49 protein-coding genes and 5 pseudogenes (1 of these 54 running past the window's edge) are annotated in these 57,671 nt (G+C 70.8%); 14 read left to right on the forward strand and 40 right to left on the reverse strand.

The genetic code is table 11. The features are described 5' to 3' along the window. Together B079_RS33850 and B079_RS0111395 are read right to left on the reverse strand one after the other, a co-directional pair. On the reverse strand, positions 1-425 hold a 425-nt coding region (locus tag B079_RS33850), incomplete at its 3' end, for a hypothetical protein (RefSeq protein WP_037801511.1). 423 nt (positions 426-848) lie between these two features. Beyond that, positions 849-1,412 carry a cysteine hydrolase family protein gene (locus B079_RS0111395; protein WP_018545928.1) on the reverse strand — a complete coding sequence of 188 codons (564 nt, stop codon included), beginning with the start codon at positions 1,410-1,412 and terminating at the stop codon, positions 849-851. A 351-nt stretch (positions 1,413-1,763) separates the two neighbouring features. On the opposite strand from B079_RS0111395, the gene B079_RS0111400 reads away from it, so the two are divergent. Then, complete coding sequence (locus B079_RS0111400) at positions 1,764-2,534, forward strand: glucose 1-dehydrogenase (RefSeq protein ID WP_018545929.1); 771 nt, start codon at positions 1,764-1,766, stop codon at positions 2,532-2,534. A 210-nt stretch (positions 2,535-2,744) separates the two neighbouring features. Here B079_RS0111400 and B079_RS33855 read toward each other — a convergent pair. After that, a pseudogene (locus B079_RS33855) lies at positions 2,745-3,263 on the reverse strand (PfkB family carbohydrate kinase); the annotation flags it as partial. On the opposite strand from B079_RS33855, the gene B079_RS35165 reads away from it, so the two are divergent. Beyond that, positions 3,151-3,447, forward strand: a complete 297-nt coding sequence (locus tag B079_RS35165) for a glycoside hydrolase family 2 protein (RefSeq protein WP_018545930.1) — start codon at positions 3,151-3,153, stop codon at positions 3,445-3,447. The pseudogene B079_RS33855 and the gene B079_RS35165 sit on opposite strands and share 113 nt — an antisense overlap. Positions 3,448-3,499: 52 nt before the next feature. On the opposite strand, the gene B079_RS0111410 is transcribed toward B079_RS35165, so the two are convergent. Further along, entirely contained in the window at positions 3,500-4,804 is a 1,305-nt protein-coding gene (locus B079_RS0111410; RefSeq protein ID WP_018545931.1) for a cytochrome P450 family protein, read from the reverse strand. A 310-nt stretch (positions 4,805-5,114) separates the two neighbouring features. Between B079_RS0111410 and B079_RS0111415 the strand changes: the two genes are divergently transcribed. Genes B079_RS0111415 through B079_RS0111425 form a run of 3 tightly spaced genes read left to right on the forward strand, consistent with a single transcriptional unit; the run spans position 5,115 to position 8,075 of the window. Beyond that, complete coding sequence (locus tag B079_RS0111415) at positions 5,115-6,737, forward strand: FAD-dependent oxidoreductase (protein WP_026248582.1); 1,623 nt, start codon at positions 5,115-5,117, stop codon at positions 6,735-6,737. A 49-nt stretch (positions 6,738-6,786) separates the two neighbouring features. Continuing rightward, positions 6,787-7,800: an amidohydrolase family protein gene (locus B079_RS0111420; protein WP_018545933.1), complete on the forward strand. Its 1,014-nt coding sequence runs from the start codon at positions 6,787-6,789 to the stop codon at positions 7,798-7,800. Between the two features lie 17 nt (positions 7,801-7,817). Continuing rightward, on the forward strand, positions 7,818-8,075 hold the full coding sequence (locus tag B079_RS0111425) for a hypothetical protein (RefSeq protein WP_018545934.1): 258 nt from the start codon (positions 7,818-7,820) through the stop codon (positions 8,073-8,075). Positions 8,076-8,083: 8 nt separating this feature from the next. Here B079_RS0111425 and B079_RS0111430 read toward each other — a convergent pair whose 3' ends face one another. Then, positions 8,084-9,586: an MFS transporter gene (locus B079_RS0111430; protein WP_018545935.1), complete on the reverse strand. Its 1,503-nt coding sequence runs from the start codon at positions 9,584-9,586 to the stop codon at positions 8,084-8,086. Between the two features lie 91 nt (positions 9,587-9,677). On the opposite strand from B079_RS0111430, the pseudogene B079_RS31725 reads away from it, so the two are divergent. After that, positions 9,678-10,139, forward strand: a pseudogene (locus tag B079_RS31725) (MerR family transcriptional regulator); the annotation flags it as partial. A gap of 26 nt (positions 10,140-10,165) precedes the next feature. Here the strand turns inward: B079_RS31725 and B079_RS0111440 are convergent. The 23 genes and pseudogenes from B079_RS0111440 to B079_RS0111550 all read right to left on the reverse strand — a co-directional run bounded on the left by B079_RS0111440 (position 10,166) and on the right by B079_RS0111550 (position 37,221). Beyond that, positions 10,166-11,386, reverse strand: a complete 1,221-nt coding sequence (locus B079_RS0111440; RefSeq protein WP_018545937.1) for a hypothetical protein — start codon at positions 11,384-11,386, stop codon at positions 10,166-10,168. A gap of 126 nt (positions 11,387-11,512) precedes the next feature. Then, a complete protein-coding gene (locus B079_RS0111445) occupies positions 11,513-11,896 on the reverse strand; it encodes an SRPBCC family protein (RefSeq protein WP_018545938.1) in 384 nt (127 codons plus the stop codon). A gap of 318 nt (positions 11,897-12,214) precedes the next feature. Further along, complete coding sequence (locus B079_RS0111450) at positions 12,215-14,422, reverse strand: DUF262 domain-containing protein (RefSeq protein ID WP_018545939.1); 2,208 nt, start codon at positions 14,420-14,422, stop codon at positions 12,215-12,217. 136 nt (positions 14,423-14,558) lie between these two features. Beyond that, positions 14,559-14,789 (reverse strand): annotated as a pseudogene (locus B079_RS31730) (hypothetical protein); the annotation flags it as partial. An 88-nt stretch (positions 14,790-14,877) separates the two neighbouring features. After that, positions 14,878-15,456, reverse strand: coding sequence for a maleylpyruvate isomerase N-terminal domain-containing protein (locus tag B079_RS0111460; RefSeq protein WP_086022371.1), 579 nt, complete (start codon positions 15,454-15,456; stop codon positions 14,878-14,880). A 173-nt stretch (positions 15,457-15,629) separates the two neighbouring features. After that, positions 15,630-16,673 (reverse strand): sugar phosphate isomerase/epimerase family protein, encoded by a 1,044-nt coding sequence (locus B079_RS0111465; protein WP_026248583.1) that lies wholly within the window; start codon positions 16,671-16,673, stop codon positions 15,630-15,632. An 88-nt stretch (positions 16,674-16,761) separates the two neighbouring features. Next, positions 16,762-18,075 (reverse strand): alkaline phosphatase family protein, encoded by a 1,314-nt coding sequence (locus B079_RS0111470; RefSeq protein WP_018545943.1) that lies wholly within the window; start codon positions 18,073-18,075, stop codon positions 16,762-16,764. Positions 18,076-18,272: 197 nt separating this feature from the next. Continuing rightward, positions 18,273-19,442 (reverse strand): metabolite traffic protein EboE, encoded by a 1,170-nt coding sequence (gene eboE, locus B079_RS0111475; protein WP_018545944.1) that lies wholly within the window; start codon positions 19,440-19,442, stop codon positions 18,273-18,275. 3 nt (positions 19,443-19,445) lie between these two features. Next, the gene (locus tag B079_RS0111480) at positions 19,446-20,342 is read right to left on the reverse strand and encodes a TatD family hydrolase (protein ID WP_018545945.1); all 897 of its coding nucleotides are present in this window, start codon (positions 20,340-20,342) and stop codon (positions 19,446-19,448) included. Next, positions 20,342-21,043, reverse strand: coding sequence for an EboA domain-containing protein (locus B079_RS0111485; protein ID WP_018545946.1), 702 nt, complete (start codon positions 21,041-21,043; stop codon positions 20,342-20,344). Before B079_RS0111485 ends, B079_RS0111480 begins: the two co-directional genes overlap by 1 nt. Beyond that, a complete protein-coding gene (locus tag B079_RS31735) occupies positions 21,040-21,969 on the reverse strand; it encodes a sugar phosphate isomerase/epimerase family protein (RefSeq protein WP_018545947.1) in 930 nt (309 codons plus the stop codon). The genes B079_RS0111485 and B079_RS31735 overlap by 4 nt, the downstream gene beginning before the upstream one ends. A gap of 334 nt (positions 21,970-22,303) precedes the next feature. Continuing rightward, the gene (locus B079_RS0111500) at positions 22,304-23,272 is read right to left on the reverse strand and encodes an SCO3242 family prenyltransferase (protein ID WP_018545949.1); all 969 of its coding nucleotides are present in this window, start codon (positions 23,270-23,272) and stop codon (positions 22,304-22,306) included. Positions 23,273-23,415: 143 nt separating this feature from the next. Next, positions 23,416-24,570, reverse strand: coding sequence for an inositol-3-phosphate synthase (locus tag B079_RS31740; RefSeq protein ID WP_018545950.1), 1,155 nt, complete (start codon positions 24,568-24,570; stop codon positions 23,416-23,418). Between the two features lie 91 nt (positions 24,571-24,661). Continuing rightward, positions 24,662-26,011, reverse strand: a complete 1,350-nt coding sequence (locus B079_RS0111510) for a ThuA domain-containing protein (RefSeq protein ID WP_018545951.1) — start codon at positions 26,009-26,011, stop codon at positions 24,662-24,664. A gap of 15 nt (positions 26,012-26,026) precedes the next feature. Continuing rightward, positions 26,027-28,516 (reverse strand): PQQ-dependent sugar dehydrogenase, encoded by a 2,490-nt coding sequence (locus B079_RS0111515; RefSeq protein WP_018545952.1) that lies wholly within the window; start codon positions 28,514-28,516, stop codon positions 26,027-26,029. Between the two features lie 106 nt (positions 28,517-28,622). Then, on the reverse strand, positions 28,623-29,621 hold the full coding sequence (locus B079_RS0111520; RefSeq protein ID WP_018545953.1) for a sugar phosphate isomerase/epimerase family protein: 999 nt from the start codon (positions 29,619-29,621) through the stop codon (positions 28,623-28,625). 13 nt (positions 29,622-29,634) lie between these two features. Next, positions 29,635-30,783, reverse strand: a complete 1,149-nt coding sequence (locus B079_RS0111525) for a Gfo/Idh/MocA family protein (protein WP_420705768.1) — start codon at positions 30,781-30,783, stop codon at positions 29,635-29,637. A 227-nt stretch (positions 30,784-31,010) separates the two neighbouring features. Further along, entirely contained in the window at positions 31,011-32,051 is a 1,041-nt protein-coding gene (locus B079_RS0111530; protein ID WP_018545955.1) for a substrate-binding domain-containing protein, read from the reverse strand. A gap of 56 nt (positions 32,052-32,107) precedes the next feature. Then, the gene (locus B079_RS0111535) at positions 32,108-33,127 is read right to left on the reverse strand and encodes an ABC transporter permease (protein ID WP_018545956.1); all 1,020 of its coding nucleotides are present in this window, start codon (positions 33,125-33,127) and stop codon (positions 32,108-32,110) included. Then, positions 33,124-34,641 carry a sugar ABC transporter ATP-binding protein gene (locus tag B079_RS0111540; RefSeq protein ID WP_026248586.1) on the reverse strand — a complete coding sequence of 506 codons (1,518 nt, stop codon included), beginning with the start codon at positions 34,639-34,641 and terminating at the stop codon, positions 33,124-33,126. Before B079_RS0111540 ends, B079_RS0111535 begins: the two co-directional genes overlap by 4 nt. 10 nt (positions 34,642-34,651) lie before the next feature. Continuing rightward, entirely contained in the window at positions 34,652-34,918 is a 267-nt protein-coding gene (locus tag B079_RS35170) for a hypothetical protein (RefSeq protein WP_158684963.1), read from the reverse strand. Beyond that, positions 34,915-36,096, reverse strand: a complete 1,182-nt coding sequence (locus B079_RS0111545) for an ROK family protein (RefSeq protein WP_018545958.1) — start codon at positions 36,094-36,096, stop codon at positions 34,915-34,917. Before B079_RS0111545 ends, B079_RS35170 begins: the two co-directional genes overlap by 4 nt. 147 nt (positions 36,097-36,243) lie before the next feature. Continuing rightward, the gene (locus B079_RS0111550) at positions 36,244-37,221 is read right to left on the reverse strand and encodes a multicopper oxidase domain-containing protein (RefSeq protein ID WP_026248587.1); all 978 of its coding nucleotides are present in this window, start codon (positions 37,219-37,221) and stop codon (positions 36,244-36,246) included. Positions 37,222-37,422: 201 nt separating this feature from the next. Between B079_RS0111550 and B079_RS0111555 the strand changes: the two genes are divergently transcribed. Both B079_RS0111555 and B079_RS0111560 read left to right on the forward strand, forming a co-directional pair. Continuing rightward, entirely contained in the window at positions 37,423-39,900 is a 2,478-nt protein-coding gene (locus tag B079_RS0111555; protein WP_078495922.1) for a ThuA domain-containing protein, read from the forward strand. Positions 39,901-39,950: 50 nt separating this feature from the next. Further along, positions 39,951-42,095 (forward strand): OmpL47-type beta-barrel domain-containing protein, encoded by a 2,145-nt coding sequence (locus B079_RS0111560; protein ID WP_078495950.1) that lies wholly within the window; start codon positions 39,951-39,953, stop codon positions 42,093-42,095. 74 nt (positions 42,096-42,169) lie between these two features. On the opposite strand, the gene B079_RS0111565 is transcribed toward B079_RS0111560, so the two are convergent. Then, the gene (locus B079_RS0111565) at positions 42,170-42,643 is read right to left on the reverse strand and encodes a hypothetical protein (RefSeq protein ID WP_018545962.1); all 474 of its coding nucleotides are present in this window, start codon (positions 42,641-42,643) and stop codon (positions 42,170-42,172) included. A gap of 113 nt (positions 42,644-42,756) precedes the next feature. Between B079_RS0111565 and B079_RS0111570 the strand changes: the two genes are divergently transcribed. Next, positions 42,757-43,284 (forward strand): DinB family protein, encoded by a 528-nt coding sequence (locus tag B079_RS0111570; RefSeq protein WP_026248589.1) that lies wholly within the window; start codon positions 42,757-42,759, stop codon positions 43,282-43,284. 49 nt (positions 43,285-43,333) lie between these two features. Here the strand turns inward: B079_RS0111570 and B079_RS34630 are convergent, their stop codons facing one another. From B079_RS34630 to B079_RS0111600, 8 genes and pseudogenes are all read right to left on the reverse strand, one after another. Next, the gene (locus tag B079_RS34630; protein ID WP_086022372.1) at positions 43,334-43,834 is read right to left on the reverse strand and encodes a hypothetical protein; all 501 of its coding nucleotides are present in this window, start codon (positions 43,832-43,834) and stop codon (positions 43,334-43,336) included. Positions 43,835-43,867: 33 nt separating this feature from the next. After that, positions 43,868-44,911: pseudogene (locus tag B079_RS31745) on the reverse strand (MerR family transcriptional regulator); the annotation flags it as partial. Between the two features lie 10 nt (positions 44,912-44,921). Further along, entirely contained in the window at positions 44,922-45,281 is a 360-nt protein-coding gene (locus tag B079_RS31750) for a DUF5959 family protein (RefSeq protein ID WP_158684964.1), read from the reverse strand. Positions 45,282-45,392: 111 nt separating this feature from the next. Next, a pseudogene (locus B079_RS34915) lies at positions 45,393-45,525 on the reverse strand (IS5/IS1182 family transposase); the annotation flags it as partial. Between the two features lie 85 nt (positions 45,526-45,610). After that, positions 45,611-46,405 (reverse strand): class I SAM-dependent methyltransferase, encoded by a 795-nt coding sequence (locus B079_RS0111585; protein WP_018545966.1) that lies wholly within the window; start codon positions 46,403-46,405, stop codon positions 45,611-45,613. A gap of 701 nt (positions 46,406-47,106) precedes the next feature. Next, a complete protein-coding gene (locus B079_RS35805) occupies positions 47,107-47,574 on the reverse strand; it encodes a hypothetical protein (protein ID WP_234016780.1) in 468 nt (155 codons plus the stop codon). A 317-nt stretch (positions 47,575-47,891) separates the two neighbouring features. Next, positions 47,892-48,521, reverse strand: coding sequence for a DUF402 domain-containing protein (locus B079_RS31760; protein WP_037801528.1), 630 nt, complete (start codon positions 48,519-48,521; stop codon positions 47,892-47,894). Between the two features lie 212 nt (positions 48,522-48,733). Further along, positions 48,734-49,198, reverse strand: coding sequence for an HIT family protein (locus B079_RS0111600; RefSeq protein ID WP_026248591.1), 465 nt, complete (start codon positions 49,196-49,198; stop codon positions 48,734-48,736). A gap of 354 nt (positions 49,199-49,552) precedes the next feature. On the opposite strand from B079_RS0111600, the gene B079_RS0111605 reads away from it, so the two are divergent. Continuing rightward, a complete protein-coding gene (locus B079_RS0111605; RefSeq protein WP_018545969.1) occupies positions 49,553-51,112 on the forward strand; it encodes an AMP-binding protein in 1,560 nt (519 codons plus the stop codon). Between the two features lie 35 nt (positions 51,113-51,147). Here the strand turns inward: B079_RS0111605 and B079_RS0111610 are convergent, their stop codons facing one another. Both B079_RS0111610 and B079_RS0111615 read right to left on the reverse strand, forming a co-directional pair. Continuing rightward, positions 51,148-51,870 carry an aspartate/glutamate racemase family protein gene (locus B079_RS0111610; protein WP_018545970.1) on the reverse strand — a complete coding sequence of 241 codons (723 nt, stop codon included), beginning with the start codon at positions 51,868-51,870 and terminating at the stop codon, positions 51,148-51,150. A gap of 5 nt (positions 51,871-51,875) precedes the next feature. Next, positions 51,876-53,327, reverse strand: coding sequence for an NCS1 family nucleobase:cation symporter-1 (locus B079_RS0111615; protein WP_018545971.1), 1,452 nt, complete (start codon positions 53,325-53,327; stop codon positions 51,876-51,878). Between the two features lie 145 nt (positions 53,328-53,472). Here B079_RS0111615 and B079_RS0111620 point away from each other — a divergent pair, with 145 nt between their 5' ends. Both B079_RS0111620 and B079_RS31765 read left to right on the forward strand, forming a co-directional pair. Next, on the forward strand, positions 53,473-54,147 hold the full coding sequence (locus B079_RS0111620) for a GntR family transcriptional regulator (RefSeq protein ID WP_018545972.1): 675 nt from the start codon (positions 53,473-53,475) through the stop codon (positions 54,145-54,147). Between the two features lie 176 nt (positions 54,148-54,323). Further along, positions 54,324-54,587, forward strand: coding sequence for a hypothetical protein (locus B079_RS31765; protein ID WP_018545973.1), 264 nt, complete (start codon positions 54,324-54,326; stop codon positions 54,585-54,587). A gap of 101 nt (positions 54,588-54,688) precedes the next feature. Here the strand turns inward: B079_RS31765 and B079_RS0111630 are convergent, their stop codons facing one another. Continuing rightward, positions 54,689-54,994, reverse strand: a complete 306-nt coding sequence (locus B079_RS0111630; protein ID WP_018545974.1) for a hypothetical protein — start codon at positions 54,992-54,994, stop codon at positions 54,689-54,691. Positions 54,995-55,866: 872 nt separating this feature from the next. On the opposite strand from B079_RS0111630, the gene B079_RS0111635 reads away from it, so the two are divergent. Both B079_RS0111635 and B079_RS0111640 read left to right on the forward strand, forming a co-directional pair. Further along, positions 55,867-56,079, forward strand: coding sequence for a hypothetical protein (locus B079_RS0111635; protein ID WP_018545975.1), 213 nt, complete (start codon positions 55,867-55,869; stop codon positions 56,077-56,079). Between the two features lie 216 nt (positions 56,080-56,295). Continuing rightward, positions 56,296-57,671, forward strand: partial view of a hypothetical protein gene (locus B079_RS0111640; RefSeq protein WP_158684967.1) — the 5' portion only. The gene runs 604 nt beyond the window's last position; the window shows 1,376 of its 1,980 coding nt (coding positions 1-1,376); the start codon lies at positions 56,296-56,298; its stop codon lies beyond the right edge, outside the window.

Here is a 57,671-nt window from a genome sequence, read left to right on the forward strand (position 1 = left end):
ACCGGGTCGGTCACGCTGTGGGCGGTGCCGGCCACGTGGTAGGCGTTGAACGTCGGGTCGATCACCTGCAGCAGGCCCTTCGAGGGGATGCCGTTGCGCGCGTTGACGTCCCAGTTGTTCTGCGCGTTGGGGTTGCCGCCGGACTCGCGCATGATGTTGCGCTTCAGGCCGTCGTAGCTGCCCGGGATGCCCTTGGCCTTCATGATGGCCAGCGACTGCTTGATCCAGCCGTCCAGGTTCCCCGACGCAGCCGAAGCGGTGTGAGACACCGCGGCAGCGTGGTGGGCGGTCTGCGGCATCTCGGCCGCCGACGCCGAGGACGGCATCATCGTCACCGCGCCGGCTGCGGCACCCGCGGTGGCGAGGCCGGTCAGAACGAGGTTACGCAGGCGGGCAGAACGGGGGGTAGCAAAAATCGTAGACAAGGGGTCTCTCCAAAAGACGTCGTTAAGGCAACCAGCCAGGACCGGCCGACAACCCGTGGGCGCCGGGGCGAGGCCCCGCAGCCGCCGGAAAAGCAAGAACAGGCACTCCGGGAATCAACACCCGGTCGGCCCGCTGCTCCGGCAACGACAAACATGATTAAAGCCGGACAAAGCCCAGCGCAAGCATGTGACCTACTACCCCCAAGCGGAGAAATGTCCGAAATGTACCGATCTGAGGGTTACGGTCCAGCTCAGAACACGAGCCCGTCTACGACCCGCCATAGGACGTGACCCACCCCCTATGACCACCATCACCGCCACACCAACAGAGCGCACGCAACCGCTTGCACAGCGAAGCCAGCCGGACCGCCCAGGACAAGGAACACCGCCGGGCCAAATTGCCCCGCGTACGAGCCCCCCCCGCTATCGCGGGGCGACGGCCCTGACCCAGTCCTCGACGGTCACGACCTCCGCCCACTGCGGGAACAGCCTCTCGACGAGGAACCGGTGCACCTCAGGGTCGGTGTCCAGACAGGCGTCCGCCAGAACCGTGAGACCGAAGTCCAGGTCGACGGCACGCCACAGCGTGGACAGCACCACCGCGCTGGTCGCGATACCGGTGAGAACGAGACTGTCGATGCCGCGGGCCCTGAGCACCAGGTCCAGGTCACTGCCCGAGAAAGCACTCCCCCGCCGCTTGGTCACCACGACATCACCTTGCTGGGGAGCGACATCGTCATGGATCCCGGTACCAGGCTCGCCCTCGGTGAACAGGCCGGTCCGCACGATGTCTGCCATCACCTTGTTGCGGGGGCTGATTTCCGGGTCACCCGGACGTAATCCGATCACCACGTAGATCACGGGGATGCCGGCGGCCCGGGCTCCGTCGATCGCCCTGCGCAAGCGGGGCAGATATCCGGAACCGTCGTCGGCGATGGCGACGACGTCCCGTTGGACGTCCATCACCAGAAGCGCGCTGTTCGCCATACTCGCCGCCGTCCCTTCTGCACGGGTAAGAACAAAGGCAAGTCTGGTGGAGCGACCGAGCCGCGGTCAGGGGTTCGGGAGATCCTCGTCAGTGTCGCACCTCAGTACGCCCGTCCCACGACGGGCTCGATACCGACGCAACGCCTCCCCCGCCACGGCCCGTTCGCGGCGAGCGCCTGGAAGGCGGTGTCTTGCGTGCGAGTCTCAACTCTGTTGCCATGGAACGGACTTGGTGGCAACAGGCTGTCAGTAGCGGGGTTGCCTTTGCGAAATACGCCGCCCCGGGCGGCGGCGCGTTCGGTTTGCCGGTTCTCCTTCCCGACAACCCGACAAGGAGTCGAAAGGCACAGGGTGGATTCGTCGCTGGCGGGCAGGAGTGCGCTCATCACCGGTGCGGCGCAGGGTATCGGCGCGGCGATCGCGCGGTTGTTCGCCGCGCAGGGGGCCAGGGTCGTGATCGCCGACATCGACGAGGGCGGCGGGAAGGCGACGGCCGCCGCGATCGGCGAGGGCGGCGGGGAGGCGCGGTTCGTCCGGGCCGATGTCACCTCGGGGGCGGACCTCGACGCGGCGGTCCGGGCGACCGTTGCCGCGTACGGCCGACTGGACATCGCGGTCAACAACGCGGGCATCGAGGAACAGGGCGGCTCTGCGCTGCACGAACTCACCGAAGAGGCGTGGGACAGGGTGATGGCGGTGAACCTCAAGGGCGTCTGGCTATCCATGAAGGCCGAAATCACTCAGATGCTGGCCCAGGGCGGGAGCGGGACGATCGTCAACATGGCGTCCGTCGCCGGGCTGGTCGGCCTGCCGCTGGGCATCTCCGGCTACTCGGCGGCCAAGGGCGGAGTGATCGCGCTGACACGCACCGCGGCCATCGAGTACGCCGGGCAGGGCATCCGCGTCAACGCCGTGTGCCCGGGTGTCGTCCGCACAGCCCTGCTCGACCAGGCGATCAACGCGGGCATCTTCACCGAGCCAGAGGCGGCCACGCTGCACCCGACCGGTGTGCTGATCAGCCCCCAGGACGTCGCCCAGACGTTCCTGTACCTGGCCTCCGAGATGTCGAACCACGTCACCGGGCAGGCCCTGCCGGTCGACGCGGGCATGGCGGCCGGCTGACGACTGACCCCGACGACCGGGGACGAGCTCTTCATGTCGCCAGGCACGGTCCCGGCTACGACCAGCCCTCGCCACCCCACATCGGTGTCTCCTCGTACACCTCCCACTCCCCGTTCGGAACGCAAGCAGCCGCTCGACACCGTGGCGCGGCGGAAGTGGACCACGGTCTGAGGTCACCTTCAGGGCCGACGCCGCCGTGATGTGCCCGAGGCGCAGCGCACGGTCCACCGGATCAGCCCGCAGCAGCCCCGCGAGGAAACCCGCCGCGAAGACGTCGCCCGCGCCCACCGGCTCCACCACAGCGACCCGCAGGGCCGGGACCGTGACCGTCTCCGACGTGGTGAACGCCGTCGCCGCGCGGGAACCGTCCTTGACGACCAGGATCCGCGGGCCCGGGAGAAGGTCACGCACCGCAGTGGGGGTGAGATCCGGGCCCCACAGGTCCTGGGCCTCGTCCAGACCGACCAGGACGATGTCGGCCCGGTCCGCGAGAGCCCGCAGAACATCCGGGGCCATGCCCTTCGCCCAGAGAGCGGGGCGGTGGTTCACGTCGAAGCTGATCGCGTAAGGGCGGGCCCTGCGGGCGCTGAACACGGCCCGGCGGACCCGGCTCTCGGTGGCGGTCACCGGCCCGCGCGGCCGGTCCGACGGGCGGCACGAGCTGACCGCCGAGATGACCAACCGGGGTACGTCGGTGGCCGCGATGGTGCGCCTGTCCCTGGTGGACACGCGGTCCGGCGACCGGGTGCTGCCCGCCGAGTACGACGACAACTACCTCTGGCTGCTGCCCGGCGAGTCCCGGACGGTCACCGTGTCCTGGCCCGGCTCCGCCGCGGTGGCGCGACCGGGGCTGCGGGCCGAGGGCTACAACGTGCCGGAGGTGACGGGACGGCCGTATCCAGGACGGTCGTAGCCGGGGGCGGCGGCCGACGGGCGTCGTCGCCCTGGCCGCCGCGCCCGCTACCTCACACCCTGTCGGCGACCCTGGCCACCCGCTCGCCCGCACCCTCGGAGGAGCCCAGTGCCACTCGCAGCTCCGTCAGCCCCCGGAACGCCGGGAACGGCACCTTCAGCCACTGTGCCTCGTCGTCCGGGGTTTCCAGGGAGAGGTTCGGGAAGCGGGCGAAGAGGGAGGTCAGGGCGATCTGCATCTCCATTCTCGCCAGGGGGGCGCCGAGGCAGTAATGCGGGCCCGTGCCGAAGCCGAGGTGGTTGCTCTGCACACCCGGGCGGGTGATGTCGAAGACGTCGGGGTTCTCGAACACCGACTCGTCCCGGTTCGCCGAGGTCACGGCGACCTGCACCAGCGCGCCCTTCGGGATGACCGTGCCCGCGACCGTGATGTCCTCCAGCGCGTGGCGGAAGGTCGCGTTCTCGACCGAGCCCTCGTAGCGGATGACCTCCTCGATGGCGTTCGGGAGGAGGTCCGGGGACTCGATCACCTGCTTGAGCTGGTCGGGGTGCATGAGGAGGGTGTAGACGGCGTTGCCGATCAGGTAGGCCGTCGTCTTGTGGCCCGCGAACAGCAGCACCCACAGCGTGGACAGCAACTCGCCGTCCGTCAGCGACTCCTGCTCGTCCTTCGTCTGGATGAGGACGCTCAGCAGGTCGTCCTCGGGGGCGTTGCGCTTACGGGCGATCAGGACCTCGAAGTACTCCCGCAGCGTGGTCTCCGCCTCGTGCAGCTTGTCCTTGTCCTTCTTGCTGAAGCCGGTCCGCGCGACGACGCTGCACCACTGCTGGACCTCCTCGCGCTCCTCCTCGGGAACGCCGATCAGCTCACAGATCACCTGGAGGGGCAGCGGGAAGGCGAACGCCGACAGGAGGTCGACGGAGTCCTGGGCGGCGCACTTCTCCAGCAGCGCGTCCGTGATCTCCTGGACCCGCGGACGCAGGGCCTCGATACGGCGCGGCACGAACGCCTTGCTCACGATCCGGCGCAGCCGCGAATGCTTCGGCGGGTCGGAGAAGAGCATGTTGTCGTCCAGGGCGATGGAGGAGTCGCCGAAGATGGACCGGTAGGCGTCGATGGCCGCGTACATGTCCTTGCTGATCCGGGGGTCCGCCAGCGCCGCCTTCGCGTCCTCGAACCGGGTGATCAGGTACGACTCCACGCCGTGCGGCGGGGTCAGCCGGGACACCGGCGCGTTCTCCCGCAGATGCCGGTAGAGAGGGTGCGGGTCGGCGCGGTACATGGGGCAACCGCGCGACGCCGCGTCGATCGCCCGGGCAGTCTCGTCCGCGTTCTCCTGCTCTTGCATCTGAGTCATCGACGGTCCTTCTTCTCTTCCCGCAGTGGCACGAGGCGGCTGAATGCCGGAACGCAGAAATGCATTGACGCCACGCGGAAGGGGAAAACCCGATTCACCCTGACGCCGACCGGTCTTCGCGGCACGGCACGGACACGGAAACGCCGAATGCGCCGTCCGAGGGAAGGCTCGATTGCCGACCCGGTGGCCGTATGTCAGTTTCGAAAGCAGGGCCGCCACGAGTTCGAATTGCTGCCCGAACCACCACTGGGTCACTGGAGGAGGACGGGCCGTGGACAAGCGTGCCTCAGAAGTCGAAGAAAACGAAGGAATGCTGCCGGTATTGATCGTGGGCGGTTCGCTGGTCGGACTGTCCGCGTCGGTGTTTCTGGGCAGACTGGGCGTCAGCCACATGGTCGCCGAGCGCCGGGCCGCCACGTCGGAACACCCCCGGGGCCGGGGGAACAACATGCGGACCATGGAGCTGTTCCGCACCGCGGGACTGGAGCCGGACATCCGGCAGGCCGCGTCCTGCCTGGCCGGCAATCACGGCATCCTGCAGACGGACCGGCTCTCCGGCGGTGAGAGCAGCAGATGGCTCTCGGCCCGGCTCACCGGCGGGGCTCCCGAGAAGGGGCTGTGCTCCACCGTGCGGTGCGCGTGCAGCCAGAACGACCTGGAGCCGGTCCTGCTGGCCCATGCCCGTCGCCTGGGCGGGGACGTGCGCTTCGGTACGGAGCTGGTCTCCTTCACCGAGGAACCGGACGGCGTGACGTGCGAACTGCGCGACCGCGAGAGCGGTCTGACGTACACGCAGCGCGCGGCCTACCTGCTGGCGGCCGACGGGCCGCGCAGCCCCGTGCGCCAGCGCCTGGGCATCGGGCAGAGCGGCCAGGGCGACCTGTTCCACAACGTGAGCGTCACCTTCCGCAGCAAGCTGCTGCGCGAGGTGGTGGACGATCAGCGCTTCCTCGTCTGCTACCTGAACGGCACCGAGGGCGACGGGGTGCTGCTGCCCGTCGACAACGAGGAGAAGTGGGTCTTCCACATCCCGTGGTTCCCCGAGCGCGGCCAGACGCTGGACTCCTTCACCGACACGCGCATCGCGGACCACATCCGGGCCGCCGCGGGCGTGCGGGACCTGGACGTCGAGGTCACCGGGCGGGCCCCGTGGCACGCGGCGGACCGGGTCGCCGACCACTACCGGCAGGGGCGCGTCTTCCTCATCGGTGACTCGGCCCACGAGATGCCGCCCACCGGCGCGTTCGGCTCCAACACGGGCATCCAGGACGCCCACAACCTGGCCTGGAAGATCACCGCGGTGCTGCGCGGCTGGGCGGGCGAGGGGCTGCTCGACACGTACGAGAACGAGCGTCGGCCGGTCGCCCTGGCCACGATCGCCCGGGCCATCGAGCAGGCGGCCCGCGAGGAGCACCCCGGGTACGCGGCCGCGCAGAGCACGGCACAGAGCACCGACCTGATGACCGTCTCCCTCGGCTACCGCTACGTCTCGACGGCCGTGTCCGGCGCGGACACCGAGGCGCCGACCATTCCGGAGGAACTGCGCCTGGACGCGGACCCCGGTACCCGCGCCCCGCACATGACCGTCGTGCACGACGGGGAGATCAAGTCGACCGTCGATCTGTACGAGCGGTCCTTCGTCCTGCTCTCCGGCACCGCGGACGGCCCGTGGCCGTCGGCCGCCGAGGCCGCGGCGCTCCGGCTCGGCGTCCCGCTGGTGTCCTACCGCGTCGGCGCGGGCCTGGAGTTCGACCTCGACACCACGGACACCGGCGGCGACGGCGGCGCGGACTGGGCCGCCGTCCACAGCGTCACCCCCGAGGGCGCGGTGCTCGTCCGCCCCGACGGAATCGTCGCCTGGCGCTCCACGGACCTCCCGGCGGACCCCGCGCTCGAACTGACGCGGGTTCTCGACGACGTCCTCAGCCGCTGATCCGCTCTCAGACGCCCCCGGACCCTTCCACCGTAGGGAGCCCTTCCGCATGACCACCGATCTGCAGGCCCCGGGCGACATAAGCCGCCGCACCGCATCGGGCGGCGACGACGCCCGGCACGAACGAATAGACGTCCACCACCACTACACCGCCCCCGAATGGGTGCGGTGGGCCGGGGAGAACGGCGTGGTGGCCCCGGACAAGCTCCCGCCGTGGACCCGGTGGGACGAGAGCGCCGCGCTGGAGCTGATGGACCGCACCGGCACCCGCACCAGCGTCCTCACCGTCGCCATGCTGGGCCGCTTCAAGGAGGCGGCGGCGCGCAAGGAGAGCGCGCGGGTCGCCCTCGACGCCGCCGGTGACCTGTCCGCCCGGCACGCCGGCCGCTTCGCCTTCTTCACGCCCCTCTTCCTGGACGACCCCGACCTCTCCCGCTGGTCGGTCGCCCACGGGATGGACCAGCTGGGGGCCGTGGGCGTCAGCGCCCGCACCAGCACGGGCGACACGTACCTGGGCGACCCCGCGCTCGACCCGCTGATGGCGGAACTCGACGAGCGCGGCGCGGTGATCAGCACGCACCCCATGCAGGTGGACACCTCCGGCGCGCCCCGGGGCGTACCGCCGTTCGTGTGCGACTTCCTCATGGACACCACGCGTGCCGCCCTGAACCTGATCATGAACGGCACGCTGGACCGCTTCCCGCGGCTCACCTTCATCCTGCCGCACGGCGGCGGGTACCTGCCGTACATCGCGGGCCGGATCGAGGTCTTCGGCCGTCAGCTCGAACCGGCCGTCGACCCCGGCCGCGTGCGCGACTACCTGCACCGCTTCTACTACGACACGGCCGCGCCGATGTCGCCGTCGGCCACGCCCTCCCTGCTGGCCGCCGCGGGCTGCTCCCAGATCCTGTACGGCAGCGACTGGCCGCCCACCCCCACGCGCGTGGTCACCGAGGTGACCACGCCCGCGCTGGACGCGGACCCCGCCCTCGGCGAGCGGGAACGCGGCCACATCAACCGCGGGAACGCCCTGCGTCTGCTGCCCGCGCTCGCTCCCGCCTGAGTACGAAGGAAAAGAGAATGCCGCACGTCGACGAAGAAGAGATCCGCGGGAACGCGATCCGTACGGTGGCGCCGTCCCGGACGTTCACCGGTGTGGTGCGTTCCGCGGTCGGCAAGACCCATCTGATCCCGGTGCTGCTGGTCCTCACGGTCATGATGGTGGCGCTGTGGCTCATGGGAATGCCCTTCCTCCAGGCCCTGACCATCTCGACCGCGCTGAAGATCTCGATGGTTCTGCTGGCGGCGCGCAGTCTGCCGCGCGCCTCGAAGAACTGACGGACGCTTCAGGCCCCGTGGCCCGCCTTCTCGCCCGCGCCGCTCTCCCCCACGCCGGGCCACGGGGTCTCCGCGAGGTCGTCGTCGCCCGGGTGGGCCCGGCGCTCGCGCAGGTCCGCCACGGCCAGGACGAGGGCGAGGAGGACGATGGCGGCGGCGGTGAGCATCCCGAACTGGAGGGCCGTCGTGGCGCGGCCGTGGTTGGCGAGGTGTGCGAAGTACACGGCGCCGACCACGGCGATGCCCACGGACGAGCCGATGCGCTGGCCGGTCTGCATCACGCCGCCCGCCGCACCGGCCCGTCGCACCGGTACGAGCATGAGGGTGAGGGTGGTGTTGGGCGAGACCGTCAGGCCTGAGCCGGTGCCGCCGATGAGCAGCGGCAGTGCCATGGCCCAGCCGACGTGCTCGCCGGGCACCAGCTGAACGGCCAGCACCACGCCCAGCAGCCCCAGAATCACGGCGCTCAGGCCGATGACGACCAGGCTGCGGCCGTAGCGCATCACCAGCCGTCCTCCGAAGACCGCGCCGATCGCCGAGGCGGCGGCGAACGGGAGGATCGTCACTCCTGCGGCGAGGGGGCTGTAGCCCACGGAGTTCTGCAGGAACAGGGACAGTACGAAGAAGATCGTGGTGAGCCCGCCGAAGAAGGTGAGGCTGATCAGGGTGCCGAGCGTGAAGGAGCGCAGGGAGAAGAGGCCGAGGTCGATCAGCGGGGCGTCGCCCACGCGGGTCCGGTTCCGCTCCCATGCCCAGAAGGCGCCCAGCAGCAGGGCGCCCAGCGGGAGCAGGAGCCACTTCGCCCGTCCCTGCCACTGCTGTTCCTGGACCAGGGGGAGCAGCAGCGCGAGGACACCGGTGCCGAGGAGCAGTACGCCGACGGGGTCGAACTTCTCCCGTCTGCCGCCCGGCACCGGGAGGCGGGGCAGCAGCCGGTGCCCGGCGACGAGGGCGGCCACCCCGATCGGCACGTTGACGAAGAACACCCAGCGCCAGCCGTCGTCCGTGCCGGACGCGTGGAGCAGCAGTCCGCCCGCGAGCGGGCCGACGGCGGTGGACACGGCGATGACGCTGCCGTGGAAGCCGAAGGCCCGGGCCCGTTCGGCGCCCTGGAACATCTGCTGGATCAGGCCCGAGGTCTGCGGTGCGACCACACCGGCGGCGGCGCCCTGGAGCAGCCGGAACATCACCAGCCAGGCGGGGCCCGGGGCGAGGCCGCAGCCGATCGACGCGGCCGTGAACACGGCGAGGCCGATCAGCAGCGCCTGGCGGCGTCCCCGCAGGTCGCCCAGCCGTCCTGCGGGCGCGAGCGCGAGGCCGAAGGCGAGGGCGTACCCGGACACCACCCAGGACTGGGTGGCTTCGGAGGCGCCGAGCCCGCGCTCCATGGAAGGCAGCGCCACATTCACGATCGAGACGTCGAGCAGCGAGATGAAGCCCGCGGTCAGACAGACCCCGAGCGCTTTCCACCGCCGGTCGTCGAGAGCGGGCTTGTCCGTTTCTGTGGTCATGTGATCACGCTATGCGTGCGCGGTCGTACGGGCGGGGAAGGGAGGCGGGATGTCGTGGCTGGGTCACGCCCCTCAGCCGTCACATCTCCTCGTCCGGCTGGTCGTGGGCCGGGAACTCTCGCTTCCCGAGGTCGCCGCCGCCCACGCCGAGGCCCTGGCCGTACGGATTCGCGTCCTGCGGCTGCGGCACGCGGTGCTGACGGCGGTGGCCGAGCGCGGGCTCACTGTCGAGGAGACGGATCTCATGCACAAGCTGGCGCAGCTCTCCGAGGACGAACGTCGGCGTCTGATCGGGGACTTCCTCGAGTCTGCCTTCGGCGGTCTCGGCACCGGTTCCGCGTTCGCGGGGATCAGACGTTCGGTGACGCTCGAGCTGCCCGATGACGCCGAGCTGCGGCGCCTGCTGCTGGCCCGGCTGGAGAGCGTGAACGATCCGCGCCGGGACCGGTACGTCCAGCTCCTCGCGGTGATCAACGGCTGGCCCGCCCCGCAGGGCCTGACACCGGTGCTCGACTGGGCCGTTGAGGCCGTCCGCGTCCGAGTGGAGCGGTAGTGGGGGTCGCGTGGCGGCCGTGGCGGTCACAAGTCGCGGAAGTCCTTGACGGCGGGGTACGTGACGTGCGTGCAGCCGCGTCGGGTGGTGATGTCGTCGACGTAGGCGCGGAAGAGGGAGTCGACCGCCTTGCGGCCGAGGATGTCGTCGTAGGGCTGGGCGGTGGTCAGGGTGTGCAGGGCGGGCTTGCCGTCACAGACCGAGGATGCCCACCAGGTGCCGTCCTTGCCGCCCGCCGTGCCCGCCCTGATCTTCACCTCGTCGCCGAAGGAGTCCACGGCCACGGACTTCGTCTCGGAACCGGCGTAGGACACCGTGCGCAGCCACCAGGGCGAATGGGTGAGCGCGCTCTCGGCGTACTCGCGCTGATCGCCGTCCAGGCCGCCCGCGATGGCGCGGACTCGGTCGGGGCCGACCGCCAGCAGGCAGCTCTCCACCGGGTTCGCGTCACGGGCGGGGGTCGCCAGGGCACGGTCGGGCAGTCGCCGCTGCCCCTGTTCCTTGATCAGCCGTCCGGCCCAGCGGCAGGAACCGGTGGCTGCGGTGGCCGGGCTCAACGCGGAGGGGACGGCGGGCATCCGGTCGGGCAGAGCCGGGAGTCGGGTCCGGCAGCCGACCCGGTGGGTGAGCTGCCGCATGGCCGAGCGCGCGATGCGGGCCAGGCGCTTCCGGTCCTCGGCGGAGACCTTCCCGTACCGGGCAACGGCGGTGACCCTCAGCAGACTTGGGGCCTCCTTTCCGCTGCCGGGGCCGCACTCGGCACGTACCGCGGTGCGGAAGTTCGTGTACGAGCCCAGGGTGCCGTCGCCCAGCGGCCACTCCTCGGGGTCGATGTCGGCGACCGCGGTGACATCGGCTTTCGGGCGGTATCCGTCGTAGGAGGAGAAGGGAGCACGCCGGTCGCCGATGGTGTTCATGGCCTCGGGGTCGTCGCTGCTCCTGACGATCAGCCGGAACAGCTCGGAGGACTTGTGCGAGCCGGTCACCTTGTAGACGGTGCAGGCGCTGGGCAGTTGCCGTACGTCGAGCCAGTACTGCTCGTGGTCGTCGGATTCCGCTCGGACCGTGCCGCCCTGGAGATCCATCACCTGGGCCCCTGACACCAGGTGGTCGCATGCCTCGGCGACGGCGCGCTCGCTGGCGGCCCGGTCGCGGATGTCGTCGACGGTCAGCCGGCCCGCGTACAGGCTCAGCCCGATCCCGCCCACGGCCGTCGTCAGTACCAGTCGGCGCCAGGCCGCACCCATCGTGCTCTCCCCCGTCGGTCTCGCTCGCGGCGGCTGCCGCGTCGATCATCAAGGGTAGAGAGGAGGTGTCCGGGCCGTGCGGTCGGCCTTGTTCGACGGTCCACGGTCCTGCCCCCTGCCGCTCGGTCAGACGCGGGTGAGCCGGTGGAGTGCCCAGTGGACCATGGGGGCGTACAGCAGGGGAACCGGGCAGGCGGCCGTCAGTTCTACGGCGACTCGGGTGCCCGTGCCGTGCGGCGACATCGTGTGGGCCACCTGTACGGGGATGCCCAGGAAGACCAGCTGCCAGGTCCAGCTGCCCTTCGACCGGTCGACCTCCGTGACCGTGAACCGGCCACGCAGGAGACCCGCGACCTGCACCACGCCCCGGGCGCCCGGCCGGATGACCTCACCCTGCGTCTCGACGGCGCGCAGATGGGGTGCCCAGTGGGCCCAGCGGTCGTAGCGCGCATACCGCTCCCAGACCACATCGGGCGCCGCGGGGCCCGCGACCGTGACAAGGTGCCGCATGTCCGACCTCCCAGCGGTGTCGGGCCCAATCTACGGCGCTCGGCGCGGGGGTGCTCGGCGAGCGGGCGCAGTGGGCCGGGGCCAGGAGGTGGGTGGCCAGGGCTGCGCCCGGGTAGTCCGCCGCTTGCCAGGCGGCGACCGCTTCGGCGGGGCGGGTGGCCCTGTCGCCTTCTTCGTGGCGTACGTGGCCTGCGCGGGCGTCGCCTGGACGGGCGGGATCCACGTCGTCCCAGGAGAGGTGCCCGGGTGCCAGATCAACCCACGGCCGTCGTTCAAGCGGTTTCTCACAGCCGACGACCTGACCGGCGTTCCTCCCCCTTACCGCAGGAGTCCGGCGTCGACCGCTCGATCGCGCACGGTTCTCAGGCTGACGCGCGCGCCGGTCTCGTCCTCGACGTGCCATTCGGTCATGCCCTGGCAGGTCTTGGTGCCCCGGGCGACGGCTCCGGCTTCGTCGACGCGGCCGTAGGGGGTGCCGCCGGTCGCCGCGAGGATGATGCCTCCGTGTTCGTCGATGGTGGCCCAGTGCTCGGTGGAGCGGTAGGTGAGAACGATCCGGGTACCGGCTTGGAGGACCTGTGCCTGGACCATCTGGGCGACCTGCGTGCGGCGCCCTCGCGTGGCCGGTCTGCGCCGGGGCTGGGGTGCGGGAGCGGATGGTGCGGTGCCGTTCGGCGCGGGTGGCGTGGGGACGGGCAGGCCAAGTCGCCTGGGATCCCAGATGCGTTCGAACAGCCGCAGGTAGAGGTCCTGGCGGGTCTGGATGACCGAGGTCATGGTCTCCCCCGCGCCGAACGGCCTCAGCAGCTTGTCGAGTTGGTGGGTCCTGATGAACTCGCGCAGCACCGGGTTCCGGAGGTCGTACTTGGGGGCCATGATGCCCAGCAGGGTGTTGCCGCGGGCGTAGAAGACGGTCTTCTCGCTGAGGGGCAGGTCGTTGAGGCTGGAGTTCTCGCGTCCCAGCAGCAGCCCGAGTCCGCCGAGTTGGTTGCGCAGGCTGCGGAAGACGACCTTGTCGGGTATCTCCTGGCGCACCCGGTGATGGTGGTTGGCCCACAGGTGCTCGATGTGGAACTTGTCCCGGTCGAGGAAGTCGAGCACGTCGTACGGCCGTCGGCATTCCTCTTCGACGTAGGCGGTGGCCCGGGCGAGCAGGTAACGGATCTGGTGGGCGTTGTTCCCCCGCAGGCCCAGGGTGACCGCGTCGCGTATCGCTCCCCCGTCGTCCGTGACGAGACCGGCCAGCGCGGACGCGACGTCGTCCACGGTGCGGCATTTCCGCAGGAGGGGGACGAGTTCGGTGTGGACCAGGGCGTCGGCGTCGGCGGACTGGACGGGCAGATCCTGGAGGATGCGCAGGGCGTACCAGCGGTCGATGTACGCGGCGACCAGGCGGGCTTTGTCCTTGGCAGGGGTGGGCTGGTCGTCGGGGTCGATGGCCGCGAGGACGGCGACGGATTGGACGCCGAGCCCGTTGCGTTCGTTGAAGAGCACCGTCTCCAGGCGGTCACCGTCCGTCTTCAGCGTGCGGGTGGCAGCGAGGAAGGGCCGGTAGGCGCGGGCCGAGTCCAGGAGGTCCTGGACGAACTCGAGGAAGCGGTCGGGGCGGCCGGCGATCAGACCGAGGTGCTCGGCGTTGTGGCGCACCCACACGTTGAGGTTGGTGGTGATCTGGCGGCGGTCGTCGGCGTCGCCCTCGCGTGCGCAGCGGGCGAGGAGGTAGGCCTTGATGAAGCGGGAGGCCGCCTGGGGATCGTCGCGGTCGGTGGAGAGTTCCCGCAGCATCTCCTGCCACTGGGTGTTGAGTTGTTCCTCGCCCGCGCCGACGTTGGACAGCAGGTGGCTCTTGAGCAGGTCGACGGCGGTGAGGCGGGCGCCTCGGTCGTTCATCGTCTCGAACATGCGGTAGCCGTGGTCGCGGCCCGCCGCACGGATGCCGACCAGGACCACCCGCCTCAGAAGCCACTCGGTGAAGTGGCTCAGTTCCTCGGCGTCGAGTTCCTCCACGAGCTGGGATTCCATCTGCCGGCCGCGTGCCCACAGGTTGCGGCGGGAGAGTGAATCCCCCGCCCCCGTCTCGTACTTACGGCCCTCGCTGATGGCGCGCAGGACGGGGTCGTGGTCGGTGATGCCGACACTGAAGTGCTTGCCGTCGGGCGTGATCACGCGGTTCAGCTGGTCGAGCGTGTGAGAGTCCCCGACCTCCTTGGCCCACAACCTCAGTTGCAGGAAGAGCAGATGCAGGGTGACGAACCGCTGCTGGCCGTCGACGAGGAAGCGGCGGTTTCTCTCCGGCTCGTGGTAGACGAAGGGGCCGAGGAAGTACTCCGGCGCGGTGTGCGGGCGGCGCCGGTACGCCGAGTCACCCCACCAGTTCCGGAACGAGTCGCACAAGTCCCGCAGCAGCGTACGGACTTCTTCCTCGCCCCATGTGTAGTCACGCTGGTAGTAGTCGATCTCGTACGTCACATCCCGGAACAGCTCGTTCAGGTTGAACCCCTGAGACCTGATCTCGTCCGCCCCCATGCACCCACCCCTCACCTGCCGCGCCGTATCCCGCCGTCATGCTGCCAATGGGGGGTCGTGGCGTACAGACGGCGCGGAGGTCGGATTGGCGAGGAGTGAGGTGCGGGGTCGGTGAGTTGGAGGCCCGCTGGTTTCGTCAGCGGGCTTCCAGCTCTTCGGCTCGCCGGGTCAACTCGGCCGCGATGCCGTCCCAGTCCGGGCCGTGCAACGAGAGGTTCTGCGCGGCCTCCCGCAAGAGAGCGGGCTCGTCCGGGCTCTGCAGCAGCACGAGCCGATAGGCGAGGTTGCGAATCCACACCGGAAGACGGCCGTCGACCACGTGCGGGCACAGTTCGCGCAACATCGACAGGATCGCGTCCGCATCGCTCGGTCAGCGTGCCGTGCATGCGTTCCAACCTATGCCGTCATGATCCGCCGGAGCGGACCCGGTGCTGTGACCGGGAAGCTCCGCCGGGTCAGCTCGGTCGGTCCGGTCGGGCTGCTTCCCACCTCCATGAGGTGGGGCGAGGGCGGCCGTCGAGATCCGCGCGACCGGTGCACCAGAGAAGCACCTGGTTGGGGTCTCCGGGCGGGGCGTCGGGGAAGAGCCGGTCGAGTACGGCCGCGCTCAGCGGTGCTGGTGGCAGCCGGTCCACGGACAGCCCCTGCGTGATGTCGTGCGTGTGCAGCAGTGTTTCGGCGACGCCCATCGCCGCGAACCCCTCGGGGTCGCACGGACCCCAGTGCCAGGCACGCGAGGCCGGGTCGGCGGTGGCCAGCGCGCTGCTGAGGAGCCCACCGCAGGCGGTGACGGCCTGAAGCACCTCGGCCGGTGAGGCGGTGGGGCGGACGTTCAGATCGAAGGGAAGGTACGCGTCGGTGGGCTGGGCGGCCAGCTGCCCTGCGTAGGCCAGCAGGTCATGACCGACGTGCGCCGCCGTCTGCCAGCAGGTCCATTCGAGCTGCCCCGTCGGCACCGTCCAGTCCTCGGCGGTGTGAGGGCCGAGTATCCGCAGCATCTCTGCCACGGCGGCGTCGACGTCCTGACGGTTCACGCGGGACTCCTCGCGGTGCATGCTGTGCGGCTGGGCTCTGCCAGGCTGGCTCAGTCTGAACTTACGCTTCGCAACCGCTGGTTGAGGTGTCCGACGTCCCATCGGCAGGCCGGACGACACCGGGCCCCGGTAGCCGTCCGGCCTGCCGACGAGTGGCCGTTCGATGGGCCGCGTCAGCACTTCTCGCGCAGGGAGTGCAAGTACGCGCTGGAGCGGCGGGCGAAGCGGAAGGAGTCGGTGGGGTTGTCGTGTTCGGTCTGCCAGTGGTGGGACTGGCGTTGGCCGCGGAGGTGGGTGACGGCGGAGATGAAGCGCTGGTAGTCGATGTCGCCGTCGCCGACGTCGGTCATGCGGTAGCCGAACTCGTTCGAGGGATCGCTGACGCCGTCCTTGACGTGGAAGAGGGGGTAGCGGTGGGGGTGGGCGAGGACGTAGTCGAGGGGTTCGAAGGGGGCGGGGGTGCCGTCGGGGCGCCGGGAGAAGCGGAACTGGCCCGCGTAGGCCCAGTAGATGTCCATCTCCAGGTACACGAGGTCGGGGTCGGTCTCGGCGAGCAGGACGTCGTAGAGGCGGACCTTGGGGTCGTCGGCGGCGAAGGCGAACTCGTCGGAGTGGTTGTGCTGGTAGAACTTCATGCCGCGCGCCCTGGCCGCGGCGCCGTACGCGTTGAAGTCCTGGGCGGCGCGCTTCCAGGCGTCGACGGTCGAGCCGTAGCGGAAGGGGCCCGAGGCGGTGCCGATGTGCTTGAGGCCGAGGGCCTGGGCGTCGTCCAGGACCTGGTCGAGGTTCTGGGCGAAGGTGTAGGCGCCCGGGTCGTCGGAGTAGTAGCCGACGTGACTGCCGATCGGGGTCAGGCCGTGGTCCCGGGCGAGGCGCTTGAGGCGGGCGAGGGTGATGGGGCCGGCCGAGCCCTGGGTGTAGCCCGCGAACTCGATCTCGTCGTAGCCGTACTTCTCCAGCTCGGCGAAGACGGGCGCGAAGCCGAGGGTGCCGACCTTGTCGCGCAGGCTGTAGAGCTGGATGCCGAGGCGGCCGGGCGGGAGGACGGGGCGGCCTCGGCCGGTGGTGGACGCCGACGGGGCGGGGGCCGACGCCGAGGCGGGCCCTGCGGCGGCGCCCAGCAGCGCGGCGGCCGTGGCGCCCGCGGCGACGCCCAGCATGCCCCTTCTGGAGAGGCGGTGGGCGAGTTCGGGGTCATTGCGGGAAATGCGGCTCATGTGGGAACTCCGGGGTGTGGGCGGGCGTTGTCAGTGGTGAGTGCTTCACTGGGGACCAGGTGCACAGGACGGACCTGGTGACGGGTCGTCAGGTGAGGCCTGCGAGTCGGAGCAGGAGTGGTTTGACATCGGTGGCCGCGAGGCGGTCGCCCACGGCACGGGGGGTGGAGCAGATGAGGAGCGGACCGTCGTCGTCGCTCGCGGGAAGGCGCCCGTGGCTGCCCCGAATAGGTGACGGGTCCAGGGGTACGACCGCCATCCGGTAGCGCATGCCGAGCTTCTTGCGGGCGAGCGCTGCCGCGGCCTTGACCTTGACGTAGGGGTCGAGGGGGTCCATGAAGAGTTCGACCGGGTCGTAGCCGGGTTTGCGGTGGATCTCCACGAGCCGTGCGAAGTCGGGTGCCCGGGCGTCGTCGAGCCAGTAGTAGTACGTGAACCAGGCGTCCGGCTCCGCCACGGCGACGAGTTCGCCGGAGCGCGGGTGGTCGAGGTGGTGGGCCTTCTTGCCCTCGTCGTCCAGCAGTTGAGCGATGCCGGGCAGGTCGGCGAGGGCCGCGCGGGTGGCGTCCAGGTCCTCCGGTTTGCGCACGTAGACGTGGGCGATCTGGTGGTCGGCGACCGCGAAGGCACGGGACGCCATCGGGTCCAGGTACTCCATGCCGTCCTGCGTGTGCACCTCCAGCAGCCCGGCACGGCGCAGGGCGCGATTGATGTCCACGGGGCGGTCGGCCCGGCTGATGCCGTACTCGGAGAGGGCGACGACGGTACGGCCTTCGGCGTGGGCGTCGTCCAGGAGCGGTGCGAGCGCGGCGTCCAGGTCGGCTGCTGCGGTGAGAGAGCGCGGGTCGTCGGGGCCGTAGCGCTGGAGGTCGTAGTCGAGGTGAGGGAGGTAGCAGAGGGTCAGGTCGGGGTGGCGGGTGCGCTGGATGTGGCGGGTCGCGTCGATGATCCAGCGGCTGGAGGCGAGTCCCGCGCCGGGCCCCCAGAACTGGAAGAGGGGGAACGTGCCGAATGCCGCGGTGAGTTCGTCGTGCAGATCGGGAGGGCGGGTGTAGCAGTCGGGTTCCTTACGGCCGTCGGCGTAATAGACGGGGCGGGGGGTGACGGTGAAGTCGGTGTCGGCGCCCATGGCGTACCACCAGCAGATGTTGGCCACGGTGTAGCCGGGGTGGACCCGGCGGGCGGCGTCCCAGAGCTTGTCTCCCGCGACCAGGCCGTTGTGCTGGCGCCACAGCAGGACGTCGCCCAGCTCGCGGAAGTACCAGCCGTTGCCGACGATGCCGTGCTCGGAGGGCATGACGCCGGTCAGGAAGGTGGACTGGGCGGCGCAGGTGACGGCGGGCAGGACGGTGCCGAGGTGGGCGCGGGAGCCCTGGGCGGCGAGTTCGCGGAGGCGGGGCATGTGCTGAAGGAGACGGGGGGTGAGGCCGACGACGTCCAGGACGAGCAGGGGGGTGGGGCGGCCGGACGCGGACTGTGGCGGCGGCGTTGCTGGGTGGGGCGCGGGCTCGGGCGGGGTTGCGGGGCGGTGAGTCTCGGACCCCGGTGAGGGTGCCGGGCGGTGAGTCCCGGGCTCTGGTGAGAGTGCCGGGCGGTGGGTCACGGCAGCTCCTTCAGGCCAAGGTCGGTGAGCAGGTCGCGGGCGAGGGCCAGTTCGGCGGCGATGCCGTCGGCGAGCTGGGCGCGGGTGCGGGGCCTGAGCGTGGTGGGGAGGGCCTGCCAGGTGTAGGTCTCGACCTCCAGGTGGCGGGTGAGCGGGTGCGGACCGCCGACGAGGCGGGTCAGGGCGGTGCTGAGGACGGGAAGGGTGGAGGTGAGGGGCGCGGCGGGGGCCGCGTGCAGGGGGACGTGGACGTGGGTGCGCCACGGTGCGGTGTCGGGCAGGGAGCCGTCCTGGAGGGCGTCGCCGAGGTCGTCGGTGCCGTGTCGGCCAGCCGCGGTGAGGGTGCGGGTCTGGTGCAGGAAGCGGGGCTCGGCGAAGGCGGCCAGCGCCTCGCGGACCTCCGGGCGGTGCGGCTGCTCGGCGTGCAGTGCGGCGGAGAGCTGGGATTTGACGAGGGGGACACCGGCGCGGACGAGGCCGTCCAGGGCGGTGTGCGGATCTTCGAAGGAGGTGGCGAGGTGGCAGGTGTCGACGCAGATGCCGATGCGGGCGTGCGCGATGTCGGTGAGCGGGGTGAGGGCGTCGGCGGTGGTCTCGATGACGCAGCCGGGTTCGGGTTCGAGACCGACGCGGAGAGAGCGGCCGGTCATCTCCGCCAGGGCGTCGAGACGTGCACCGAGGGTGCGCAGCGCGGTGCGGGCCGTCTCCATGCGGGCGGGATCGGCGACGGTCCGCCAGGCGAGCGGCAGGGTGGAGATGCTGCCCTCGGCGATGTCGTCGGGGAGGAGTCCGGCGAGGATGCGGGCGAGGGCGGTGGTGTGGCGGAGCCGTTCCGGATCGGCCCAGTCGGGCTTGTAGACGCGGTACTTGACCTGCTGGGAGCCGAAACCCTCGTACGGGAAGCCGTTGAGGGTGACGACCTCCAGGCCGCGCCGGTCGAGTTCGGCGCGGAGGGCGCCGACCGCATGGGGGTCGTTCTCCAGGGCGAGGGCGGCGTCCTTGGCGAGCCAGAGGCCGATGCCGAGGCGGTCGCGGCCCAGACGGCGCCGGACCGGTTCGCAGTGGTCGCGCAGCTGGGCGACGACGGCGTCGAGGGTTTCGGCGGGGTGGACGTTGGTGCAGTAGGCGAGGTGGACGAGAGAGCCGTCGGGGTGGCGGAAGCGCACGGGTCACTCCTCCCCGGCGGGTACGGCGGCGGCGTGGCCGGGCTCCGCGTCGCGGGGGACGCCGCGGAGGATGGAGTTGCCCTCGTGGGTGGGCTCGGTCGTGGCGACGGCCAGGTCCAGCCGCCCGCTGAGGCCGTAGAAGGCGACGGGGTTGCGCCACAGGACGCGGTCGACGTCGTCCTCGGTGAAGCCCTCCTTCAGCATCAGGTCGGCCACTTTGCGGGTCTTCAGGGGGTCGCTTCTGCCCCAGTCGGCGGCGGAGTTGACCAGGACCTGTTCGGGGCCGTAGGAGCGGAGGATCGCGACCATCCGTTCCTCGTCCATCTTGGTGTCGGGATAGACGGAGAAGCCGAGCCAGCAACCGCTGTCCTTGGCCTCCTTGACGGTGGTCTCGTTGAGGTGGTCGACCAGGACGCGTTCGGGGGCGAGCGCGGACTCCCGGACGGCGTCGAGAGTGCGGCGCAGACCGGTGAGCTTGTCGCGGTGCGGCGTGTGGACGAGGGCGGGCAGGCCGTGGTCGGCGGCGAGCTGGAGCTGGGCGGCGAGCGCGGTGTCCTCGGCGGGGGTCATCGAGTCGTAGCCGATCTCACCGACGGCGACGACCCGGTCCTTGACGAGATAGCGGGGCAGTTCATCGAGGACGGGGGTGCAGCGGGGGTCGTTGGCCTCCTTGGGGTTGAGAGCGAGGGTGCAGTGGTGGGCGATGCCGTGCTGGGCGGCGCGGAAGGGCTCCCAGCCGAGGAGGGAGTCGAAGTAGTCCAGGAAGGAGGCGGTGGAGGTGCGGGGCTGGCCGAGCCAGAAGGAGGGCTCGACCACGGCACGGACACCGGCGGCGCGCATGGCCTCGTAGTCGTCGGTGGTGCGCGAGGTCATGTGGATGTGGGGGTCGAAGAGGCGCATCAGGACTCCTTGCGGTGGGGGTCGCGGTCGTCCGTGGTGTGCGGCGGCGGGCCGGGCTCGGTCAGGGCCAGAACGTGGTGCAGGTCCTCGGGCACGGGACGCCCTGCGGCGGTGCGCTCGGCGGCGAAGTCGGTGAGCATACGGGCGAGTTCACCGTCGCCCTGGGCGCGTACGGCGAGCTGGGCGACATGGGTGACGGGTACGCCGGTGAACAGGCACTTCAGGACGGCATGCCGCCACAGATGCGGCTCCAGATGGCGGGCGGCGTAGGAACCGACGGCGGCGGCCAGGAGCCGGGTGTCGTTGGTGCGCAGCGCGTCCTCGACGAGAGGGAGGGCGTCGGGGCCCGGTACGAGGTCGGGCAGGGCGTGCAGGACGGCGCGGCGTTCGTCGGCGGTGCCCCGGTGGTAGAGGCGGGCGAGGTCGGCCGGGGTGGGGGCCGCCGCGTACAGGAGGAGGACGCGGGCGGTGTCCGCGTACGTGGGGCCGCAGCGTCGGCCGGCCTCCGCGAGGCGCAACTCCCAGGCAGGGAGGGAGCCTTGGGTGGCGGCAGGGTTGGCGGCTTCGGCCAGGGCGCGGTCCAGCCAGTCGCGGGCGGGCTGTGCGAGGTGGGTCCGTAGGGCGTGGAGCGGGGACGCGGAGCTGGCGTCGAGATCGAGGGAGGTGTTGTCGGGCACCGGAGTCGTGTGGGGGTGGGTCACGCACTGCTCCCTTCCGTGGACGGGGTGGGCCGGGTGGCCGGTGCTGCCGCCTTGAGGAAGGGCAGGGAGATCTCGGCGAAGTGGGGTCCGGCGTGGGAGTGGCGGGGCAGTTCGACCACGGTGAGGCCCCGGTAGGGGGTGGCGGCGAGGGCCGCGAGGACGGCGGGGAAGTCGATGTCGCCGTCCCCGAAGGGCAGGTGTTCGTGTCGCCCGCGCCGCATGTCCTCGATCTGGACGTGGCGCAGCCAGGGCGCGGCGGCGCGGACGCAGTCGGCGGGAGAGAGGGGTTCGAGGCACTGGCAGTGGCCGATGTCGAGGGTGAGACCGAGGTGAGCGGGGTCGCCGAGAGCGTGACGGAGGTGGTGGAAATCGGCGAGGGTGGCGAGCAGGTGGCCGGGCTCGGGTTCGACGGCGAGGGGGATGTCGGCGGCGGTGGCGGCTTCCAGGACCGGGGGGAGCGACCCGGCCAGCCGGTCCCAGGCCGTGTCCTCGTCCGTGCCGGGCGGGAGCGTGCCGCTGAAGCAGTGCACGGCGTGGGCGCCGAGGTCGGCGGCGACCTGGACGGCGCGGATCAGCAGGTCGGCGCGGCGGGCCCGGTCGGCGGGGTCGGGATCGAGGAGGGAGGGGCCGTGTTTACGGCGCGGGTCGAGCACATAGCGGGCCCCCGTCTCCACGGTGACCTCCAGGCCGAGCGCGGCCAGACGGTGGGCGACCCGCCGGGTGCGGGCGGCGAGGTCCGGGGCGAGCGGGTCGAGATGCATGTGATCGAGGGTCAGGCCGACGCCGTCGTAGCCGAGGTCGGAGAGGAGGGCGAGGGCGTCTTCGAGACGGAGGTCGGCGAGGCCGTTGGTGCCGTAGCCGAAGCGGAGGGTGGTGGAAGCGGCGGGGCGCTGGTCGCCGGTGCGGGGCCGGGTCGCGGAGGTCATGTGACGCTCACCTTCTTGGCGATGCGGGCGGTCGGCGGGGCCGCCGGAGACTCGGTGACCGGTCCGAGGCCGGCAAGACGACTGCTGCCATGGCCGAAGCGGAGAGCGGCACGGTCAGTGAGGACGTCGGCCCGCACACCCTCGATGTACGGCCAGGTCACAGAGGTCGCGTCACGCCCGCCGTCTGCGCGAACCCTGCGGCGGCCCGGGAGGCGAAAGCTCCCGGCTTGCGTGAGGTCTGCGCCACCATCGCTCTCATGGCCGCAGCAGCGACCGGCACGGTCGGCGGATACGTCGGCTCGCGCACCCTCGGCGCCCACCCCTATCGCGGCCCTCATGTCACGCTCACCCTCTTCGCGAACCGGGCGGCGAGCGGGGCCAGCGCTGCGGTGATCAGGGCGCTGACCGGCGCGCCGGAGCGGGCGCAGAGGGCGGCTTGGAGGGGGATGGTGGCGCGGATGCCGCCGCCTACGGCGCGTTGGGTCAGCGGGGGTGAGGGGTTGAGGGTGGCGTGGAGGTAGGGGCGGGTGGCGGTCGCGGCGTAGGCCAGGGCGCAGGCGGCGGGCAAGGCCGCGCGGGCTGCCGGTCCGACCGCGTTCAACCTTCCTGTCTTCACGGGCAGTTGAGCCCGGGTGAGTCCTCGGCTCAGCAGACGCGTCAGGACGCCGGTGGTGGCGAGCGCGATCAATGGGGCCAGTAGGGCTCCGCCCTGGGTCTCGTGGCGGGAGACCGTGGTGAGCGCGAGGGTGTGGGTGCCGAGCAGGGCGGCGGAGGGAAGGGCGGCCCGGACGCGGCCCGAGGTGGCGGCGGCGCCGAGCAGGAGGTCCAGGGCGCGGGCCGTCGCCATCGCGGCGGGGCCCGCCGGGGTGTGCTTGAGGCCGAGGTCGTACGCCCAGACGGTCGCGGCCAGGGGTGCGGCGACGGCGAGCGCGGGGCGGCCGGACCGTGCCGCCAGGGCGAGGCCCGTGGCGGTCAGGGCGCAGGCCGCGGTGAGGGCGGCGGCGGGGCGGATGCGACCCGAGGGCAGGGGGCGGTGGGGACGTTCGGCGGCGTCCTCGGCGCGGTCGGCCCAGTCGTTGAGGACCATGCCCGCCTCGTACAGGCAGAGGGAGGAGCCGATGGCCCACAGGATGCGGGGGCCGGGTCGGCCGGTGACACTCGCGCTGCCCGCCAGTACGTCACCGGGCACCGTGAACACGGCCGGGAGGCGCAGGAGTTCGGCCCAGGCGGCGAGACGGCTGCCGACGCCCTGGCCGTGGCGCTCGGCGGCGGCAGGCCGAGCCTCTTCGGCCCGGGCAGCCATCGGTGCCGGGGATTCGGTCGCCCCGGCCCCGCCAGGAGCCCACCGACCACCCCCGGAGCCGACCCCGGCAGCGGCACCAGCACCAACACCGCCACCCCCCGCCCCGTAGAACCCCACCACCGTCCCCACGCGCCCGCTCCCCCTCACCGCGCCTCCCCCGCACCCCGCACAGCACTCTCCCCACGGGCACGAAGCCGCGCCGCGAACCGCCCGAGCGCCGCGTACTGCTCGCCCAGTGCCGAAGTCCCCTCTCCCACCGGGTCCTTGAAGTAGAAGCCCAGTTCCCCCAGCGGGCCCGAGAGTCCCGCCTCCCGGGCCCGCAGCATCAGCCGGGCCAGGTCGAGCACCAGTGGGGCGGCCAGCGCGGAGTCGCAGCCCTGCCAGGTGGTCTGGAGGACCATGCGGGTGCCGAGGAAGCCGTCGAAGGCGATGTGGTCCCAGGCGGTCTTCCAGTCGCCGAGGGCGGGCACGTCGTCGATGTGCACCTGGCCCTGGACCGGCGTGCCGAGGGTGTCGGTGAGGACGCGTTCCTTGCCCGCGTTCTTGGCGGCGGCAGCGGCGGGGTCGGCCAGTGCGGCGCCGTCGCCGCCGCCGAGCAGGTTGGTGCCGGACCAGGCCCGTACCGCGAGGGCGCGCTGGGCGAACATCGGCCCGAGCACCGAGCGCAGCAGGGTCTGGCCGGTCTTGCCGTCCCGGCCCGCGTACGGCAGCCCGCTCACCGCAGCGGCGGCGGTCAGGGCCGGGTGGTGGAGGCCGGTGGAGGGGGTGAAGTTGACGTAGGGGCAGCCCGCGCGCAGGGCGGCGACCGCGTACAGCGAGCTGGGCGGGAGGGTGTCGCCGTCGGCGGCGGGCTCGGTGGAGGCCACGTTGACGACGACGGTCCCGGCGGGGGCGCGGCGGGCGGTGAAGTCGCGGATGTCGGCGGCGAAGGCGTCGATCAGCTGCCGCTCGTCGCGGTCGTCGTCCGGGAGCGGGCCGCCCGGGACGATCTCGCGGTCGGCGGCGGCGAGTTCGGCGGCGACGGCGGCGGGCAGGCCGGGTGGCAGGACGCCGCCGGCCGCCAGTTCCTCGGCCCGTTTGGGCAGCGGGCAGTCCAGGGTGTCGTGGCCGCCGAAGACGAGGGAGGGCAGTTCGGGCAGGTCGCAGCCGGTGAACAGGGCGGTCTCGGTGACCATGCCGGTGGGCGGCTGCAGCCCCGCGGTCACCGCGGCGCAGCCCGCGACGACGGTGGTCGCGACGGAGCCTCGGGCGCCGATGAGCCACACTCCGGCGGGGCCTCGGGAACGGGACGCGGACATGGTCGGCCTCCTTGTCGGGCGCGGACGCGCTCGGGCAGCGGTGCGGTGGAAGACGGCGGGCGGGAGTACGGCGCCTCCCGCCCGCCGCCGGTCAGCGGCCCTGAGCGGGCAGTTCCTTGATCCGGACGTCACGGAACGACACCTGGTCACCGTCCCCGTGGTTCTGGAGGCCGATGTGTCCGTCCCGCAGGCTGCGGGCCGGGTCGGTGTTGGTGAAGTCGTTGACCAGTACGCCGTTGAGCCGGACGCGGAGGCGTTCGCCCTCCACGCGGATCTCGTACGTGTTCCACTCCCCCGGCGGGTTCAGCGCGCGGTCCCGTGCCGCCAGGTCGGCGGACTGGAAGCCGTACACCGCCCCGGTGGTCTTCTCCGGGACGTCGGTGGCGTCGATCTGGATCTCGTAGCCGTTGTCGACGGCGGACCAGGGGTCGTCCGAGGGCGGGAAGCCCACGAAGACGCCGGAGTTGCTGTCGCCGGTGACCTGCCAGTCGAGTTTCAGGGAGTACGAGGTGAGGCCGGAGGCGGCGTACCAGAGCAGGCCCATGCCGCCGGTGGAGGTCAGCGTGCCGTCGTCGGCCAGGGTGAAGGAGCCGGGCCCCGCCTGCCGCCAGTTCTCGAGGGAGGCGGCGGTGCCGTCGAAGAGCGGGTGGTAGCCGTTCTCCGGGCGGCAGTCGGCCTGTGCGGTGCCGGTCGCCCACCGCAGGCCGCCCAGCAGGTGGGCGCGGAAGGCGGGGTCGGCGTAGGACTCCTTGGTGTGACCGCCGCCGGTGTAGAAGGCGCGGCCCCCCTGGTACTCCTGGCACCAGGCGATCGGGTGGTCGCCGTTCATGGTGCCGCCGGAGTACGTGGACTCGTCGAGCGAGGCCAGGACGTGGGCGCGTTCGCGTGGATCGGAGCGGTAGTTGTACCACTCGTCGGTGCGTTCCCACCGGTCGGGCAGGTGGGCGGTCGAGGGGTGGGCGTGGTCCTCGACCACGACGGTGGCGGGCTGGATCGCCGGGTGCGACTGGAAGTACGCCCCGGCGAGTCCGCCGTAGAACGGCCAGTCGTACTCGGTGTCGGCGGCGGCGTGGACGCCCACGTAGCCGCCGCCCTGGCGGATGTAGCCCTCGAAGGCCCGCTGCTGGGCGGGGTTCAGGACGTCGCCGGTGGTGGAGAGGAAGACGACGGCGTCGTAGCGGCGCAGGTTGCGGGCGGTGAAGGCGCTCGCGTCCTCGGTGGCGTCGACCGTGAGGCCGTCGGTGGCGCCGAGCTGCTGCACGGCCGCGATGCCGTCGGGGATGGAGTCGTGGCGGAATCCGGCGGTCTTGGAGAAGACCAGGACCCGTCCGTCGTCCGAGGGGCGCGCGGCGGCCGGGCCGGTGACGCAGCCGAGGAGCAGCGCGGTGCCGACGGCCGCGGTGGTGAGCAGGCGTGTGGTGCGCGGGCGTGTGGTGCGCATGGGGGTGCCCTCCGCTCAGCCGGTGGTGAAGGTGAAGTCGTCCACGTCGTAGAGGGCTCCGGTGCCGCCCTTGAAGACCAGGTAGAGCGTGGTCGTGCCCTTCGGCGCGCGGGAGAGGCCGGCGCTCACGTCCTGGAAGGTCTCCCAGCCGCCGGTCACCGGCACGGTGGCCTTGCCGAGCAGGGTTCCCTTGGCCGATCCGGCACGGACCTCGAGGGTGCCGCCCACTCCGCCGGAGGAGATCCGTGCGGTGATCTTCTTGGCGTTGCCGAGCGCGTAGGGCGTGAAGGAGATCCAGTCGCCGTCGTGGATGTCGCCGACGGTCTTGCCGCCGTGGGCGGTGTCCTTGGACTGGAGGGTGATGCCCGAGGAGTCGCTGTAGTGCTCGGCCTGGCGGTGGCGGGGCTGGGCGACGTTCTGGTCGTGGGAGGTGAGCGCGGCCTGGCCGCCGCCTCCGTTGTCGGTGTACTCGGCGTCGAACACGCCGAAGATGTTCTCGTCCTCGTCGTGGCCGCCGTCGGCGCTGGTCTGGATGGTGCCGGTGCAGCCCTGCGCGGAGGTCAGCGGGTGGCCGTGGGTGTCGTGGCCGAGGATGAAGTGGACGGTGACCTTGGAGCAGTCGATGTTCCTGCCGTCCTCGGGGTCGGTGACCCTCACGGTGAACGGCACGGCGTCACCGAAGCTGAACAGCTGGCCGTCCTGCGGGAGTTGGAGCGTCACCGTGGGCGCGGTGTTGCCGACGACGATCCGTACGGCGGCGCTGCCGGTGCGGCCGGAGGGGTCCTCGGCGGTCAGGGTCGCGGTGTAGGTGCCGTTCTTGCGGTACGTATGCGTGGGGTTGGCGGCGGTGGAGCTGGTGCCGTCGCCGAAGTCCCAGTGGTGGGTGAGGGTGTCGCCGTCCTGGTCGGTGGTGCCGGCCGAGGAGAAGCGGACCTTCAGCGCGGCCTGCCCGGAGGTCTTGTCGGCGGCGGCCTTGGCGACGGGCGAGTGGCCGTCGGTGGCGTTCTCGATGCGGTAGAGCGCGGAGTTCTCGTCGCCGCCGAACCAGGCGGTGCCGTAGTCCAGGACGTACAGGGCGCCGTCGGGGCCGAAGGCCATGTCCATCACCTGGGTGCCGGTCCAGGGGAAGGCGTTGATCGACTTCACGGTTCCGTCGGCGCCGGTGTCGATGCGCTTGATCCAGCGGCGGCCGAACTCACCGGCGAAGAAGTTCCCGTCGTACGCCTCGGGGAACTTCACCGGGGAGTCGAGCGCGGCGTCGTAGTGGTAGACGGGGCCGCCCATCGGGGACTCGGAGCCGTCGCCGAACTCCGGTACGGACGCGCCGTCGTAGGGGATCCAGGCGGGCTGCGCCGGGGGCAGCTCGGTCAGGCCCGTGTTGTGCGGCGAGTCGTTCTTCGGGGCGGCGCAGTCGAAGGCGGCGCCGGAGGTCTTCGTCGCGAAGTCGTAGTCCACGTAGGCGTCGTTCTTGCCGGTGCAGTACGGCCAGCCGAAGTTGCCGGGGCCGGTCACGCGGGCGAACTCGACCTGGCCGCCGGGGCCTCGGGCGGGGTCGGCGGCACCGGCGTCGGGGCCGTAGTCGCCGACGTAGAGGATGCCGGTCTCCTTGTCGACGCTGAAGCGGAACGGGTTGCGGAAGCCCATGGCGTAGATCTCGGGGCGGGTCTTCGCGGTGCCGGGGGCGAAGAGGTTGCCGTCGGGGACGGTGTAGGTGCCGTCGTCCCGCACCTTGATGCGCAGGATCTTGCCGCGCAGGTCGTTGGTGTTGCCGGAGGTGCGCTGGGCGTCGAAGGCCGGGTTGCGGTCGGCGCGTTCGTCGATGGGGGTGAAGCCGTCGGACTGGAAGGGGTTGGAGTCGTCGCCGGTCGACAGGTAGAGGTTGCCGTCCTGGTCGAAGTCGATGTCCCCGCCGACGTGGCAGCAGATGCCGCGCGAGGTCGGCACGTCCAGGATCTTCTTCTCGCTGGCCGTGTCCAGGGTGCCGTCGGTCTTCAGGACGAAGCGGGAGAGCCGGTTGACGCCGTCGAAGGGGGCGAAGTCGGCGGCGGTGCCGGTCTCGGGGGCGTCGCCGGAGGGGGTGTCCAGCGGGGGCGCGTAGTAGAGGTAGACGAACCGGTTGTCGGTGAAGTGCGGGTCCACACCGACGCCTTGGAGTCCTTCCTCGTCGTGGGAGTAGACGGCGAGCCTGCCCGCGGTGCGGGTGGTGCCGGTGGCGTCGGTGAGGCGGAGTTCGCCGTCGCGGGAGGTGTGCAGGACCGAGCGGTCGGGCAGGACGGCGAGGCTCATGGGCTCGCCGACCTCCGCCGCGCCCTGGGCGAGGGCGACCTGCTGGAAGTCCTCGGCGGCCACCGTGCCGCCCCGGTCGGCGGGGGCGGCGACGGCGGCGCCGGGTGCGGTGAGGGCGGGGGCGGCGCCGAGGAGCAGCGCCGCGCCGAACAGGGCCAGGGCGGTACGCAGCCGTGGCGGCCGGGTGGGGGTACCGGTGGGGCGGTCGTTCCCGTGCACGTGTGCCTCCAGATGGGGCGGGTCGTACGGGCGGGTGCGGGTGCGCCGGGATGCGCCGTCATCCCGGTGAGGGGCGGGGAGTCGATGGGGCGGGGAGCCGGTCGGGTCAGTTGCCGAAGGCCGCGTCGAACGAGGCCGACGGCGGGTCGAAGTCGTACGCCTTGAGGCGGGCCAGCGCCTCGGGGGCGCCCTGGAGCCGGTCCATCCCGGCGTCCTCCCACTCGACGGAGACCGGACCCCGGTAGTCGATGGAGCGCAGCATGCGGAAGACGTCCTCCCAGGGCACGTCGCCGTGTCCGGCGGAGACGAAGTCCCAGCCCCGGCGCGGGTCGCCCCAGGGCAGATGGGAGCCGAGGCGCCCGTTGCGGCCGTCGAGCCGCTTGCGGGCCTCCTTGCAGTCGACGTGGTAGATCCGGTCGCGGAAGTCCCACAGGAAGCCGACCGGGTCCAGGTCCTGCCACACGAAGTGGGAGGGGTCGAAGTTGAGGCCGAAGGCGGGCCGGTTCCCCACGGCGGCCAGGGCGCGCTGCGTGGTCCAGTAGTCGTAGGCGATCTCGCTGGGGTGGACCTCGTGGGCGAAGCGCACGCCCTCGGCGTCGAACACGTCGAGGATGGGGTTCCAGCGCGCGGCGAAGTCGTCGTAGCCGCGCTCGATCATCGCCTCGGACGCGGGCGGGAACATGGCGACGAGGTGCCAGATGGCCGAGCCGGTGAAGCCGATCACGGTGTCGACACCGAAGGCCGCTGCGGCGCGGGCGGTGTCCGCGATCTCCGCGGCGGCCCGCCTGCGTACGCCCTCGGCGTCGCCGTCGCCCCAGATCCGGGCGGGCAGGATCGCCTGGTGGCGTTCGTCGATGATGGCGTCGCAAACGGCCTGTCCGACCAGGTGGTTGGAGATCGCCCAGCACTTCAGGCCGTACTTGTCCAGGAGTTGATGGCGCGACTTCACGTACGACGGGTCGGCCAGCGCCTTGTCGACCTCGAAGTGGTCGCCCCAGCAGGCGAGTTCGAGGCCGTCGTAGCCGAAGTCGCGGGCGAGGCGGCAGACCTCCTCCAGCGGGAGGTCGGCCCACTGGCCGGTGAACAGGGTGAAGGTGCGGGGCATGGCGGGGCCCTCCTCAGACCGCGATCGGGGTGTAGACGGAGTTCTTCGCCGCGCTCTCCTCGACGGCGGCCAGGACGCGCTGCACCTGGAGTCCGTCGGCGAAGGACGGCTCCGGCCTGCGGCCCTCGGCGATGGCGTGCACGAGGTCGCGGGCCTGGTGGACGAAGGTGTGCTCGTAGCCGAGTCCGTGCCCCGGCGGCCACCAGGCGTCCAGATAGGGGTGGTCGGGCTCGGTGACGAGGATGCGGCGGAAGCCCGCATGGGTGGCCGCCTCGGTGGCGTCGTGGTAGTGCAGCTCGTTGAGCCGCTCCAGGTCGAAGGCCAACGAGCCGCGCTCGCCGTTGAGTTCGAGGCGCAGGGCGTTCTTGCGGCCGGTGGCGTAGCGGGTGGCCTCGAAGGAGGCGAGGGCGCCGGAGGGGAAGCGGGCGGTGAACACGGCGGCGTCGTCCACGGTGACCTGGCCGGTCCCTGCCGCGGTGACGGCGGCCAGGCCGCTGGTGGGCGCACCCGGCAGGGGCCGCTGCCGTACGAAGGTCTCGGTCAGGGCGGAGACCCCGGAAAGCGTCTCGCCCGCGAGGTACTGCGCGACATCGACGATGTGCGCCCCCAGATCGCCGAGCGCGCCCGAGCCCGCCGCCTCCTTGCGCAGCCGCCAGGTCAGCGGGAACTCCGGGTCCACCAGCCAGTCCTGGAGGTACGCCACCCGGACGTGCCGCAGGGTGCCGAGCCGCCCCTCGGTGATCATCCGCCGGGCGAGGGCGACGGCGGGGACGCGGCGGTAGTTGAAGCCGACCATCGCCAACTGCCCTCGGTCGTAAGCCTCTTGGGCCGCGCGGGCCATCGCCTCGGCCTCCTCGACGGTGTTGGCGAGGGGCTTCTCGCACAGCACGTGCTTGCCCGCGGCGAGGGCGGCGACCGCGATCTCGGCGTGGCTGTCGCCGGGGGTGCAGATGTCGACCAGGTCGACGTCGTCGCGGGCGATCAGGGCACGCCAGTCGGTCTCGGTGGCGGCCCAGCCGTGCCGGTCGGCGGCGGCGCGGGCGGCGGCGCCGTCGCGCCCGCAGAGCACGGAGAGGACCGGGCGGCGGGGCAGGTCGAAGACGCGGCCCGCGGTGCGCCAGCCCTGGGAGTGGGCGGCGCCCATGAAGGCGTAGCCGACCATGCCGACGCGCAGCGGCGGTTTCCCGGCGGCCGGACGGTCGCCGTCCCCGGCGGGGCGCGCCTCCTGCCCCGCCACGCGATCGGCTTCCCCGGCCGGGCGGTCCTCGCCGCCCTCCGGCCGGTCCGCTCCGGCCTGTGCCCCTGCTGACTGCTGCGGCTGTGCCATGAGGTGGGTCCTCTCCTCGTCCTCGTACGGGGTGGTGCCGTGCGGGTGCGGCAAGGGCCCCGTCACCGGAAGCCGGTGGGCATGTACCGGTCGACGTTGTCCTTGTCGACCACGGCCGAGTAGAGGGTGAGGGAGGCGGGGATCTCGAACTCGGCGAGGCCGCCGACGCCCTTGTTCTGGCCGAGGGCGCGGGCGAGGTCGATCGCGGAGGCGGCCATCGTCGGCGGGTAGAGGACGGTCGCCTTGAGCACGCTGTCGCCGCGCTCGATCGCCTGGAACGCGGCGAGGGCACCGGCGCCGCCGACCATCAGGAAGTCGTCGCGCCCGGCCTGCTCGATGGCCCGCAGCGCGCCCACGCCCTGGTCGTCGTCGTGGTTCCACAGGGCGTCGAACTTCGACTGGGCCTGGAGGAGTTGGGCCATCTTGGCCTGGCCGGACTCGACGGTGAAGTCGGCGGCCTGGCGGGCGACCTTCTTGATGTTCGGGTAGTTCTTCAGCGCGTCGTCGAAGCCCTTGGTGCGCTGGCGGGTCAGTTCCAGGTTGTCGAGCCCGGCCAGCTCGACGACGCGGGCGTTCGCCTTGTCCTTGAGCTTCTCGCCGATGTAGTGCCCGGCGTTGAGGCCCATGCCGTAGTTGTCGCCGCCGATCCAGCAGCGGTACGCCTGGGGGCTGTTGAAGACGCGGTCGAGGTTGACGACCGGGATGCCCGCGCGCATCGCCTTCAGCCCGACCTGGGTGAGGGCCTTGCCGTCGGCGGGCAGCACCACCAGCACGTCGACCTTCTTGTTGATCAGCGTCTCGATCTGGCCGATCTGCGCGGCGGTGTCGTTGGAGCCCTCGGTGATCTCCAGGGTGACGTCCGCGTACTTCTTGGCGCGGCGCTTGGCGTTGTCGTTGATGGCGTTGAGCCAGCCGTGGTCGGCCTGCGGACCGGCGAAGCCGATGGTGACGCGCTTGCCGGGCTTGTCGTCGGCGACCGGCTGGTCGTCCGCGCCGGTCTTGTCGTCCTTGGACTCGTTGCTCGTGCACCCGGCGAGCACGACGCCGGCGGAGACGGCGGCGCTCCCGAACAGCAGTCCTCTGCGACTGGGGAGGTGCGACATGGCGGTGGACCTTTCCTCGGGGCTCGGGTGTACGCGGGAGGGGGCTTCGGGTGTGCTCAGACCGAGTTCGCGGTCCGGCGCTGGACCAGCACGGCGGCGACGATGATCGCGCCCTTGGCGATCTGCTGGACGTCGGTCTGGAGGTTGTTCAGGGCGAAGATGTCGGTGATCGTGGTGAAGATCAGGACGCCGAGCACGGAGCCGGTGATGGTGCCGCGTCCCCCGGTGAGCAGCGTGCCGCCGATGATCGCGGCGGCGATGGCGTCCAGCTCGTAGAGGTTGCCGTTGGTGTTCTGGCCGGAGCCGGACAGGATGATCAGCAGGAAGGCGGCGATCCCGCAGCACAGCCCGGACAGCAGATAGAGGTAGAGACGCTGGCGGCGGACGTCGATCCCGGCGAGCCGGGCGGCCTCGGCGTTGCCGCCGACGGCGACGGTGCGGCGGCCGAAGGTGGTGCGGTTGAGCACCAGCCAGCCGATGACGGTCACCACCGCGAAGACCAGGACCAGTGGGGGGATGCCGAGGACGTAGGCGTCGCGCTCGCCGAGGCTCAGGACGGAGTCGACGGTGACGATCTGCGTGCGCCCGCCGGTGATCTGGAGGGCCAGTCCGCGCGCGGAGGCCAGCATGGCGAGCGTGGCGATGAACGGGACCAGGCCGCCGTAGGCGACGAGCAGCCCGTTGACCAGTCCGCAGCCCACGCCGACGATCACCGCGGTGAAGAGGATGCCCGCGAACCCGAAGTCCTGGGTGGCCACCGTCGTCGCCCACACCGAGGCCAGCGCGACGATCGCGCCGACGGACAGATCGATGCCGCCCGAGGTGATGACGAAGGTCATGCCGACGGTGACGACACCGATCACCGACGCCTGGGTGAGGACGAGCTGGAGGTTGCGGGTGTCCAGGAACTCGTCCGGCTTGGTGACGCCGCCGATCACGATCAGGACGGCGAGGACGCCGAGCAGGGAGAGGGTGCGGATGTCGGCGCGGCCCGCGAGCGCGCGCCAGGCGGGGGGCGGGGCGGCGGCGGGCACCTTGCCGGTGCCGTACCGGGGCGGGGAGGCGGGCTGCGTCATGACGCCGGGCTTCCTTCCATGACGAGGTCGAGGACGCGGTGCTCGTCGAGTGCGCGGGCGGGCGCCGTGTGGACGACGTGGCCCTCGCGCAGCACCAGGACGCGGTCGGCGAGGCCCAGCACCTCGGGGACCTCGCTGGAGACCAGCAGGACGGCGAGGCCCTCGTCGGCGAGCCTGCGCACCACGGCGTACAGCTCGGCGCGGGCGCCCACGTCGACGCCCCGGGTCGGCTCATCGAGGAGCAGCACCCGGCAGCCGCGCAGCAGCCAGCGGGCGAGGACGGCCTTTTGCTGGTTGCCGCCGGAGAGGGTGCGCACGGGGACGGCGGGGTTGTCGGGGCGCAGGGAGAGTTCGCGGGTCGCGGCGCGTGCGGCGCCGCGCTCGGCGGTCCGGTCGATCCAGCCGCCGCGCGCGAACCGGGAGAGGGAGGACACCGAGACGTTGCGGGTGACGGACTCCAGCATGAGCAGGGCCTGCGCCTTGCGTTCCTCGGGGGCGAGCCCGATGCCCGCCCGCACGGCGGCGCGTACGCTGCCGGGGCGCACCGGACGGCCGCCGACCAGGACCTGGCCGGTGTCGGGTTTGCGGGCACCGTAGACGGTCTCCAGGATCTCGGAGCGGCCGGAGCCGACGAGCCCGGCGATCCCGACGATCTCGCCCGGCCGCACAGCGAGGTCGAACGGGGCGAACTCGCCGCTGCGGGAGAGCCCCCGCACCTCCAGCACCGGTTCTCCGGTGGGGGGTTCGGCGGGGCGGTCGGGGAAGACGTACTCGACGTCGCGTCCCGTCATCAGGGTGACGACCTCGCGGGTCGGGGTCGTCTTCGCGGGCAGCCCGCGTGCCACGGCCCGGCCGTCCTTCAGCACGGTCACGCGGTCGCCGATGCGGCGGATCTCGTCCAGGCGGTGCGAGATGTGGACGACCGCGACGCCCTCGGCGGTGAGTCCGGCGACCACGCGGAAGAGGTTGTCGACCTCGTCGGGGTCGAGCGCGGCGGACGGTTCGTCCATCACGATGAGCCGTACGTCGTGGGACAACGCCCGCGCCATGGACACGATCTGCTGCTGGGCGGCGGACAACTCCCCTACCAGACGCCCCGGTTCGATCTCGGGGTGGCCCAGGCGGCGCAGCAGCGCGGCGGTGTTCGCGCGGGCGGTGCGGCCCCGGACGACGAATCCGGCGGTGGTGGGCTCATGGCCGAGGTGGACGTTCTCGGCGACCGACAGGTGCTCCACCAGGTCGAGTTCCTGGTAGATGGTGGCGATGCCGAGGCGCATGGCGGCCATCGGGGAGCGCAGCACGACGGGGTCGCCGCGCCAGCGGATGACGCCGGTGTCGGGCTGGTGGGCTCCGGCGAGGACCTTGATGAGGGTGGACTTTCCGGCGCCGTTCTGGCCGAGCAGGCAGTGGACCTCGCCCTCCTGCACGTCGAGGTCGACGCCGTCGAGCGCCCGGACTCCGGGGAACGCCTTGGTGATGCCGGTCATGCTGAGCAGAGGTGGTTCCGATGCCATGTGGGTTCCCCTAGGCGGGCGTGCGGGCCTGTTTCAGGGCGGTGCGCCGACGGGCCGGGCGGACCGGGGCGGGCAGAGCGGTGCGGGGTGATGCGCGGTGCCGGGTCGTACGCGGTGGTGCGCGGTGGTGCGCGGTGGTGCGCGGTGCGGGTCGTAGGCGGTGCGGGTGGTGCTCACGCGGGGCGCGGCAGGTCTGCCGGGTCGTGCTCGCGCGGTACGTTCCGTGGCGCTGTTCCTGCGGGCCGTCCGGCGGTTCGTGCCGGACGGCGGCGGTCACGCGGGGGAGAACAGGTGGTCGCTGATGAGGCGGGCCGCGCCGATGACTCCGGCGTTCTGGCCCAACTCCCCCAGGACGATGGGCAGATTGCCGGTCGCGAGCGGCAGCGACTGGCGGTAGACCTGGGTGCGGATCGCGGCGAGCAGGGTGTGGCCGAGGCCGGTCACCCCGCCGCCGATCACCACGAGACCGGGGTTGAAGAAGCTGACCAGGCCCGCGATGACCTGGCCGGTGCGGGTGCCGCCCTCCCGGATGAGGTCGAGCGAGACGGTGTCGCCCGCGGCGGCTGCGGCGGCGATGTCGACGGCGCTCAGGGTGCCGTGCGTCTCCAGGCGGGAGGCGAGTTCCGCCGAGAGTCCCTGACCGGCCGCCTCCCTCGCGTCACGGGCGAGCGCCGCTCCGCTGAAGTGGGCCTCCAGACAACCGCGGTTGCCACAGGCGCAGGGGTGTCCGTCGGGCACGGCCTGGATGTGCCCGATGTCGCCCGCGCTGCCCGTGGCCCCCCGGTAGACCTCGCCGCCGACGACGATGCCGCAGCCGATGCCGGTGCCGATCTTGACGCAGAGGAAGTCGCCGACCGAGCGGGCGACGCCTGCCTGCTGCTCGCCCATCGCCATCAGGTTCACGTCGTTGTCGACCATGACGGGGCAGCCGAGTTCCTGGCTGAGCGCCTCCCGTACGGGGAAGCCGTCCCAGCCGGGCATGATCGGCGGGGCGACCGGCACGCCTTCCGGGAAGCGGACCGGGCCCGGGACGCCGATACCGGCGCCGTCGAACCCCTCCGCCAGCCCGGAGGACCTGAGCTTCGCCGCCATGGCGAGGACGTGCTCGAAGACCGCGACCGGGCCCTCGCGTACGTCCAGGGGTTCGTTGAGGTGGCCAAGGACCTCCAGCTCGGCGTTGGTGACGGCGACGTCGACCGAGGTCGCGCCGATGTCGATGCCGAGGAAGCGCAGGCTCGGGGCGAGCCGCAGATTGTGGGAACGGCGCCCGCCGCGCGAGGCGGCGAGTCCGTCGGCCACGATCAGCCCCGTCTGCAGGAGACGGTCCGCCTCTACCGCGAGCTTGGACCGCGACAGCTCGACCTGATCGCCCAGCTGGGCCCGCGAGTTGGGGCCCTGGTCGCGCAACAGGCGCAGCAGTCTGGCCTGGTGGGCGTTGGCGGGTCGTGCCGTCATGCGTCTCACGGATCCCTCCCGCCTCGATGTGGCCGTCCGTCGCGTTCTTTCGGGGGGAACGTAGCAGCGGCTGCCGGGACTGGGAAGAAGTAGCGCGGGAATTCGTGCCCACTTTCTCCACTCACAGGACAAAGCCGCGTACGGGCCTCAGTGGTCGTGGTGCGCGGCGGTGTGGTGTCCGGTGTGGCCCGGCACCGTCCCGTCGGGCTTCGCCACCAGGAACAGCCCGGCCATCCCCATGTCGGAATGGCTCTGTACGTGGCAGTGGTACATCCACGCGCCCGCACCCACGTGTTCGCCCGCTATGACCTGGAAGCCGAAGGAGTCCGCCGGTCCGGTGATCTTGTTGTCGATCACGCGGCTGGGGTCGTCGGGTCCGGTGAGCAGGCCCGTGCGGTTGTCGGCCCAGCGATGACCGTGCATGTGGAACGTGTGGTAGTACTCGCCGTGCGTGATCATGATGATCTCGACGCGATCGCCCACCGTGGCCTCGAAGTCCGGGGTCTCCCCCGCCGTCTTGTTGTTGATCGTCATGTCGTTGAAGACGATCGTGAACTGCTTGTCCGGCAGGATGTCGCCCTTCCGGCGCACGACCACCGGACCGTAGAGGCCCTTGCGGATGCCGCCGGTTCCGTGGTCGGTGCCCACGACGTGGTCGTGGTAGTGCCAGTAACCGGCGCTGCCCGCCTGCCAGGTGCCGTCCTTGCGCCGTCCCGGTGCGTGGGTGCGCCAGGTGTAGGTGCGGGTGCCGCCGGGTTCGACATGGCTGCCCGTCATCCGGGTGCCGTCGTTGGCGATGTCGTAGTCGACGCCGTGGACGTGGAGGCTGGCGTCCACGTCGGTGGTGTTCTCGAACTCGATGTGCAGGGTGTCGCCCTCGACCAGCTCGATGAGCGGGCCCGGCACGGTGGCCTTGCCCTTCTCCAGGCCGTACCCGAGCTGTCCGCCCGGCAATTTCTCGGCGTAGAGCTTGAGATGGCGCACCTGACCGCCGGCCGGGGCGGTGGGCGGGGAGGTCTCCGCGGGCGCGGCGGAGGGGGCCGAGGCCACCGACAACGTTGCCGTACCGGCGGCGGCGACCATGCCACCGGCCAGCATCCGTCGCCCGAACGTCCTTCTGTCCAGAGCCATACCGGTCTCTCCAGTGCTGTGAGGAGACGGATGGGGAGCGGAAGTCCCCGTGGGGACGGCCACGGTAGAGCCGTACTCCTCGTTTATCCACACTCAGGACAAAGTTGGTGAGATTCCGTCCGTTGGTATTGGCGGGTCGTTGAAAGGCGTCTAGCTTCTGGCGCTGTTGCTGAGACCACGGAGGGTGGGTGACCCATGCAGAGCGCACCACATCACCGGTCGAGATCCCGGCGCGCGGCTGCCGCGGCCCTGACGGCGGGGGCCCTGGCGGCATCCCTGCTGAGCGGAGGTACGGCCGCCATGGCCCGGCCGTTCCCTGAGCAGCGGGCGTCGGCGCTGCCGTCGCCGCCGGGAGGCAAGAACGTCAAGGTGCTCGTCTTCCACGCCTCGGCCACCGAGGAGTCGCCGACCGTGGACGCGGGCATCGAGGCCATCGAGTCCATCGGCCTGACCGGCCCCGCCGAACAGCGCTTCAAGACCGTGGCCACGGACGACGCCTCGGTCTTCACCAACGACAAGCGGCTGGGCACCTTCAACGCCGTGGTCTTCCTGACCGGCGGCGGAGACGTCCTCGATCCCGAGCAGGAAGCCGGTCTGGAGTCCTACCTCAAGGCGGGCGGCGGCTTCCTCGGCATCCACGACGCGGCCAGGACGGAGCCGTACTCCGACTGGTTCACCGGCCTGATCGGCGCCCGTCCCGCGAGCGGGAGCCCAACTGCCGTGCAGCGTGCCGTCGTCGAGATCCCCGACCGGAGTCATCCGGCCACGAAGGATCTGCCGCTGGAGTGGAAGCGGCCCGACACGTGGTTCAACTGGACGAGCAACCCCACCGGCAAGGTGCACACCGTCGCCAAGGTCCGGGAGAGCAGCTACCAGCCGGGCACCGGCGCCAACGGCGTGGACCACCCGGTCTCCTGGTGCCGGGACTACGACGGCGGCCGGTCCTTCTACACCGCGATGGGCGGCACGGTCGAGTCGTTCGCGGAGACCGACTTCCGCGACCATCTGCGCGGCGCGCTGCTGTGGACCACCCGGCTCTCCCGCGCCGACTGCAAGGCGACCATCGACGCCAACTACGCGGCGGTGCGCGTCACTCAGCCGAACCAGCCCGGTCAGCAGGACCAGATCGGTGAGCCGCACGGCATGGTCGTGGCACCCGACGGGCGGGTGCTGTACATCGGCCGGGGCGGTGGTACGAACGAGGCCCCGGTTGTCACCGACTGGAACAACCCCGACATCGGCAAGGGCATCGGCCAGATCCACATCTACGACCCCGCCACCAAGAAGGTCACGCTCGCGGGCGCCCTGACCGTCTTCGGCAATAAGGGCGGCGGCGACGAACTGACCAAGGTCGAGGAGGGGTTGCTCGGCATCGAGCTGGACCCCGGCTTCGAGTCCAACGGCTGGGTGTATCTGCACTACACCCCGCACTCCGGTCTCGACCGCGACAAGCAGGTGGCCGAACGCCGCGTCTCCCGCTTCACGTTGGACCGCGCCACCAACAAGCTCGACCTGGCGTCGGAGAAGGTGTTGCTCAAGTGGCCCGTCCAGGTGCACAGTTGCTGTCACGCGGGCGGCGGGATGGCCTGGGACTCCAAGGGCAACCTCTACATCGCGACCGGTGACAACAACTCCTCCGGTTTCAGCGACGGTTACTCCGGCAACAATCCGCAGCCCAATTACAAGGGCCTGTCCTTCGCGGACGCCCGCCGCACCGCGGGCAACACGCACAACCTCAACGGCAAGATCCTGCGCATCCACCCGGAGCCGGACGGCACGTACACGCTGCCCGAGGGCAACCTCTTCACCGGCAAGGAGCAGGACGAGGGCGGCGGCAAGACCCGGGGCGAGATCTATGTGATGGGCGTCCGCAACCCGGCGCGGATCTCTGTCGACAAGAAGACCGACATCCTCTACGCGGGCTGGGTCGGCCCCGACGCGGGCGCGCCGAGCACCACCTGGGGACCGGCGAAGTACGACACGTTCGCCGCGATCACCAAGGCGGGCAACCACGGCTGGCCGTTCTGCATGGGCAACAAGCAGCCCTACCGCGACCGCAATCTGCCGGACCCGACCAAGCCGCTGGGCTGGTACGACTGCGACGCCCCGAAGAACGAGTCCCCGAACAACGACGGCCTGGTGAACCTCCCGCCCGTCACCGGCAACACCATCTGGTACTCCCCGCAGGGCGGCGCCCCCGACTTCCCGCGCAACGCGGCGGGTGTGCCCAGCTACAAGAACGAGGAGGCCACCTACCTGCTGCCGTGGCTCAAGGGCGGCGGTCAGGCCACCATGGACGGCCCGGTCTACCGCTACGACGCGGCGAAGGCCGGCGCCGGGGCGTGGCCCGAGTACTGGGACGGCAAGTGGTTCGTCGGTGACTTCTACGACGCGGACAACCCGCGCCACGCGGTGCTCACCGACCCGAAGACCGTCGGCAAGGGCGGGCTGCCGGTCACGGCGGAGTCCCTGAAGAAGATCATCCCGGTCGGGCAGGGCGGCATCCGCAACCTCATGGACTGGAAGTTCGCCCCGGACGGTTCGCTCTACGTCCTGGACTACGGGCGCGGCTTCTTCACCTCCGACTCCCAGTCCGCGCTGTGGCACGTGACGTACACCGGCGGCGCGGCCACGCCCGCCGCGAAGGATCTGGCCAGGAAGGCGGCACAGTGAGACATCGACCCCTCCGCCTGTACACCGCGCTGGTGGGCGCGCTGCTGCTGATGCTGGGGCTCACCTCGACGACGGCGTACGGGCGTGACCGCGACCGCGCGGCGGCGGCCCAGGTGCTGACCTGGACGGCGAGTTCCCGCACGGACCAGTACGCCAGCTTCCCGACGACGGCGGTGGCGGGCCCCGCGACCCTCGTCTTCGAGAACAGCACCGCGACCGGCAACGACATCGGCATGCCGCACACGCTGACCTTCGACGTGTCGGACCCCGAGTACAACCACGACGTACCGGTGAACATCCTCGCCAATCCCGGCGACGACAGCGGCGGCAAGCACAGCGTCGACGTGACGCTGACGCCCGGCCGCTACCGCTACTTCTGCAGCATCCCCGGCCACGGCCAGATGCAGGGCATCCTGACGGTGACCGAGCCCGGCGGCGACGACACCACGGCGCCGACGGCCTCCGCGAAGGTCGAGGGGCAGCAGAACGCCGACGGCGCCTACGTCGGCTCGGCCACGGTGACGGTGTCCGCCTCCGACGACGCGTCCGGCGTGAAGTCGATCGAGTACGCGCTCGGCGAGGACGGCCCGTGGCAGGCGTACACCGCGCCGGTCGTCGTCGACCAGGTCGGCACCCACACCCTGCGCTACCGCGCCACCGACCAGGCGGGCAACGTCGCGGCCGAGAAGACCGTGACCTTCTCCGTGGTCGCCCCGCCGACGGACGACACCACCGCGCCGGAGACCTCCGCGACGGTGAGCGGCGAGAAGGACGCCGACGGGAACTACCTCACGATGGCAACGGTCACGGTGACCGCATCGGACACCGGCTCGGGCGTCAACACCATCGAGTACGCGCTCGGTGCGGACGGTGCCTGGCAGCCGTACACCGCGCCGGTGATGGTGCACGAGGTGGGCACGCACACCGTGCGCTACCGGGCGGCCGACAAGGCGGGCAACGCGGCGGCGGCGAAGTCCGTGACCTTCACGGTCGTGGCGCCGCCCGCGCAGGACACGACGGCGCCCGAGACCTCCGCGACGCTGAGCGGGACCAGGAATTCCAACGGCGCGTACGTCACGAGCGCCAAGGTGACCGTCACCGCCTCGGACTCCGCGTCCGGGGTGGCCCGTATCGAGTACTCGCTCGACGGGGGCCCGTACCTGGAGTACTCGGGCGCCGTGATCGTGGACCGGCTCGGCTTCCACACGCTCGCCTACCGGGCGACGGACAAGGCGGGCAACACCTCGGCGGCCAAGGAAGTCACCTTCACGGTCGCGCAGGGCGGCGGCGTTCCGGCGCCCGCCTGCCCCGAGTACGACGAGCGGCTGACGGTCATCGTGGGCACCGTCGACTCGGGTGTGCCGAACCGGCTGACCCGCAGCCGGTGCACGATCAACGAGCTGATCGAGGACGAGAAGGACTGGTCGTCGCAGGCCCTGTTCCTCAAGCACGTCGACGGCGTGCTCGACGGGCTCCTGGCGGACAACGTCATCGACCAGCGCGAGTTCAACAAGATCACCAAGGCCGCCAAGCAGTCGAAGATCGGCAAGCCGGGCCAGACGACCGGGTACCGCGACCTGTTCGACGGCACGGAGGCGTCCCTGTCCAAGTGGGAGCAGGTCGGCGGCGGGCAGTTCACCCTGACCGGCGACGGCGCGATCACCAGCAGCACGACCGTGCAGGGCATGGGCATGCTGTGGTTCCCGGAGCGCAAGTACGGCGACTTCTCGCTCAAGCTCCGCTTCCGCGACGACGCACCGGGCACGGGCAACGCCAACGGCGGTGTCTTCATCCGCTTCCCCAACGTCCACAACCACCCCGAGGAGTCCCTCCCCGAGTGGGTCGCCATCAACTACGGCCACGAGATCCAGATCCTCGACTCCCCCACCGGCGACATGTACAAGACCGGCTCGGTCTACGGCTTCGACCGCGTGGGCCTCGGCGGCGCGGGCGTCACCCCCAAGGGCACCTGGAACGACTACGAGATCCGCGCCGAGGGCCAGCACTTCACGATCCTGCGCAACGGCGTCGTCATCAACGAGTTCGACAACGTCGGCGGCCAGGTCTTCACCCCGCCGCGCGCGGGTGACCCGGGCACCGACGGTCGCCGCTACGCGACGGGCTACATCGGGCTCCAGGTGCACAGCACGTCGGATGTGATCTCGTACCGGGACATCCGGATCAAGGAGCTGTAGCGGAACCGATCGGAGGCCATCTCGCGTGAGCCCTCACCGTTGGCGCGGTGGGGGCTCACTGCTGCCCCTTCCTCCTACCGAACCGGCCCGCGCTCGTCGACCAGCACGGTGGGCTCCGCCAGGAAAACGTCCGGCCCGACGGGCCCGTAGGCGATGTTGAACGTGTCGAGCCAGTAGGACCAGCCCCGGATCCCCAGCGCACTGCTGAACCGGTAGTTCAGCTGCCACCGCACCCACTGCCCGGGCAGCAACCGCACCGCCGGCGGCCTCCGTTGCCGGGGCGGCACCCCGAACATCGGCTCCACCCTCGCCAGCACCCGAAGCCGGTCCCCCTCGTTCCGCAGACTGACTCCGACCTCACGCAGCGGCTTCTCCCCCGACCGCGGCTCGAACCCGCCTCTCTCGGACATCTCCACGAAGTGGGCGTACCTGGACGGCAGTTCCGGTACGGCGAACCCAACAGGTGCCGCGTTCCTGAGGGCAGCGGCCTCTCCGCCCCGGGACTCCTTCGTCCAGGACGTCTTGACCCATTGCACCGTGACCTCCACCGCACCTCCCTGTGACCGGAGTGTACGAACTCGCGGCAGGAGACGACTGATACGCGTGTTCGTCACCAGCGAAGACGGTCGTCGGCCCCGGCTGCGGCTGCCAGGCTGTGCCCATGAATACGACACCGGACGGCCGGCCCGTCCCACCCGCGCACGCCGACGAGCGCGCCATGCTGGAGGCATGGCTCGACTTTCACCGTGCGACTCTCGCCCTCAAGTGTTCGGGCCTCAAGGACGATCAGTTACGCCTCGCCGCAGCGTCCCCCTCGTCGATGACACTCCTCGGTCTCGTCCAGCACATGGCCGAGGTCGAACGCAACTGGTTCCAGCGCGTTTTCGCCCGTCAGAAGATGCCCCTGGTCTTCGGGGAGGACAACGCCGACGGCTTCGCCCTGCACCCGGAACGAGGACTCGACGAGGCGATGGCCACCTGGCAGGCGGAGGTCGCCCGAGGCCGTGAGCTGATCGCCGAAGCATCACTGGACGACTCGGGTCACCTGTCCGAACAGGAAGCAGGCCACGTCGGCGACCGGGAAGTCTCCCTGCGCTGGATCATGGTGCACATGATCGAGGAGTACGCACGTCACAACGGTCATGCCGACCTGATCCGCGAGCAGATCGACGGGGTCACCGGCGCCTGAGAAGGGCTTGCGCGGACGGAAGTACCGCGCGCGTCCCGGACTCCTCGTCTCAGCCCGTGCTCGGGCCTGGCGAGGAGGCTCGCTTGCCGGTGTTCCGTCGGGTGATGGCCTCGGCCACCTCGTCGATGGCTGTGCACAAAACGGCGCCGTATGCGTCCTGGGGAAGGTGCGGGGTGTGGGCGCGGGCGGCGTCGATGTGTGCGGTGGCGGCGGTGAAGGAGCCGAGGCGGCGGTAGTTGTCGGCCAGGTTGAGGTGGAGGGAGGGGTAGAAGCCGGCGACGTGGAGGGTGGCGTGGTGGTGCTGGACGCGTTGGTCGGTCAGGGCGTCGGCCGCGTCCAGGGCGCGGATGTCCCAGGCCAGGGCCTGGGCCGGGTCGTCGTAGAGGTCGGCCAGGTAGTGGGCGAGGGTGCAGCGGTGCAGTGGGTCGCCGGTGGGGCCGGTCGCGGACCAGATCTCCAGGAGTTCTCGGCGGGCGGAGGCGGGGTCGCCGGTACGGCCTTCGGTGACGGCCGCGCCGATGGCGTCCATGGTCGGGTCGGGGGCGGGCATGGGGTCCTCGTCTCTTCTGGTCTTCTGGTCTCCGGCGGAGTGGTCGGGCTTGACGGGCATCGCCACCGTCGTCAGGTCACCGCGGTCCGCCGAGCGGATCGTGACCGGCTGGTCCGGGCCCCGCAGGTCGAGCATCACGTCGGGGCCGATGGCGGTGCTGACGGCCGGGTAGAGGGTGGTCAGCTCGAAGGAGATCCGGAGATCGCTGCCGTCCACGGCTGCCGTCAGGTCGAGCGGGGAGCCGTCGGGGGCCAGGACCCGTACGCCCTGGCCGGACATTCGCAGGGTCACGTGCTCACCCGGGAGTTCTTCCAGCGCCCTCAGGAATACGTCCTTCGCGATCGTCACCCGTGTGGTGACCTCGGGCAGCGACGCGAGCATCGAGCGGTGGTCGGGAAACTCCTCCGGGAGCAGGCGGCAGTGCAGGTCCTCCCGGCCTGGCAGGCGCAGCCGGATGCCGTGCGGTGTGGCGTCGAGCCGTACCCGGGGGCTGCGGCGCAGCGCGGTGGTCGCGGAGCGGAGTTCGTCGCCGTCGACCGTGGCGGCCCAGGCCGTGGGCGGCGGCTCGGCGGGGGCGACGGTGCGGGTCGAGAGGCGGTACCGGTCGGTCGCGGTGAGCGTGATCGCTTCGGCGGTCGCCTCCAGGTGCAGGCCCCCGAGCACCGGCAGCCCCGGCTCGCGTACGGTCGCGGTCAGGACCTGTTCGATCGCGTCGGCGAGGACGGGCCCCTTGAGCGTGGCGAGGGGCAGGCCCGGCGTGTCGCCGAGCGACGACTTGATCAGCGCGGCCTTGCGTCGGGTGGCTTCCGCGTCTTCGACGACCTTGGCCACGTGCTCGTCGATCAGCCTCCACGCCGTCTCCGGCTCGGCCGCCAGGACCTCCTCCACCGTGGTGAGGGGCATGGCGATCTCACGCAGTCGGCGCAGTCCGGCCGCGTGGGGCAGCTGGTCGGCCCCGTAGTAGCGGTAGCCGGAGACGGGGTCCACTTCGGCGGGACGCAGCAGCCCCGAGTCGGCGTAGAAGCGCAGGGCGCTGGGGGTCAGGCCGCATCGGCGGGCGAAGACCCCGATCGGCATCAGGTTCGGGTCAGGGTTGGGCACGTGGACATCGTGAGGCTTCAAGCAACTCGAAGGTCAACGCGGACGGGGTGGTGTGCCCATCCGGAAGGTCGGCTGGTCGCGGTTCAGCGTCGCCACACGTAGGCGCCCGGCGATCATCCATCCAGCTGGCGTCACCGCCCGTGGCAAGCACGTCCAGGGCACCTGACCAGGCGTCCAGGTCATCGGGGCGCAGGGTCAGGTGCAGCCGTCCGCTGACGAAGCCGCTGTCGATGACCACCTCGGTGTCGAGCAGGTCGTGCAACGGCAGCACTCCCGGCATATGGCGTCCCCGCACATGTATCCGGAAGCTGTTATCGCCGTCCGAGAGATGGATCAGCTCCACCACGTTCCTCTTCTCTGCTGTCGGAGTCGGCCGCCTCGTGGACGGTGAGCAGGTCACCGGGCTGGCAGTTCAGCTCGCCATGAACGCGGTTGTCTCACTGAGCTGTTTCCAACCTCAGTTTGAGCAGGTCAGATGCAGGGTGAGGACGGCCTGAACCAGGCTGGTGATGCGAGTCGTGGAACATCGCAGCTTGCGCATGCGAGCGGTTGACAGCCTGCTGACCTGCGGAAAGCACCTCCCAGCGACCGCTTCAAGCGCTGAACACTTCGTGAAGAACCCGCTGCAGGCGGTCGCGAACCGGCAGGTCGGCAACGACAACGACGAAAGGCGGATCAGCGCGCCGTGCCTCGCGCCTGGTCGCGGCTGGCGACCACCAGGTATCCATCGCTCTCGGGGTCGAAGGTGGTGGACTGCACCGTGAGCCCGACACTCCGCAACTGCGCCACGAGGTCCTCGTATCGGTAGGGCCAGATGGACAACCGCTCCGAGCAGGCTCGCACTGCCCCATCCGGCTCGATCTGGGCGACCACGATCTCGAGGAAGTGTTCCTGCTCCCAGCGCTGCTCGATCTGCCAGTAGTAACTGACGACCGCATCGCGGTCGTTGCGGCGGATGAGTCGATCGCGGACGTCTACCCGTGAACCGGCGGAGCGCACGAGCTCCCAGTTGCGTGACGTGAGCACGAGGCGTCCGCCCGGATGCAGCAGCCGCGACATCGCTTCCAGTGCGGTCAGGCGCCCGGCTGCGCCCTCAGCATGCCCGAGCGAGTTGCCGACGCAGAACACCAGATCGAACGTGGAGTCCTCCAGGTGGTCGGGCAGCTCGTCCCAGCTCGCGCGGAGGGCTCGAAGCGAGACACCCTGCTCGTCGGCGGCTTTCTCGGTCCGGCGAACCATCCCATTGCTGGCGTCTGCGGCGACCACGTCAAGGCCAAGACTCGCGAGACCGACGGCGAGCTGGCCGGTTCCACACGCGCAGTCGAGGACGCGCGCGTTGGGCGGCAGAGAGCCCACGACATCGCTGTAGTAAACCGCGGCTGCCTGGGCGGGGGTCAGCCTGTCGTCCCCGATCAGCCACTCGTATACGTCGGAAAGCGCCCCATAACCAGCCACCGCGATAACCTCCATCACTCGACGACACGCGGGCTAGACCGCGCCTGCGATTTCGGACCTTGCGCCTCGCACTGTGCCGGGCCGTGTCAGCGAGGCATTGAGCAGGACCCAACCACTTCCGGCCGCTGAGACTCCACCGGATTTCGCGGGAAACCCCGACACGCCGCACCGACGCAGGTCCCCACTCCACCGACGCCCCCTCGGCCACGATGGGGACCGCGGTTGGCAAGCGCGCGTTCACTGCGGAGCGCTTTAGGCACAGCCATCCAAACTGATTGCGCCTCTCTGGCCGCCGCGCCGCTCACTCCCGCTGTCACTTCGAAGCGGCTCCCGCAGTCACGCGCACTGACGGCCCTGGGAGCCGGACGGGTTCAAGCCTTCGGCGAGCGGAACGGAACGACGTTGTCCGGTGCAGGTGCGTGTTCTGCTTGCCTACCGGAAGCGGTGGCCTGTCCGGTCAGTAGTCGATCCATCGCCTCGCGGATGCGGACGCGCTCGTCCCGGTGCTGCTGGTCCACATGAGAGCCTCGGCAGGGTGACCGGGCCAGGGGCGTGGGCGGCGAACTGGTCGAGTTGGTCGGCGCGTTCGCGGAATTGTCGGGCGTGGGCGTCGGTGCGGACGGTGTTGCCGCAGCCGGGTCGGCAGTCGTACTGCCGTGGGGCGGTCGCGCCGGGTTCTGGTCCGCAGAGCGCGTTGTCGTGCTTGAAGGCGCAGATCAGGAACGCGTCGGGGTTGTCGTAGAGCACGATGCCGTCGCGGGGCGAGAAAGGCGCTGGCTTTCCTGGCGAAGGTGCGGGGGACGACGCGGCCCTCGAAGCGGGGGGGCGTGGGCGGCGACGGTCAGGGCACGGCGGGCGGCGGCCCCGGAGATGTTCTCTCCGGCGGCGACGCGGTCACGCAGCCGGGCTGCGGTGTCGGCGGCGGCGAGGGCCGTTTCGACGTCGAGGACGGCGTGGATGCCGCGGCGCCCGCGAGAGCCGTAGCCGCTGGAGGTGCGGGCATCCAGGACGGTGCGCATGTGGCCGTACTGGATGGCGAGCGCGATCAGTCCTCCGGGGCCCCGGGCGATATGCCAGGCCAGGGACCTTCTGAACCGGCTCAGGCCGATCGCGCCGTGGGGATCGTCAGGGATGGTCTCGCCGGAAAGGCCTTGAGCTTCGGCCTCGTGGTTCACCCAGTTCACGAAGGACTCGATGCGCCACGCCGGTGGAGCTGTGGCGGGAGCGGAAGGCACGGTGGGCGACGCTGAGGAGAAGTTCGCCCTTGGGGACGATGCGTTCCAGCACGCGGATGGCGTGGACCACCGGTGTGATCGCGACCCAGGGCGCTTTGCGGACTTCACCGGCGGAGATGTGGCTGCCATCGTCGTCGGTGACATTCTTGTAGTGGCAGCTGTGGACCAGGTGCCGACGAGCAAAGTGGTCAGGCCGAGGACGGCCTCCAGCACCCGGTTTTCGGTCCGGTTCCACCAGGATTTCGTACCCACGGTTCCCCCCCTACTCACCCCGCCTCCGCCCGACGCGGCAGGCGCGGAGTCGCCCAAGTCCCGTTCCACCGCCACGTCGACCACGCCCCCGCATCCGCGAACGGCCCCGCCCGCCCCCCGAGCATCGCCAGGACCTCGCCGCGCGCCGCATCGACGGCACGATGGTCGGTGTCGGTGATGAGGCCGAGCCTGCGGGCGTGGGCGTATTCGTCCTCGTCCTTCCACTGCCAGTGAGCGAGATCGGGGGCGATGAGGAGGTCCACGGCGAGGTCGAAGGTGTCGAAGCCGTCGGGGGTACGGAGCATGGGGCGTTCGAAGTTCACGTACCAGTTCCGCAGGCCGGTTCCGGTGTAGAAGGCGTTGACGCTGAACCAGGCGGTGGACGGCTTCCACGCGCGCAGCTCGGTGTCCCGCCAGCGGCCGGACATCTGCTCCGAAGTCCCCGCCGCCAGAGCGTCGAACGCCCCGGTGCGCTTCGAACGGTCGTCCTCCGCGAGGGACTTGGCATACAGAGCTGGCCAACGAGTCTCCGCTCCAGGGGCGCAGGCTGCCTCCAAGACATCACCGGTGTCGGTGAGCACGCGGAGCGCGTGTTCGCTCCACACGTGCCGTACATCGCCGCCGTGGTGTACGTCCCGTCGCACGACCGTCCGGCCGGGCCGAAAAGCGCTGAAAGCACTGAAAGCACTGAAAGCACTGAAAGCGCTGCTCAAGAGGCTTCTCCTTCGCCGCCGTAGTAGCCATGACGCAACCGGAGCCGCATGGGATCGGTGCCGTTCATCCGAATGTGCCCACCAACCGCCCTCGAAGACAGCATGCCCGCGACGCCACCGGGCGACCCGGTCGCCGCAGGCGTTCAGCCGAGGAGTCCCCGCATGCGGTCGCAGATCCGCTCCACCCGCGCCGGGTCCGGGAAGCAGCCCGCCTTGCCCATGGCCAACTGCAGTTCCGGGCCGGAGGCGTTGAACCGGGTCATCGTGGCGCGGTCCACGGGCTGTACGACGAAGTGGATGTGCCCGGGCACGCCGCCGCTGTGCGACCACAGGCACACATAGACCTGTTCCGGAGCGGTCACCTCGGTGACGGCGGCGCTCACGCGTCGCAGCAGGGGGCCCAGTTCAGTGGATTCCGGCACCGTCAGCTCGGCGATGTGCAGCACGTGTCGAAGCGGCTTGACCACGAACGTCCCCAACCCCAGCGGACCGACGCAGTGTTCGACAACCCACCCTCCACTGCGCAGCACTTGGCCACCGGGCAGGGGGGCCGTCCCCGCCGTGAGCGCACAGGCCAGACAGCTGTCGGCGGCATCGACTCCACTCATGGGCACTCCCTCGGTTCCGAACGGCCGGTCACCACACGACGCCACACATCCGATCACGGAAACCAGCCCACCTCATCGCACAATTCCGGCCACTCGGACCGCACCCCGCCCCCGGCAGCGGTCACGAACAGCCGTTCCCGCGACGCCCCGTGACGCGTTCCCGTCTCCCCGCACCGGGCCGAATACCGACGTCGGCGCGTCGCCCGGTTGGCAACCTCCCGCCCCCGCGACATAAAGTCGATCTTGGTTGGCCTGAGCAACCTTTCCGCAGGTCAGGGCCGCCACTCCCCCCACAGAGAACAGTCACGAAGACCGGCGCGTCGCGACGACGGGCCGGTTCAGGAGGTCCCGCACATGTCCGACGCCGCCCCCCGATTCCGCAGCCATGTGGAGGACATCCTCGACGGCCTGCGGAGCGATCCCGGCAGGGAAGCCCTCGTGCACGGCGGTCGCCGTATCGGTGCCGGGGAGTTCCACGACCTCGTGCACCGGATGGCGTGGGCGCTCCAGGCGCAGGGAATCGAGCGGGGACAGACCGTCACCCTGCTCAGCGGCAACCTGCCCGAGGCGATCGCGCTGCGGTACGCCGCGAATCTGATCGGCGCGCAGGTCAACCACCTCTACAACAAGCTCGCGGCGGACGTGCAGGCCACCATCGTGCGGGACGTGGAGACGCGGGTGCTCGTGGTCGACCCCCGGATGACCCGGCGGGCGGAGGAGATCGTCGCGGTTGTGGACGTGAAGTCGGTGCTCACCCTCGGCCCGTCCGGCACCGACCAGGACGCGCCCGACGCCCAGGACCTCCTCGCGCTGGCCGCCCTCCAGTCCCCCGAGCCCTTCCCCAGCCAGGCCGAGCCCGACACCATCTGCGCCATCCGGCACACCGGCGGCACCACCGGCCACCCCAAGGGGATCTGCACCACCTACCGGCAGGTGCAGGAACAGCGCACCGCCCGTCCGGACGACGACGGCAGCACCCCGCCCCGCCAGCTCATCGTCACCACCATCGCGCACGCCGCCGCCATGCTCGCCGACGGGGTGCTGGAGACCGGCGGCACCGTCGTCCTGCTCGACGACTTCGAGCCCGGCGAGGTGCTCGACACCATCGAGCGCGAGCGCATCTCCCACATGTGGCTGTTGCCTCCCCTTCTGTACCAGCTCCTGGATCACCCCCACATGGAGCACACCGACACCTCTTCGCTGCGCCAGGTGGTGTACGGCGGCTGCCAGGCCTCCCCCACCCGGATCGCCGAGGCGGTACGGCGCCTGGGTCCGGTGCTGATGCAGGGCTACGGCCAGAACGAGGCCGGCATCATCAGCATCCTCTCCCCCGCCGACCACGACCCGGACCGCCCGGAGCGGCTGCGCACAGCGGGGCGGATCCTGCCCGGCGTCGACGTGGAGATCCGCGACGAGAACGGCACCGTCCTGCCCAACGGCGAGCACGGCGAGATCTGTGTCCGCTCCGCCATGGCGATGGAGGGCTACTGGAAGCAGCCCGAGCTGACCGCCGAGGTCCTGAAGGACGGCTGGCTGCACACCGGTGACATCGGCTTCCGCGACGACGACGGCTATCTCACCGTCGTGGACCGCATCAAGGACATGATCGTCGTGGTGGGCGGCCATGTGTACACCACCGAGCTGGAAGACCTGCTCAACAGCCACCCGGACGTCCGCCAGAGCGCGGTGTTCGGCGTCCGCGACGCGGACCGCATGGAACAGGTCCACGCCGCCGTCCTGCTCGCTCCCGGCGCCACCACCGGCGCGGACGAGCTGCGCGCGATGGTCCGGGCGGCGCGCGGCGCGATGTACGAGCCCGCGAGCATCACCTTCCCGTCCGAGCTGCCTCTGACCGATGTGGGCAAGCCGGACAAGAAGGAGCTGCGCCGCCTCGCCACGGCCCCCACGGTCTGACACCGGGACCACGGTTCGAGCCGCCGCCCCGCGCCTCAGGGTGTGGGGCGGCCCCATGTCCGCCGCTTGGCCAGTGGCTTGGCATAACCCCCCACCCGGCTCGTCGTCAGATCCAGCGTGACGAGCGATTCGGCCAGCTTGACCGCCGCCGCCACACCGTCGACCACCGGCAGGCCGAGCCGGTCGGCCAGCTCCCGCCGCAGTCCGGCCATTCCGGCGCAGCCCAGGACCAGCGCCTCCGCCCCCGACCGGACGGCCCGTTCGGCGGCGGCCAGGAACGCGGCCTCGGTGCGTTCCGGGTCGTCGGCCAGGTCCAGGACGCCGAGCCCGGTGCCGATCACCGCCGCACAGTTGCGGGCCACTCCCGCCGTCTCCAGGCTGTCCTCGATCTGGCCGCGCGCCCGGTCGAGCGTGGTCACGACGGCGTAGCGCCGGCCGAGCAGGCACGCCAGGTGGGCGGCGGCCTCGGTGATGTCCACGACCGGTACGTCCACCAACTCCCGTACGCCCTCGCGTCCGTGCTCACCGAAGCCCGCCATCACCACCGCGTCGTACGGCGGACCGTCGTACGTGCGGAGCGTGTCCAGGACGGCGGCTGCGGAGAGGTGGCTGTCGAGCCAGCCCTCCGCCGACTCCGGGCCCCAGGCGGGAGTCAGTCCGGTCACCGTCGTGCCCGGAGCCGCCACGGCGCGGGCCGCGTCGACGATCTCCTCCGTCATGGCCGTGGTGGTGTTGCAGTTGGTGAGGACGATCCGCACGCTCCTCAGCCCTCCACCACGGTCCCGCTTCGTTCGCCCCGGCACAGCATGGCGTACAGGCCCGCGGCCATCGCGGCGCCGACGAACCACGAGTACGGGGCCACGGTGTCGAAGGACTTCACCAGCGCGAGCACCGCCGCGACCGCCGCGGAGGGCAGAAAGGCGTACAGGGCCTTGGGGTTGACGCCCTTGCGGTAGTGGTACGGGGAGCCCGGGGCCGCGTCGAAGAGGGCGTCGACGTCCACCCGGCCCTTCTTCACGGCGTAGTAGTCGACCATGATCACGCCGAACAGCGGGCCGAGGAACGCGCCGAGGCCGCCGAGGAAGTAGTTGACCACGGTGGGGTCGGAGAAGAGGTTCCACGGCGTGACGACCAGGGCGGCGACGGTGCTGATCATGCCGCCGGTCTTGAAGGTGATCCGCTGCGGCCAGACGTTGGCCAGGTCGTAGGCCGGGGACACGAAGTTGGCGACGATGTTGACGCCCATGGTGGCGACGGCGAAGGTCAGCGCGGCGCACACGAGGACCCAGGTGTTGCCGACCTTCGCGACCAGTTCGGCCGGGTCCGTGACGGCCTTGCCGAACACCTTCAGCGAACCGGCCGTGACGATCACGGAGACGACCACGAACGCGGTCGAATTCACCGGCAGGCCCCAGAAGTTGCCGCGCCGGACCGTGCGGTAGTCGGGTGCGAAGCGGGAGAAGTCGCAGAAGTTGAGCATCAGGGTGCCGTACGTCGCGAGGATCAGGCCGATCGCGCCGAACCACTGCCGCCACTGCTCGCCGACGGACACGGGGTGCGGGGTGGAGGTGAGCGAGATGCTCCAGTGGGCCTTCGCCAGCACCCACACCGCCAGCGCGATCATCACCAGCCAGATCGCGGGGCCGCAGAAGTCCTGGAACCTGCGCACGGACTCCATGCCCCGGCTGATGATCAGCGCCTGGATCGCCCAGAGGGCGAGGAACGAGATCCAGCCCAGCGCGTCGAGTCCGAGGAAGGAGTGGTGCGTCAGCTCGTCGAGCCCCGGCCAGGCAGCCAGCAGCATCACGTTCACGGCGACGGATGCCAGATACGTCTGGATGCCGTACCACATGATGGCGATCACCGCCCTGATGAGGGCCGGTATGTTCGCGCCCCACACACCGAAGGCGATCCGGCTGACCACGGGGAACGGCACTCCGTGGCGCTGACCGATCCGGCCCATCCAGTTCATGCCGACGAAGATGAGCACGAAGCCCACCAGCAGGGAGGTGAAGACCTGCCAGACGTTCATGCCGAGTACCAGCAGACCGGCGGCGAAGGTGTAGTTGCCGAGGTTGTGGACGTCGGACATCCACAGGGCGAAGAGGTCGAAGACCTTCCAGTTCCGCTGTCCTGCGGGGGCGAGGTCTTCGTTGGTCAGGCGCGGGTCGGGGGTGTACGCGGGGGCGGCTGCGGCGTGGTCGGCGAGGGACACGGGGCCTCCATGGACCGGGGGGACGGAGGGCGGCGATCGTTTGGTATACCAAACAGGCCGTCATGGTCCCGTCGTCGATCGTTCGGAGGGATGTCGCCGCCGTTACGGCTCCGTAAAAGCGTTGCCGGACAAGGAAGATGACCTCATGAGCCCCAGCACGGCGAAGAACGGATCCCTCGGCGCGGTGCGCGAGCACGTCCTGGCGACACTGCGTCAGGACATCATCGCGGGGCGCCTCGGTCCCGGTGACCGGCTGGTGGAGCGGGAGTTGGCGGAGCGGTTCGGTGTCTCGCGGGTGCCGGTGCGGGAGGCGATCCGCGCCCTGGTGGCCGAGGGCTTCGTCCTCTTCGAGTCGGCACGCCGCAGCGTCGTACGCCGCCTCACGCGGGACGACGTCCGTGAACTCTTCGAACTCCGCGAGGCGTTGGAGGTGTACGCGACCGGGCTGGCCGCCGCCCGGGCGACGGACCGGGATCTCGGGGAGCTGCGCCAGCTGCTCGACGAGGCCGCCGCCGCGACGGAAACGGGCGACGCCGAGACGATCACGGACGTCAACACCCGCTTCCACGACCGCATTCTGGCGACGGCAGGCAACAACCTGCTCGTCTCGGTCATGGAACCGGTCGACGGCCGACTGCGCTGGCTCACCCGCCGGAACACGAAATGGTCCGAACTCCTCACCGAACACCGCGAGTTGTACGGCGCCATCGCCTCCGGCGACGCGGAACGCGCCCGCGCGCACGCCCTCGCCCACGTCCGCGCCACCCACCGCTCGACCGTGCGGCATCTCTTCGGCGAGGACGGCGGAACGTCCGCCTGACCTCCGGGCGGAGGGACGGCGTGCGAGCCCCCTCATGGTCACAAGCGGAATCGCTTATGTGTTTTGCCGGGGGGCTGTTGCGCCGTTTGCTCTGTTTCCGGCCACCTGTTGGCTATTCTCTTGCGTTGCCGGGATCGATGGTTCGGGAATTTCCGTTCCGGCGAGAGGGGTTGCTCGTGCTGTTCGTGCACGGAGCTTCGGTGACGGCGGTGGTCCGCGGCAGTACTGGTGAGCCGGTGGTGTTGATCTCGGGTCAGCCGTTTCCAGTGGCTTCCGGATCACACCGGACGGATTTGATCAATGCGGCCCGCGCCGTTCTGGACGCGGCGGAATTCCGCGTGTTCGAGAAAGTGGCGGCGGGGTGGGAGGCGGGGGTTCCCGACAGGTTCGTGACGGCGGACGGCGAAGTCCTGTCCGTGTTCCAAGTGCGGGTCGACTGAGGAATCGTTCTGCCGCGCGCACCCGAGCGAAAACGCTTCCCGCATGACGGCGCCGCCCGCCGCCGGACTTTCCGGCGGCGGGCGGCGCGGGCCTTCTCCGGTTACCGGCGCCAGCGCGGGAAGCAGTCCCGGTAGTTGTCGTAGCGGTCCCAGGCGTTGCGGTGGTTGCAGTGACGACGCCAGTCGTCGTAGCTGCGGCAGTCGCGGCCGTTGTAGGAGTAACGGCCGTGACGGTAGTCGTTGTTCCGCCAGTGGTCGTAGTTCTGCGCGGGCAGCGTGCGGTACGCCGACGCCACCGGGGTCGAGGCGGCGGAGATCGGAGCGGCGGCCGCCTGCGTGGAGAGCGGGACCACGACAACGCCGGCCGTCAAGACTGCTCCGGCCACCGCCTTAGCGAAGGTCTTCACCTAAATTCCTTTCGGACATCAGGGTTTCGGTTCGGCCCTGTTGATGCAGCTGACGCTACCTCACCTTTCTTGCGATTCAGGCAAGTCGGGCGGGCGGCCAATTTCCGCGACGCGCTGTGACGCGGATGCGAAATCAGCAGCTCAGCGGCGGGTTCGGGGGGATTTTCCACACGTACCTGACGATTCGGCAGCGCGCGTCCGAGCAGGTGAATTCGCGAATGGGGCGACCGCTTCATGCCGGTGGATCATCAGTGATCATCGAGGTCAATGCGGCCGATTTATCGCCCCGCCTTTCGTGAAGTATCGCGTCGAGAAAACGGATGGTCGCCCATAAAGGGGTGCGCTGCTTTCGCCCTTTGTTTTTCGGGGCACGCTCACCGCTGCCCGACAGCCCGTCACTTCCGTTGCCCCTCGGGCGAACCGCATAGGCCCCCACGCTCGACGCGTCGGCGTGGCGCAGGCACGCGCACGCCCTCCCGCCACCGAAGGGAACAGAGTGTCTATTTTGAAACTATGTCCGATATAGAGGATTTGCACTGTCAGATCCCATTCGGCTACTGTCCGACACCTCCGGACGAAACGTCCAGAGACTCTGGACAGCGAGTTGGCTGTTTGACTGCGCGTTCCCTTCTCGCAGGCTCGCTGTTCAGGCCCCCGTGGCCGGGCTCCTTATGGCCCGGTCGCGGGGGACGCAGGGCCGCGTCCCGGTTCGTCCGTCGCTGTCCGCCGGCTCGCCCGCTACCCCCTGGGCAGGCCGGTGCGGCGGTGGACACCGGGGGGCGGTGCGCCAGGACAGGCGGGGAGCCAAGGCATCCCCGATGGGCCGACTCCTGGCGCATACACATCCGTTCAACGATGAAAGGTGCATCCACATGAACATCGACCAGCTTGAGGCCGAGACCGCCGAACTGCTTCCGTCCCGCGAGGCGCTGGGCCGGTTCTCGTTCAACCTCACCAAGCTGACGAACGTGACCCGGAAGGTCGCGACCATCGACGCCCACAACGAGTCCGCCGCGGTGAACCAGTACTCGCCGCTCGCCGTGGCCCAGTCCTCGGCCGCTCAGGGCATCAGCGTCAACCAGTAACAAGCCGGGCGGTGCGAGGTGACGGATCTGCCCGGCCCGTCCTCGCACCGCCCTCCCGAGTGCTGCTCGACAGCAGCGGGCTCTGCCCCTGCGCAAACGGTTCTCCTTCGCGCCTGCCCACCGGTACGGCGCGGAGGAGAACCGTTCGGGCATCACCCCCGGGCGCGGAGTACCGGCTCGCGCGCCCCATCGACTTCCCCCGCAGTGGAGACCACCATGACGCCGTCCGGAGACGACCCGCTCATGGGCAGGGTGCGGGTTCCCGCCCCCCGTCCCGGCCCGGACCAGGTTCAGGACCAGGTCCAGGACCTGAGCGCGGACCGGGACGACGAGCAGGACCACGACCCGGGACTCGCGACGGAGCGACCGGTCCCGGCCACGTCGGCACCGGCGGCGGACCCCGGGTCCGGCACCGGCCCCGACGCCGCCCTCCATGTCCCCCACCCCAGCCCCGGCCTCGAACTGCTCGGTGAATACCGGGGATCGGGGTTCACCGAGCGCAAGTACATGGTGCGCCGGGCGGACGGCCAGATGCTGATGCTGTCCCGGCTGCTGTACCTCGTCGTGGCGTCGGTCGACGGTGTCCGCACCGCCGAGGCCGTGTCCCACCGGGTCAGCGGCCGGTACGGCGCCGAGGTCACCGCGCAGAACGTCATGTATCTGGTGGAGCGGCGGCTGACGCCGCTCGGCGTCACTCGCCCCGGGCCCGGCGAGGAGCAGGAGGCGAAGCTGCCGCGCTCCGATCTGATGCTGGCCCTGCGCGGTCACCGGGTGATCTTCCGCGAGGAGCAAGTGGCGCGGATCGCCTCGGCGTTGGCGTGGCTGCACTGGCCGCCGATGGTGGCGCTGATGCTGGCCGGGGTGGTCGCCGTCGACATCTGGCTGTTCGCCGTCCACGGCGCGATCACCCCGGTGCTGAAGGTCCTGGAACAGCCGGTGTGGATGATCACGCTGTTCGTGCTCACCGTGGCCTCCCTGCTCTTCCACGAGTTCGGGCACGCCTCGGCCTGCCGCTACAGCGGCGCGGCGCCGGGGAAGATCGGCTGCGGCATCTTCCTGATCTGGCCGTCGATGTACACGGACGTGACCGACGTGTACCGGGCGGGCCGGGCAGGTCGGCTGCGCACCGGCCTGGGCGGGGTGTACTTCAACGCCGTGTTCATGCTGGCGCTGGCCGCCGCCTATGCCCTGACCGGGCAGCCCGTCTTCCTCGCCGCCGTCTACCTCACCCACTTCGAGGTTCTCGAACAGCTGATGCCGATCGTCCGGCTCGACGGCTACTACATCCTGGGGGACCTCGCGGGCGTGCCCGACCTGTTCGGCAGGATCAAGCCGGTCCTGCTGGGCATGCTGCCGGGCCGCCGCCGTCGTACGGGCGCGGGGGCGAACGATCTCAACCGCCCCGCGCGGATCACGGTCACCGCCTGGGTGCTGGCGGTCATCCCGGTGCTGGCCGCCGAGACGGCGTACGTCCTGTGGAACCTGCCCCGGCTGCTGACCACCGCGCTGCGCAGCCTCGCCCACCAGTGCACGGGCACGTACGCCGCCTTCGCCGACGGTCGTCCGGCCGCCGGGGTCGTGGGGGTCGTCGG

The sequence above is a fragment of the Streptomyces sp. LaPpAH-108 genome (genome assembly GCF_000373625.1).
In the GTDB taxonomy this organism is placed as follows: Bacteria; Actinomycetota; Actinomycetes; order Streptomycetales; family Streptomycetaceae; genus Streptomyces.

Coding starts and splice junctions, on each gene's coding strand:
- B079_RS0111555 (WP_078495922.1), top strand. CDS start 37,423: ATGCAGAGCGCACCACATCACCGGTCGAGATCCCGGCGCGCGGCTGCC.
- B079_RS34630 (WP_086022372.1), bottom strand. CDS start 43,834: ATGCCCGCCCCCGACCCGACCATGGACGCCATCGGCGCGGCCGTCACC.
- B079_RS0111530 (WP_018545955.1), bottom strand. CDS start 32,051: ATGTCGCACCTCCCCAGTCGCAGAGGACTGCTGTTCGGGAGCGCCGCC.
- B079_RS0111425 (WP_018545934.1), top strand. CDS start 7,818: ATGCCGCACGTCGACGAAGAAGAGATCCGCGGGAACGCGATCCGTACG.
- B079_RS0111600 (WP_026248591.1), bottom strand. CDS start 49,198: ATGAGTGGAGTCGATGCCGCCGACAGCTGTCTGGCCTGTGCGCTCACG.
- B079_RS0111500 (WP_018545949.1), bottom strand. CDS start 23,272: ATGGCTGCCCGGGCCGAAGAGGCTCGGCCTGCCGCCGCCGAGCGCCAC.
- B079_RS31740 (WP_018545950.1), bottom strand. CDS start 24,570: ATGTCCGCGTCCCGTTCCCGAGGCCCCGCCGGAGTGTGGCTCATCGGC.
- B079_RS0111415 (WP_026248582.1), top strand. CDS start 5,115: ATGCTGCCGGTATTGATCGTGGGCGGTTCGCTGGTCGGACTGTCCGCG.
- B079_RS0111540 (WP_026248586.1), bottom strand. CDS start 34,641: ATGGCATCGGAACCACCTCTGCTCAGCATGACCGGCATCACCAAGGCG.
- B079_RS0111635 (WP_018545975.1), top strand. CDS start 55,867: ATGAACATCGACCAGCTTGAGGCCGAGACCGCCGAACTGCTTCCGTCC.
- B079_RS0111420 (WP_018545933.1), top strand. CDS start 6,787: ATGACCACCGATCTGCAGGCCCCGGGCGACATAAGCCGCCGCACCGCA.
- B079_RS0111620 (WP_018545972.1), top strand. CDS start 53,473: ATGAGCCCCAGCACGGCGAAGAACGGATCCCTCGGCGCGGTGCGCGAG.
- B079_RS0111480 (WP_018545945.1), bottom strand. CDS start 20,342: ATGCGCCTCTTCGACCCCCACATCCACATGACCTCGCGCACCACCGAC.
- B079_RS0111395 (WP_018545928.1), bottom strand. CDS start 1,412: ATGGCGAACAGCGCGCTTCTGGTGATGGACGTCCAACGGGACGTCGTC.
- B079_RS0111535 (WP_018545956.1), bottom strand. CDS start 33,127: ATGACGCAGCCCGCCTCCCCGCCCCGGTACGGCACCGGCAAGGTGCCC.
- B079_RS0111445 (WP_018545938.1), bottom strand. CDS start 11,896: ATGCGGCACCTTGTCACGGTCGCGGGCCCCGCGGCGCCCGATGTGGTC.
- B079_RS0111545 (WP_018545958.1), bottom strand. CDS start 36,096: ATGACGGCACGACCCGCCAACGCCCACCAGGCCAGACTGCTGCGCCTG.
- B079_RS0111440 (WP_018545937.1), bottom strand. CDS start 11,386: ATGGGTGCGGCCTGGCGCCGACTGGTACTGACGACGGCCGTGGGCGGG.
- B079_RS0111520 (WP_018545953.1), bottom strand. CDS start 29,621: ATGCCCCGCACCTTCACCCTGTTCACCGGCCAGTGGGCCGACCTCCCG.
- B079_RS0111585 (WP_018545966.1), bottom strand. CDS start 46,405: ATGGAGGTTATCGCGGTGGCTGGTTATGGGGCGCTTTCCGACGTATAC.
- B079_RS0111410 (WP_018545931.1), bottom strand. CDS start 4,804: ATGACTCAGATGCAAGAGCAGGAGAACGCGGACGAGACTGCCCGGGCG.
- B079_RS0111525 (WP_420705768.1), bottom strand. CDS start 30,783: ATGGTCGGCTACGCCTTCATGGGCGCCGCCCACTCCCAGGGCTGGCGC.
- B079_RS0111510 (WP_018545951.1), bottom strand. CDS start 26,011: ATGCGCACCACACGCCCGCGCACCACACGCCTGCTCACCACCGCGGCC.
- B079_RS0111560 (WP_078495950.1), top strand. CDS start 39,951: ATGCTGGGGCTCACCTCGACGACGGCGTACGGGCGTGACCGCGACCGC.
- B079_RS0111570 (WP_026248589.1), top strand. CDS start 42,757: ATGAATACGACACCGGACGGCCGGCCCGTCCCACCCGCGCACGCCGAC.
- B079_RS0111465 (WP_026248583.1), bottom strand. CDS start 16,673: ATGAGCCGCATTTCCCGCAATGACCCCGAACTCGCCCACCGCCTCTCC.
- B079_RS0111450 (WP_018545939.1), bottom strand. CDS start 14,422: ATGGGGGCGGACGAGATCAGGTCTCAGGGGTTCAACCTGAACGAGCTG.
- B079_RS31735 (WP_018545947.1), bottom strand. CDS start 21,969: ATGACCTCCGCGACCCGGCCCCGCACCGGCGACCAGCGCCCCGCCGCT.
- B079_RS0111605 (WP_018545969.1), top strand. CDS start 49,553: ATGTCCGACGCCGCCCCCCGATTCCGCAGCCATGTGGAGGACATCCTC.
- B079_RS0111430 (WP_018545935.1), bottom strand. CDS start 9,586: ATGACCACAGAAACGGACAAGCCCGCTCTCGACGACCGGCGGTGGAAA.
- B079_RS0111470 (WP_018545943.1), bottom strand. CDS start 18,075: ATGCCCCGCCTCCGCGAACTCGCCGCCCAGGGCTCCCGCGCCCACCTC.